The organism is Oligoflexia bacterium, from assembly GCA_035326705.1.
In the GTDB taxonomy this organism is placed as follows: domain Bacteria; phylum Bdellovibrionota_G; class JALEGL01; order JALEGL01; family JALEGL01; genus JALEGL01.
In genome coordinates this window covers 69,279-126,949 of the sequence record DAOLES010000002.1, presented here as the reverse complement: position 1 = coordinate 126,949, position 57,671 = coordinate 69,279, and the positions used below count along the sequence as shown (strand labels likewise).

Below are 57,671 nucleotides of genomic sequence, written 5' to 3'. Positions count from 1 at the left end.
TTTTTTAAAAACATCTACGTATTCAGAAGCCATATCTTGCCAAGATGAACAGTTTGCATCTGTATAAATCTTATACTCTTGTGCTAAAGATTCTCTTTGCTGATCATCTTTTAACAGTTCAATGACTCTGGCTTTCCATAGCTCTACATCTGCCGATTTTAATAATTCACCATTTTTTTTATGTGTGATTGCTGAGGGTATACCATCAACATTGGCTGCTAAACAAATGGTTTTGGATGACGCTGCTTCCAGAGTCACTAAACCAAAACCTTCATAGTCACCATGCACTTTTATATTTGGCATCACAAATAAATCTGCATATTGCAATAGCATTTTAAGTTCTTTGTTAGAAAGGTTACTTAAACGGACTATATTAGAATATTTTTTTTGTAATGTTTCAATTTTCAAATCATCCGTTGGTACACCTAAAAGAAAAATTCTTTGAATAATTTTTTTTAGTCCAGGAATATTCAGCAAAGTTCTGTATAGCTTAGGATTTTCTAGTTTGGGCCCAACAATAACATAAGCCGTTGAACTATCTAAGTGAGGTACAATATTTTCTCCAAACCATGAAAAACCTTTTCGTACAACAGGCCTACCAATAGACAAAATAATTTTTTTGTATTGTTTCAATCCAAATTTTTTCAAGGTTTCATCAATTTCTTTTGTGGTAAACTGTTGAATAGGATCAAGAGAGACTCCATTTTTTACTGGAAAAATAATTTCTTTTTGAACTCCACGTTTCATCAACTCTTCTCCAGTTTGAAAACTAACTGGAACAATTGCACTTAATTTTTTTAAATTTTTTTTAAGCCAGCGTTGATAAAATGTATTTGGATAAACAACATCAAGACCATGTACAGTAACAATGACTGGAATTTTAATTTTTTTTAAAATTGGTGTTAAAAACAAAAGCATAATTAAATCATTGATATAAATCAATCTTGTTTCAGGATGACTTTTTAAAAAATTTAATACTCTTTTAGCTGCAGTTAAAAAAAACCACACTTTATTACCTACGCTTTGGTATATATGTTTATGAACTGTATAATTTTTTTCTAAATGCGTGACCAACTCATAACATTGTTTTTGCATTCCTCCTGTAGAAGGTGGATATTGATGTGCAACCACTAAGATTTCCATGGTTAATGTTTATCATAAAAAAAATTGTTGTCCCAGCTCTTCTTATGCCTAAGAGCATAAACAAAATGATGTGTTTTTGAATCTTAGAATATTTTACTATTAAATTTAGAAAAATAACTACTTGGTTACCCTACCGTAAACATCCTCTAAACGAACAATGTCATCTTCTCCAAGGTAACTTCCATACTGAACTTCTATCAAATGCAAAGCTTCAGTTCCTTTATTTTCAAGGCGATGTGATACTCCTTGTGGTATGAATACAGATTCATTTTCTTTTAAGATCTTTTCTTCACCATTGATTGTTACCAGTGCAATTCCACTAACAACTGTCCAGTGTTCTGAGCGGTGATGATGGTATTGAAGAGAAAGCTTTTGTCCCGGATTCACTACTATATGCTTGACTTGATGTTTTTCACCTTGATCAACACTCTCATATGAACCCCAAGGTCTATTCACAACGGCTGGTTTTTTTAACTCCACTCTATCTAATGATTTTAATTGTTCCGCAATATTTTTTACTCTTTGCGCTTGGCTTTTAGCAGCAACCAATAAGGCATCTTTAGTGTCTACAACAATGCTTTCTTCTAAACCAATAACAGCAATCAACCGGCCATTGCTATGTACATATGTGTTCTTGGTGTTTTCTATAAAAACATTTTCATTTTTAACATTGCCTTCTTCATCTGCATTTGCAATTGATAAGTCAGAAATTGCAGTCCATTCACCAACATCACTCCAGTCAAACGTAGCTTTGACAACAACTGCATCAGATGTTTTTTCCATAACTGCGTAATCAATTGATATTGAAGTACATTGAGAAAAGCTATCTTGCTCAGGATGGATCACCAAATCATTTTGTTGAGCGTTTTGCATTGCTAGTCTTGAATTTTCAATAATTTCTGGCTGATACAAAGTTAGATTGTTTATATAGCTGTTGGGCGTAAACATAAACATGCCGCTGTTCCAAACATACTGATTGGTTTTTAAAAATTGTGTAGCTGTTTCTAGATTAGGTTTCTCTTTAAAGCTTTTTACAACAAAGCCGTGGTCTGTTTCAGAACATTGTTCACCACATTCTATATAACCATAACCCGTATGCGGAGAATGTGGCTCAATCCCCATGGTGACCAGTTTACCTTTTTGAGCGTATTTTGCTGCTTCAAAAACCGTTTGATTAAACAGTTCTTCTTGCATAATTTTATGATCTGATGGCATCACAAACATGCATGCATCACTATTGTTTTCAATTAAACTTAAGGCTGCTAAAGCAATGGCTGGAGCTGTATTTTTAGCTTCAGGCTCTAGGATGATGGCTGTATAATCTAAGCCTATGGCTTGTATTTGACTTTTAAGAAGATGTTCAAATCTTTGATTAGAGATAATAATGGGTGGGGCATAATTTTCTCTATCTGAGGTAAGTTCAAGCGTTTCTTGTAATAAGCTTTTATCTGAAAAAAAATTAACAAACTGTTTTGGTAAATCTTCTCTTGAAACCGGCCATAAGCGAGTTCCAGAACCTCCACAAAGAATAACCGGATATATTTTAGTTGGCATATAATTGATTTCCCTTTTTTAATCGATCCACAGTATAAATTTAATAGTTTATACTTTTTAAACCCTTAACAAAGATCTTAATCAGTAACAACTGGATCTGGAGTTGGCACTACTTTTTCTTCAGCTTTCGGTGTTGGCTTCTTTGGTTGACTTTTTTCTTTTAACAAAACAAAATCATCATAATCTGCAATAGCATGCCCCTTTTTGATTCGTTCTGAATCAGTTAAAATTCCAAAAGCCATGGGACTTCTAACTTTATCCGTCTTAAAATATTTCTGGTAATCTGCCAATACATCTCTCTCTTCAGTGATCCATTCTCCCATACCTTCTTTTCCTGATCTGATTACAATTAACTCCTGCGGATTTTTACCGTCTTTATAAACATGGCCATCTACAGGTTCATTTTCCGCCCAAACATATTTTATAGTCTCAAAACGTAGAGGTATTAAACTTTTTCTAAAAATAACATAGACCGATGCAGCACTGTTATTGGGTTTTGATAAAGGTTTAGCACCTTTTGGATGCTTATGAACTCGCCAACGCCATGACAAAACAGGTCTATACTTTAAACTCCAACCTTTAATCTTAAATATTGCTGCTGCTGTTTTTTTGCTATCTGCATGTAAAAATAAATTATTGTCTTCCTTAACAATAGAATAAATATCTTTAGCTTCACCTTTAATGTCTGACACATGCCAACCATTAAAATCCACTGCGCCCACACCTTGTTTTTCAAAATCTTCTAGAACCAATTTTTCTTGGGCAAAAACACCTGTTCCAAAAAACATAAAAATAAGACTGTGCAAAATATATTTCTTCTTAAACATCATCAATGATTATCCCAACTTTCTATTGTTTTGCAAAGGAACTGATAGATTTACCAAATCTTTATAGACATCAATAACAGCTTGGTTGACTTGATCCCATTGCTTGGTTTTAGCATAAGCCAATGCTTTTTCTTGTAAGTTTTGCCTTTTGTTTAAGTTTACTACAAGTTCCTTAATGCTAGCTGAATAGGCTGGGATATCATCTTGAGAAAAAATATAACCCGCTTGCGACTCTTTAACAATTTCCTGACAGCCCCCTTGATTTGAAACCAAGGCTGGGCAGCCGCTGGCTAAAGCTTCTTGAACAACTTGACCAAAGGTCTCCGTGGTTGAAGGGAAAAATAAAACATCTGCGCTTGCGTAATATTGCCCAATTTTTTCTGGCTTTATGCTGCCAAAAAAGTGCGCTTTGGGCATTTGATTTTTTAACACTTCTTTGGCGGGTCCATCGCCAACAAAACAAAATTTAATCTTTCTAAAAAGTTCAGGCTGACCTTGAGACAAATCATCATATACTTTTCTTATACATTCTAAATTTTTGTACCAGACCAAACGCCCCACATACAACACATAAAACTTGTCGTCTCCACCCCAAGTTTGGCGCAATGTAACATCTCTTTTGTCTGCAGAAAACATCGTTTCATGAATACCGCGACTCCATATTTTTATGGCATGCTTATGTTTATTTTTACCCAAGCCTACAATACCATGACTTAAAAGTTCATCTTGGATAATTTTGGTAGGCGCAAAAACAGCTTGGCATTGATTGTAATGTTTTTTTAACTTCCCCCATAACCAGTGCTGCAAAAATCCAAGCCTGTAATATGGCAAGTACGATGGAAAATGCGTATGAAATGATCCCACTAAGGGGATATTATGCTTTTTGGCATATTTAGTCGCCCCATGCCCGGTTAAATCTGGGGTTGAAACATGGATTATATCTGGCTTAAATTGCTCTAAGGCTTGCCTAACTTTTTTGGAAAAAAAGCCAATTTTGTATTCAGGATAGAAAAATATTGGGATTGATGTCACTTCAAATACGCAAAGGTGTGAAGAATCAAATTCATCTACGCAAGGCGAAAAAACCATATGCTCAATGCCTTGCTTACTCAGGCTTTTGGACAGTTGAATCAAGGAGCGGGCACTACCATCTGATTTTTCTTTAAACATCCCAGCAAAAATAGCAACTCTTGGCTTCATGAACGTCTCATAACGTTTTTTTGCCCCGAATAACAGAAAAAACCTCTAGTTATCCACAAGTTAATACTGCCCGATATGAGCTGTTATTCAATTACGCGTTGCATAGGAATACCGCTGACCATGGAACCACCTATCTCTTCTTTTACAAGAGGTCCCATCTCCTTAAAACCCATTTTTTTGTAAAAGCCCAAAGCCGTTAAGGATGAATCCATCTTAATCGTATTAATTAAGCTCTCCTTGCAAACTTTTGTCATGATTTCCATCATTTCTCGTCCAAATCCCATACCAATAATGTCTGGATGAAAATACAATGCTGCTAGATTCGCATAGCTTTCTTCTTTGTTTAAGATCAAACAGGCCATACCTTTGATAGCATCCATAACTTGATCTTCCACAACCCAAACACAATGCTTATCAATGGCATTGGCCCACTTTTGCTGATCAAACGGTCTTTGTCCCCAGCCTGCAACTTCTTCTTTGCCATGCTCATGAATGCATACATTCATGATGGAATACATATGAACATCATGAATAGCTTGTTCATCTCCACGCTTGGCTTTACGAATTTGATAATTTGTTGCATGCATATTTTTCATCAATCACAGTTGATCCATATCGTCAATGGCATAGGGATAATGCTCTATGCTGCAAGGCAAATGCGGTTGGTAAACCACCAAATCAAATTGCAATGTGTAGTCACAATACTTTGGATAATGCATTAAAAAAAATTGCGCCAAACGAATCAATTTTTTTTTCTTATGCCAGTCAAAATGAACTTTGGGAGAAATATTTGAATGACTGCCAGACTTAACTTCTACAATGAGAACGGTTTTTGCCTTAGACATGATTAAGTCAATCTCACCTAAAGGGCAGCGGTAGTTTTTGTACAGCAGCTTGTACCCTTGTTTTTGCAAAAACTTTTGCGCTTGCTCTTCTCCCAAATCTCCTAAGGTTTTTCTATTGTTAACTTTAAACAAAATTTAAGGTGCCAATTACCGACTAAATTGAAAGCTTTTTCTATGCAGTGGACTCATACCATGTTCAACAATAGCTTGTTTATGCACAGCTGTGGCATAACCTTTGTGTTTGATAAAATCATAGATAGGGTAATCTTGATGGTATTGGCGCATCATTCTATCTCTTGTAACCTTAGCAATAATAGAAGCTGCTCCTATGGATATGCAACGATCGTCGCCTTTGGTTAACGTGTATTGTTTAATATCTGATTTAAAGGGAATATGGCCATCCACCAAACATAAATCTGCTTGTTGTTTTAAATTGCTCACTGCAATCTGCATGGCGTGCAAGCTGGCTTGTAAAATATTCATGGTATCAATACTAGTTGCATCAACAATGCCAACTGCATAATCAATGTAGGGTAACGCAATCAACATATCAAATAAGGCTTCTCGTTTTCTTTCCGCAATCTTCTTAGAGTCTTTGATATCATACAAAAGCGCTTCAGGTTTTTTTTCAAAACAAACTGCCGCAGCAACCACAGGCCCCGCCAAGGCACCTCTACCAGCTTCATCCACTCCCACAACACGACTGAAATTCATACGCAAAAAGTGTTCTTCTAAAGCAAAATGCTTCTCAGGACGATCTTTGTGTTGTTCAAATCTCAAAAGGTACGGCCTTACTTTTGAGATTTTTTATTTTGATTGTTTCTCAAAAGTAAGGCCGTACCTTTTGAGACAATGTGCAATTCATCTAAACTTTCTTGCGGAACCATGGCCGGTGCTTCACACATCAAGTCACTTGCATTTTGTGTTTTTGGAAACGCAATTACATCTCTTATTGCACTGGTTTCAGATAGAATCATAGCCAAACGATCTAAACCAAAGGCAATGCCTCCATGTGGTGGCGTACCATACTTTAAAGCTTCTAAGAAAAACCCAAATTTTAACTTTGCTTCTTCTTCACTGATATTTAATACATCAAATACTTTGGCTTGCATTTTACTATCATGGATACGAATAGAACCCCCGCCCACTTCATAGCCATTGAGCACCAAATCATAAGCTTTGGCTTTAAGTGTATCCAAAGTCTTTTCCGATAACTCTTGCCCTTCATCTAATTTGGGATGGGTAAATGGGTGGTGCATAGAAAAATAACGTCCCGCTTCTTGATCGTATTCAAACATGGGGAAGTCTGTAATCCAAACAAACGCATGCTCTTTTTCTGGTGCAATCTCTAAACGAGCAATACATTCTTTTTTTATGACGCCTAAAACTCTGCGCGATACATCCGCTTTATCCGCAATCAACAAACCTAAGTCACCTTCTTTAAGTCCTAAGGCTTTGCCCATACTCTGCATTTCTTCTGGGCTTAAAAACTTCTCTACCGAAGAGCTTAAACCTTCTGGTTTTAGTCTGACCCAAACCATGCCTTTGGCTCCATGATCTTGTGCCATTTTAACCAACTGATCCACTTGATTTCTAGCAATCGCATTGCCACCGGGAATTCTTAAGCCTCTTATTTCACCTTGGTTTGCAACAACTGATTTAAAAACATTGAACTCCGTGTTTTCAAATACCGCATTTAAATTTTTAAGTGGCATGCGCCAACGTAAATCTGGTTTATCGGAACCATATTCTTCCATGGCTTGGACATAGCTCATGCGTTCAAATTGTGCTTCTGGTAAAGCTTTATTTAAAACGTTAGTCCACACATGCGCCATCATTTTTTCTATCAAGTTAAAAATTAAATCTTCATGGGCAAAACTGATTTCCATATCCAATTGGGTAAATTCTGGCTGTCTATCCGCACGCAAATCCTCATCCCTGAAACAGCGCGCAATCTGATAATAACGATCAAAGCCAGAGACCATCAACAACTGTTTAAACAACTGTGGAGATTGCGGTAAAGCATAAAAACTTCCTGGATGCACACGACTAGGCACCAAATAATCTCTTGCCCCTTCTGGCGTAGCTTTGGTTAAAATAGGCGTTTCAATTTCAAGAAACTCTTCTTCATTTAAAAAGTTTCTCAATGCATGATTTAACTTGTGACGAAGAATCAAATGTTTCTGTAAACCTTCTCTACGCATATCCAAATAACGGTATTTTAAACGCACACTTTCACTGACATCGCTATCTTCATTGATAGGAAATGGTGGTGTTTTAGCTTTGGATAAAATATTAAGTTCATGAGCATAAACTTCAATTTCACCGGTTGTCATATTTTTATTCACCATGCCTTCTAAACGTAAAGAAACTTTACCTTGTACAGCAATCACATCTTCATGCCGTAAAGCATCCGCTACACTGTGGGCTTGCGCATTTTGCTCAGGATTGAACACCAACTGCGTGATTCCATAACGGTCTCTTAAATCAATAAAAATAACTCCCCCATGATCACGTCTTCTATTAACCCAACCGGTTAAACAAACCTCTTGATCTTTATCTTTTGCACTTAATTGCCCACACGTATGGCTTCTATAATTTTGCATCTATGCCTACCTCATTTTTATCTTTTAAAACTTGTTCACTTAAAAAATCTATACACTTATTATATTCAATTTCTTTCTGCTCTTTACTGATAAAATTTTTAAATAAAACCGAATTATTCTCTAGTTCTTGGTCACCAAGAATCAATACATAGTGTGGGTCCAATTTTGCAACTGCTCTCAAACCAGACTTCATACTGGTCTTATCAAACACAACATCGATATTCATGATTTTGGCCCAGTCCAATTGTCGTAAAGACCAGGCCAATTGATTGGCTTTTACTTGGGCTTTGTCACTTAAAGGCAATACAACACATTGCTTTGCTTTTTCTACTTCTGCTATTTTACTGATCATCAGTAAACGTTCCATGCCCATGGCAAAACCTACAGCAGGAATATCTTGCCCTGCAAAAGACTTGATCAAATTATTGTAACGCCCGCCGCCGCCGGCGGCATTTTGACTACCCAGACCTTGGGCTATCACTTCAAAGGCAGTGTGGGTGTAATAATCCAAACCTCTGACTATCTTATTGTTAATCTCATAAGGAATCTGCATTTGACTCAATTGTTCTTGAACTTGATCAAAGTGAGCTTTACAAGTGTCACTCAAATAGTCCAACATCACCGGGGCATTTTGCATGATTTCTTGGGTTTTTTCATCTTTAGAATCAAATACTCGCATAGGGTTATCTTGCATTCTTTGTTGAGAAGTCTGATCCAAACCTGCTTGATGCTTTTGTAAATAGTTGAGTAAAGCTTCTCTGTATTTTGGTCTGCAGGTTTCATCACCAAGGCTATTGAGCATGATTTTAGGCGAAGGAATATTTAGTTTTTGACAGATTTGATAAAGCATGGAAATCACTTCTGCATCTGCGCCTGGCGCGCTACTGCCAAAATACTCCACCCCCATTTGATGAAACTGCCTAAAGCGTCCTTTTTGCGGTCTTTCCCGTCTAAACATAGGGCCCATATAATACAATTTTTGTGGGCTTTTTTGCGCTAAGAGTTTGTGCTGCATCAAAGCTCTGACCGTTCCCGGTGTGCCTTCTGGCCGCAAGCTAATGGAGTCACCGTTTTTATCTTCAAAACGATAAAATTCTTTTTGGACAATATCCGTATGCTCACCGGTAGATTTTATAAATAAATCTGCGTTTTCTAAAACAGGGGTTCTGATTTCACTGTAACCATAGTTATGCGCAATATCACGCAAAATGCGCTCTAATTGCTGCCACTGCTCTACTTCGCCAGGCAATATATCTGGCATGCCTTTTAAACTTTGAATCATCTGTTGTTTCCTTTTAAGGGGGGATCTTCCCCCCTTCTTTGACGAAAACGCGGTTTCCGTCAAATTCATCCCACCCAGTCGGCCACGATATAAAATCTAGCCTCTTTAGTTTCCTTTTAAGGGGGATCTTTAGCAACTGTTAGACCTTGTGTCTTACAGTTGCTTATGCAGGGCCCGCCCCTTCTTGAACGGCTTTGCATAAAACATTCTAGTTCGTTCCTCACAAGAATGTCTAAAAAAACGTCGTTTTTGGCCAATTCATCCCACCCGGGGAAAATTCAGGATAAACCTTCTTTTCCTATGGCAGCCTTAGCTTCTTTTGCCAGTTTATCGTGGCGCCACCCAGGTCAGAGTCAGCACATGGCCTCTCTTCCGGTTTTTCATTTTCAAAATGTTTGAGCATAAAAAAGATTTTCGTATGGCGAGTTTGGGTAGCTTTGCTACCCATTGTTTGAGCCAGTAGAAAACTTTTTTGTGTTCATAACACGTCAACTTAATAACTCCGCTAAAACTTACTATCACTAGCTCTTTGTGAGCTTACAAGAAAAAACCTCTTCTCTCGCTACGCTCTTTTTCTTAAGAGGCCCTCACGTCCCTCTCAGAAACAAAAACATCGTTTTTGTTTCTTCGCTCCTGTGTGCTCGGTCATGTAAAATGCCCTCACATATTACCTTAGCTCAATAACTTAGCTAATATTTACTATTACTAGCTCTTTGTGAGCTTACAAGAAAAAACCTCTTCAAAAGCACTTTTTGCCCGGTCAAAACAGGTTTTAAAGTCCAAGTCATTGCCTGTTTCCTTGGCCAAGGAGGTCATCTGTACGCCATCTAAACCACAGGGTAACATCACATCAAAATGACTTAAATTTGGATTAATATTCAATGAAAAGCCATGCATGCTCACCATCTTACGCACATGAATCCCCACAGAACCCAGTTTTTTTTGCTCATTGACCCATGCCCCAGGAAACCCTTCTTTTCTTTGCGCTTTAACTCCATATTGCTGACACACATGAATCATCACTTTTTCTAAACCACAGACAAACTGCTTTACGCCCATTGAAAAGTCTTTCATATTGACAATAGGGTATAAAACCAATTGACCGGGGCCATGGTAGGTGATTTTTCCACCGCGGTTAATTTGTGCCAATTCAAAACCCTGTTTTTCTAACCAAGAAAAACTATGTTTTAAATTCTCACCTTTTTCTGCTCTGCCAAAGGTAATGCACGGTTGATGTTCAACCATCAGAATCTTTCCTGGTCTAGCTTCATTGATGATTCCATCTCTAATTTGATTTTGCAAAGCAAGAATTTCATTGTAACTTTTATTTTGAATGATTTGGTAGTTGTATGTCTGCATAACTTTAGTGCTTGGATATAACAAAACTTGACTATTTTGGCTATTGCCACAAAAATAGTAAGTATGAAAAAAATATATTTAATACTCATCTTACTAGGACTAACCTTTAACTATAATACTGTCGTCATGGCAGACAACCACACACAAGCAGCCTGCGATTGCGGTTCAGAATCTGCCAAAGCCTGTGAAGGTAAAGCCTGTGACACCAATAAACAAGATGCTTGTGCGCACTGCAAAGCAAAATACAAGAAGCATCATTGGGCCAAGAAAAAAATGGACCACACCCAATTTTACTTGAGCCATGCAAAAGAACTTGGTCTGGATAAAAAACAAGTCAAAACGCTTGAAGATCAGCAAAAAAGCTATGAAAAAAAGCAAGATCAATTGCATAAAGAATGGAAAGAGTTGCATGACGACTTTGCACAAAAAATTCATGACAAGAAGCTAACAGAAGCGCAAATCAAAGAGCATGCCCAAAAAGTAGGGGCGTTAAAAGCACAAAAAGTTGAACATAACTTAATGCACCAACACACCTCATCAAAAGTATTAACAGAGGAACAAAACAAAAAAGTTTGGGAAATGTTAAAAAGTGAGGCACCAGAAAAAAGTCAAAAAAAATCTGGCAAAAAAAAGCACAAGAAACATAAAAAAAAGAAATAAATCCATTTAATATTAACGTTTAAAAGCCCGGCAGATAAAAACCTACCGGGCTTTTTTTATTATAAAACCTATTGATTGCTGCTTAGCATTATGCTACTTACGCAACTATATGTGGAGATGGATACAAAAAATAAGTTTATTTATAATTTTTATTGTTCACACTGGCTTTGCCAGTGAAGCTTTACCTGAATGGGACAGTTTTAATCCCTTTTTTATCCAATCAAGTACAAAAACTTTTTTTGCTACAGTAAATTTTGATGATGGTAGAAATCAACTCGTGTATATTTCACTTGATTCAAATAGCAACATCATATTTTGGGGATTTGCTCAAAAAGATGAAAATAATACATATAGTCAAGTAAAGGGTAGTCCTACCTATTTCATAGACCCATTTGCACTAATGGAAATCAGAGAATCTGTAAGGAATAAAAGAATTACCTATGATTTAACTATAGGCCGAAGCCTTTCTCACGTTAGAGAATTTGAGCTTCATAGTGATTACGAACATTCAGCAGAGTTTTTTTCTCGTCTTGAACATTATTTGCTCTTCTCCTTGTATCAGCAAATTGAGTATTTTATCCAACATTTTTTAAATCAAGAGTACCCACAACTCATTGAAACAATTCAACTTGGCACCAGCTATGAAAAACGACCAATTTATGCTTATAAAATTGCGTGCCCCAATAGCATTGCAAATATCAATCTTGTTTGGGTATCTTTAGCCCATGCTAGAGAAAGATCTACAGTAATGTCTAACCTTTATTCTATGCTAGAATTTTTACACCAGTTAACTGTTAACCCCCAACAATACTGTAATACTGCCGTCTGGTTTATCCCCATTTTAAACCCTGACGGATTTGTTTATGCCAATACACACAATGAAGTGTGGAGAAAAAATAGACGCCCAGTATCCAACCAGACTAAAAATGGAGAAACCATAAATGGTTTTGGTGTTGATATAGACCGTAATTTTTTTGACCCACAATGCTCCCAAGACTTTAGATTTTACAATGATCAAAGCTACCCAGATGACGATGAAACATTTAACAATGGTAATCCTACTTTTTCTGATGACCCTAACTCTGATATTTATAGAGGCACAGAAAACAGTGAAGCTGAGACCCAAGCTTTAATTAATTTAGTTGCAAACAATCACCCTAAAATTACATTCAATAATATTGTTTCTTTACATTCTGCTATAGACAACGGAGGTATTTTTCATCTTGATGACCAAGATCCCAGAACAATTGCTGAATATATTCACCAAGCCATTAATGCTAACGAATACAATGGTTATGAGCCATTGATTTTAAATGAACTTATGCCTGGTATGCCAGAACTATACATGCATAATAGGGGCATCCCAATGCTCGCCATTGTACTAAGAAGAAACTATAGCACGTTATGCTACAACCTAACTGATCCTCCTTTGGAACAGTATATTGAAGATCTAAATGTAACAATACAGGCGCTGTTTGCTAATATTCATTATTGGCAAAGTGTTTTACAAAAAAAAGGTCAATAAACCAATAATCTAGGTTAAATGATTTAACTTTATCTACAAACAAAATGATGTTTTGCGTTATTTTTTTAGTTTCTTTTTACAACGCAAAGCTTAAATTATTGATTATAAAGTGTTTTTTTAAAAAAACAGTGTTTGATTTTTTAGTTGTTTTTTGCTTTAATGTCCGCAAGGGGGCATTTAAGGAGTGAATATGAGTAAAGAAAAAGATAGTGTAAAGAATGTAGACTTAGATAAATTAAAAGCAGAAAACTCGCAGTTTGATGACGCGGAAATTTTTGAAAGTCCGGTTGATCGTCAGCAAAAAAAACGTAACCCTTTCATTAAAGATCCAGCTGCTTATGCTGCTTATAGAAATCGGAGAGTGAAAAACCGTTTACTCTAAAAATTAATTTTATACATTAATCCACAGCTTTAAATGATTGGTAAGTTTAAAGCTGTGAGTTTACATTTTTTCGACTATGGGCAACCCCAAAAGCTTTAAACTGGCCTCTAAAACTATGGTTGTACTCTTAACCAAACACAATCTAAAATATTTTTGCTCCTTTGGAGCATCTAAAACTCTGCATTTGGTGTAAAAACGATTAAATTGTTTAACCAATTCTAAGGCATATTGTGCCAAATAAAATGGCTCTTTTTCATGAAGTGTTTTGTCCAAAATTTGCGGGTAATCATTAAGGCTTTGCAACAAACTTTGTTCTTCAGTTGTTTCAATAGAGTTAATGTCTATTTGATCCGTCCATCTACCATTATACTTTTCCAAAACTGACTTGGCTCTAACCAAACCGTACTGCAAGTATGGGCCCGTTTCACCTTCAAAGTTTAAAATCTCATCCCAGGTAAATTTTACGTCTCGCGCCAGTTTGGCGTTTAGATCAGCAAACAAAACCGCTCCTACCCCCACAGCGTTAGCAACATCTTGCTTATTTTCCAGAGTACTATTTTTTTCTTCAATAACTTTCAAAGCTCTTTCTTTAGCCTGCTGCAAGACATCTTTGAGTAAAACGATATTGCCTTTGCGGGTAGACATTTTTTCATGGCCAAAATCCACATGGCCATAAGCAATGTGATGGCATTTATCAACAAAATCACAGCCTAAAAGCTCTAATATCTTAAATAGCTGCTGAAAATGCAATTTTTGCGGATTGCCAACCACATAAAGCATTTGATCAAAATTGAACTGTTGGTACCTGTACTGTGCCGCCGCCAAATCACGGGTCATGTACAAAGAGCTCTCATCTTTTTTTTGTATAACACTGACCCCTAAATTGTACTCTTTTAAATCAACAATTTTGGCATCTTGGCTGTCTTTTAATAATTTTTTTTGTTTTAAATCTGCAATCAAATCATCAAGCATATCTACATAAAAACTTTCGCCCCAAACATGGTCAAACTCAACCCCCAACTCATGGTAAATTGTGTTGAGTTCTTTTAAAGAAATATCCTTAAACCATTGCCATAATTCTTTAGCTGTTTCATCTGAACGTTCTAGTTTTGTAAACCATTCTCTTGCCTGATCCGCTAAACTTGGATCATTTTTTTCTTCCTCATGAAACTTTACATACAATTTGTACAAAGTATCAATAGGGTGTTTTTCCAAATCTTGTGCATTTCCCCATAATCTAAAAGCCAACATCACTTTACCAAATTGGGTTCCCCAATCTCCCAAATGGTTAATACGAATCACACTCCAACCCTGATGTTTAAAAACTCTGGATAAACATGCACCAATATTGGTTGTTCTTAAATGTCCAATGGACAAGGGCTTTGCAATGTTTGGACTAGAAAACTCTAAAACCACTGAAGGTGAATTGCTTAAAGTTTTTTTAGCAAAGCCTGTTCCTTTTTTTAAGATTGTTTTTAATAAATCTTGTGCCAATAAAATCTGATTTTGCTTAAAATTTAGATATGGACCAATCGCTGTGACACTTTGTATTTGCTCGTCTAAAGTTACTTGCTCTAGTTTTTGACAAAATTCTTGCGCAACAAGGTTTGGTGCTTTTTTAAGTGTTTTTGCCCAAATAAAACAAGGTAAAGATAAGTGCCCGTGTTCAGGGTTTTGCGGCTTTTCTAAAAGCTCTTCAAGAACACTACTGTCCAACTGCAAATGTTCAACCAGACTTTTTTTAACAATTTCTTTAAATGGGGTCATTTGAATATTAGCTTAAACACTTTAAACAATCATCATGTCAAGTAAGTATTTTTTAACTTTTAGTTTTTTTTATTCGTGATAATCTTAAGGGTATATGCCATTTAATTTAGACACAATAAACCCAAACCAGAAAAAGTATAGTTTAAAAAATGTGAGCTTGTTTTTTTTGTGTCTTGTTTTTATTTTTTCAAGCAGTGCATGTCACAAAACCTTGAAAAAAAATAACATGCTTTGGGACAGTCATTCTGATGGCACTAAACGTAGACGCCTGGTAGCAGATGCCTATCAATTAAAAAGATCAAGATCTTACCAATTTGAAGACGCAAGTTTTTCACATGACTGCAGTGGTTATATTGCCAGTATCTTGCATCGCAATGGCTTACTCACTAAAAAATACGCTAGAATACAAAATGTTAAAGGCAATGGGGTTTCTATTCTTTATCAGTTTATTGAAAAAAACGGTTTTATTTTGGACAAAGATCAATTCCCCAAAATGGGCGACCTCATCTTTTTCTCTGACACTTATGACCGCAACGGTGACGGAAAACTCAATGACCCATTAAGTCATGTTGGCATTGTTGAAAGCATAAGCAATGACGGTCAAGTTACATTCTTACATCACATCAATGGCAGAGTCCGTAAATCTTATTTAAACAGTGGTTTTGAAAACCAACATAAAGATAGTAACAAAAGCATTCTCAATAGCTACTTGCGCAGAAGACGATCCAGTGACCCTAATAATACCCAATACTTAGCAGCGCAACTGGTCCATTCTTATGGTTCTTTAATTTTAAAATAAATCGTCCTTGCCTTGACTCATGCGCAGTTATCTCGTAGACATCATGGCAATGAAACAAGATTTTTCCTCCACGCCTACGAGCAACATCATGTCGCTCATGCAAGAAAAAAATTACGAACACATTAACTATTTTTATGACAAAGACTCTGGGGCTAAAGCCATTATTGCAATACATAGTACTACTTTAGGACCTGCTTTGGGCGGTTTACGTTTTTACCCTTACAAAGATGAATCCAGCGCATTAAACGATGTTCTGCGCTTATCCAAAGCCATGTCATACAAAGCTGCAATTGCGGGTTTATCTTTAGGTGGCGGAAAATCAGTGCTTATTGGCAACCCAGAAACTGACAAAAATGAAGCGGTACTTAAATCTTTTGGTCGCTTTGTTGAACGTCTCAATGGTAAATATATTACATCGGTTGACTCTGGCACTTCTGATGAAGACATGATTGCTGTAAAATCAGAAACCAATCACGTTACCGGGGCACCTCCTGCTTTTGGTGGTTCAGGTGACCCTTCGCCCATGACCGCTTACGGTGTGTATAGAGGTATTTTGGCCAGTGTAGCCTTTCAATTTGGTTCCTCAGATCTTACGGGTAAACGCATTGCCATTCAGGGCCTAGGACATGTAGGTTACCCTTTAGCAAAATTACTGCATGAAGCAGGGGCAAAACTCATTGTTACGGACATCAATGAAAAACGTATTGAACGCTGTAAACAAGAGTTCAATGCGCAAGCAACTACTTTAGATGATATTCTTACTGTAGAATGTGATGTTTTAGCGCCTTGCGCTTTAGGTGGCATTATTACCGAAGAAATTGTACCGCAACTCAATACCCCAATTGTTGCTGGCGCGGCCAACAATCAATTAGAAAGTCCTGCCATTTCTGAACTTTTATTTGAGAAAAATATTGTATATGCGCCTGATTTTGTGATTAATGCCGGTGGTTTAATTAATGTTGATCAAGAACGCCATGGCTATGATGAAACGGCAGCCAAAGCCAAAACCCATCAAATTCATGACACAGTATTGACTATTTTAAACCGCTCAAAACAAGAAAACCAAGATACAGCAAAAATTGCCATCACCATGGCCAAAGAACGAATTTATGGCTAGCGTTTTGAATTTTAGTTCTTTTTCGAAAAGCTAAAAGATTCAAATCATTTATGATCAAAGATAACTTTACCATCTGTTATTTTAGTGGAAACGCTATCAATTATTCTACGCTTAAATCGCTTGTTGAGTTGTATGAAAAAGAATTTCACCTGTCTCATTTTGCTTCTTATAATAACAACACAAGACTATAGATCAATGTTCATAGTACATCAAATAACTCAGATAGCTTAGAAACAACCCTTAATTTTATTACAAACCATTTAAATAAAAAAGCCCTGAGGATTGAGGAGATTTCTTTAACTTTACACCTTGAATATGTTGATCAATGCAATTGGGAATACAGCCCAAAGCAACTTAAAATAATTAATGAGCAAAATATATCTCTTGGATTAAGTTGCTTTACACCTTAGCTTATTGTTTTTGTTCTTTGAGTTGCTCAATATAATCTCTGCGTTTTTCTAATATATCCAAGGCCAATTGCGCTTGTTTTTGAGCTTCGGGGTGGGTTTCTTTATTAAGGGCACGTTGCAAAACAGCCATACTGCCCATAGAACCCATACGGCCTAAGGCATACAAGGCTTCGGCTCTGACCTCATGTGATGGATGATTAATTGCCTGATACTCTAATTCAGATTTTGCCCGCATATCGCCCATCAATCCCAATTGTCTGGCAGCATTTTTTTGCAACAAAATAAAAGGGCTTTGTTTTAAAGTACTCAACCAAAACTGCAAGTGCTGGTTATCATGATAGGTATTAGCTCTAAGCTGGCTAAAACCAATGCATAAAGTTAAGACCAAAAAAGTCATGCCTTTTGATAAGCTAGAACGTTTAATATGCTTGTTGAATGTATTTTTCATCAAAAACTGCCTTATCAATAAATGGTTGCGCTACACGTATACAATTCCCTTTGTACAGTTTCTTTTTGAGTTTGGCCAGTGTGTTTCTGTTTTGTGGAAAATTGCCCGGTTTGACTCCCAAGCGTAAATAACTGATGGGCCGTCTTGCAGGCAAGACTTCACCTTTTTTCTTACCTAATACTGTCGTATAATCAACGTCAAAAAACTCTAACTCAATATAACGTAGCTTTGGATAACGCATAAAAATATCGGCTGCTCCTTGGCCATATTTGCCTCGTCCAAACAGTAACCAGCGGTAGGCATTACATACTTCTTGCTCACTATCTCTACCTTTAAGACTTCTCCAGTAGGCAATCTTAGCAGCATAGGCTTGTCCATTACGCAAACGTTTAACGGTTACTTTTTCTTCTTTGCTGCGCATATGCGGCTGTACTACATATATTTGCAACAATTGATCAATGTTTTGTACCTGTTCATAGCTTTGAGAAAAAGCCAAGCATGAAGCCACAAAAATCAGTATTACTCCCTTGCGCATTGAAATTTAATTATACCTCAATCACAACAAATGAAAAAGCTCACAAAGCAACAAAGCCATTTTTACTGAAAATCATTACCTGGTTTTTTATTTTTTAAACTGCTACTCTTTTATTGTGAACATACCAAGCATCAAAGGTGTAATTGAAAGAAGAATATTAATTAATTATAAATTGGACCCAATCGTCGCAAAAAAACTTCTTCCTACACCGTTTGAACCAATTGTATTGAATAACTTTGCTTCTGTTGGGATATGCCTTATTAGACTAAATGGTATTAAACCCACCTTTCTCCCAGATTGTTTTGCAGGAATAAGATCTGAAAACGCTGCCCATCGTTTTGCTGTTCGATACCCAACAAAAAACGGCTATCGTGACGGAGTATATATTCCCAGAAGAGACACATCTTCAAAACTTAATGCTATGGCCGGGGGTTGCTTATTTCCAGGCATTCATCATTTATCCAATTTTAAAGTTATTGAAAGTCAAAATCATTATTATGTATCTTTTAAAAATAAAAAGGATGGTACTTTTTTAGAAATAGATTGTACTACAACTCAATCTTTCCCCAAACAATCTATGTTTAATAGTTTTGAGCAAGCTTCGGAGTTTTTTAGAAATGGCTCCTGTGGTTTTTCTCCAACAGACAAAAAAGAAACCTTTCAAGGGTTAACCCTAAAAACATATGTTTGGGAAATGTACACACTAAGTGTTAATCAAGTGGTTTCTAGCTATTTTAACAACACTCAACAGTTTCCAAAAAACAGCATAGAGTTTGATAATGCTTTACTAATGAAAAACATTCCTCATCACTGGATTACTGAACCGTCTTTAAATGTTTAGAAACTCTGATCAAATCCTAAATAAAACTTTATGCCTCCATGCTGATTATCCAATGTTCTAGCAGCATCAAAACGAATCACAGATGGGTTAACGCCAAAGTAATCAATGTGAAACCTCAAGCCATAGTTGGCTCCATACGTAAAATCTTGCACTTTCCATAAATCTTTAAAGCCTGTTCTTTGTGCTCCTGAATTAACAATCTGTTCTGCTTGCTCCTGAACCGTGGCGGTCACATGCCCTGCATCTAAACCAAATGCCCCTTGAATATCCCTGATTCTAAATAAGCCAAGATTGATATCAATGTCTTGCAATAAAAAATGCCTGTATTCAGCGCTGGTTAACAACTGGTACCTGCCCTGAAACGCTTCATCATTAAATGATATCCCTTTAATGGCAGTCACCCCACCAAGCCTAGGTTGAATTTGGCTAGGAATGCCTTTAGAGTTAATACTAAGATTATAGCGAAACGCTAATAAATGATTAATCGTATACAAAGGAAAGACCCATGAAGCTGCATGGCTAGCATTAATATAGTCATGATCTGCCCATAAGGCTGAACTGCCCCATTTGACAGAAAATGCTCCACCACCGCCTGATAATGGATTGGTAAAAGACAATTGATTGCCAAAGAAATAACTTAAGCCAATACTACTGACATCACTGGCAGGTGTTAAATCCACCAAAGTTCCACTATCGGTCAAAACATTGTCTTGGGTAACTCTAGAAAAATTAGCTGTGATAGAGGCTCCGTGACTCAACCTTAGACCATCTACTGCCCGGCCAAAAAGCCGTGTGTAACCTAACCCAACACCATAACTTTCTCCTAAATAATAGCCACTGACCCGATAACGATTGTATCCCCCTAACTTTTTACGCAACACCCCTCCTAAAAAAATAAGTGGGACATTTTCATTGACATCATAATCCAAAAGCATTTGCTCTAGAACAAATTTATAGGGTGCAGGTTTTGTATTATCATGGCGTTGCCATTCAGATAATCTTGATCTTGGATCTATGTATGTTTTTTTGAGCTTGGCATTGGATGTAAAATCAACTTTATAAGCTTCTTTTTCATCAAACCATTTAAATTTAAAAGCCTGCCCTTGTTTATCAACTGCTAATATCTCAACCGGCTCTTTAAACGTTTTTTTAGACTCTTTGCTAAAAATAATATGATGTTGATATTGATTCTTGGCCACCTTTTTACTTTTGACTTTACTGATTTTATAATTGGCTGATGGCGGTCTAAATTGCCATTGCTGATAAGCTTCTTCAATATCACCTTCATATACCTCTTTAGCCATTAACTTTAAACTTTTGGATTGACTTAAATAGTCTTGAAAAATCTTGGCTGTTTTTTCTTGCCCCAACCAATCATTCATTTTTTCCACCAAGCTTCTACCCCAAGTTCTATCATCATAAAAATGAACGGGGTCATCACGATTGTAGTCCCATGGATATGGGTTGTTATAAAAAGTATCTACAAAAGCAAACTGAGGTGAATAAATAATTAAATCTACCACCGGTAAAAAACTAAACATTTTTAAAAGAGGCATCTTACGTGCATCCATATGTTTAAACTGTAAACTTTTTAAAAATTCATGTGTCCAATACCAAGCCAAAGCATCCGTAACCCAACGACTTTCTGAAGTAGATTCATTAGCTTGGACTTTTTGCGCAAACATCTGATAAAACCAAGCTTGTACAACAGGTATATAATGATACTTGTGTAAATAGCCATTGAGTTGAAACAAACGATCAGAAACAAATGCCATAGATTCTGTTTTTTTGACCAAAAATCTACGCATAGGCGTCTCAACCATATAAATATTTTTTGGCAAATTAAGCCCAGGTTTTTCTTGCACAAAACTTTGCCACTGAAGAGCCAAAGATTGCATTGATTCTAAGTAAGATGCGTTAAGATGTTTATAGTGATAAAGCTTCAGCCATGGGGTATGTTTAAATGGTTTTTCTCTGATTCTTGGTCCTAAGCGTAAACTTAAATCACCTGTTTGATCTAAAGTAACCGTTTTTTTATCACTTTTATTTTTAAAGTACTGCCCATTAATAATTGTTGCGTGCTTGCTTTCTACAGTAACTGTCAATGCAGATTGCTGCGGGAGATAATCCGTTTGATCCGTTTTGGTAGCACAGGTATCATAAAGATACGGATACCAAGCATTTTGCAATGCTACATGCTTACGATAATAACCAAAGGCGCCAAATTTTTGTGGTAAATTTAAAGTTGCTTTTATAACAAGATTAAGGCTGTTGCCTTGATTCAAATATTCAATTTCATCTGGGTTAAGATCTATTTTAAATAAAGTTTGTTTGATGCGCTTATTTCCCTCTTCTTCCCAAATAATTTTTTTTATTTTCCCATTGAGTTCAACAAAATGAATTTGACTACTGCTGACTTTAAAACCTTTTGGATAAATTCTATGATAATTAAGATCATGCAAGTAAGGTAATTTTTCTTGATAACGTTTAGGATAAAAAGCAAAGCTTAAACTATTTTTTCTCCAAGCATCTGGTGCTGTTATTTTGATTTGTGTATCCAATTCAAAATGATTGGTTTTTTTTTGCACCAGCTTTAAACTATAGTTTGTTTGCAGACATGTATTGGCATAAATCTCTGCATACAACAAAATACTCCATAAAAAAACCCATTTATAGACAAAAAATCCTTGAAAAGATTTTTTTCTTTTGAAAAAATAGTACATGCACTACTCTAGAAGTTCAACAGTCATAAAATGTCTGTATTTTTTTATTCAACTGTAGGTTTTAAGGTAAATATAATGGATTTTAAAAAAAATTTTCTCTTTTGCATAACGTTTATTGTAACTGTCATTGTTAGTTCTTGTACACAAAAAAAACCACACGATGTATCTTCTGCTCAAATATCTGGACAAAATGAAGTAAGCGCTTTTTTTGAAGCAGAAAAGCCCCAGACTGACCCTATACAAGAGCAAGATAAAGACTCTGATAGTAAAAAAAATAAAAAACAGACCAAACAAAAGCAACCAGAATTTGATATTCCCGTTGTCATGAATGATAAGGTAGAAAAATGGATGGATTATTTTCAAGGTAGAGGCAGAAAATCTTATGCAAGATGGCTGTCCCGTTCTGGTAAATACATCCCTATGATGAAAAAAATACTGGCTGAAAATGGCTTACCTTTGGATTTGGTTTATCTATCAATGATAGAAAGTGGCTATCATCCTAGTGCTTATTCTCATGCCCATGCCAGTGGCCTATGGCAATTCATTAGTGGTACAGGTAGACGTTATGGTTTAAAGTCCAATTGGTGGATTGATGAGCGTAGAGACGCAGAAAAATCGTCTCTGGCTGCCGCACAATATTTAAAAGACCTTTATAATATGTTTGATCATTGGTACTTGGCTGCTGCCGGCTACAATGCTGGAGAATTTAAAATCCTACGCGCCATCAAACGCTATGACACCAATGATTTTTGGGAAATGTCACGTTTTAGATATTTAAAACCAGAAACCAAGAATTATGTGCCAAAAATGATTGCTGCTGCCATTATTGCTAAAGAACCTGAAAAATACGGTTTTACAGATATTGAATATCAAGAGCCTCTACAATACTCAAAAGTTATTATTCAAAAACCCACAGAACTCTCTGTTATTGCTAAGTACTTAAATATACCGACAAGCACTTTACATGACTTAAATCCTGAACTACTTAGAGGCGTTACGCCACCAAAATACCCTAACTATGAACTAAAAATCCCCATGGGCATGGAGCTGGCTTTTGAAGAAGCTTTACCAAAAATAAATAAACACACTGTAGACTTGGTCACCAAGCATCGTGTTCGTAGTGGTGAAGCTTTATCTACCATTGCCAGAAAGTACCGAGTACCTTACAGAAGTATCATGCGCATCAATAATATGAACTCTACCCGAATAAGAGCTGGCCAGCTTTTGGTCATCCCACAAAAACGCGGAAGTGTTTACTCAGGATCACAAACATCAGCAAAAAAATCATCTTCAGTAACCTCAAACGCACAAAGACAAGTTCCAGCATCAGGTCAGTACAAAGTTAAATCAGGTGACTCCTTATGGTCAATTTCACGCAAATTTAGTGTTTCTGTAAGTCAACTTAGACAATGGAACGATATTCAAAACTCAAGAACCGTTCAAATTGGACAAAACATTTATGTCCAATCTCCAGGTGTTGTTTCAGGGCAAAAACAAACTGCACAAAATGATAGTAACGGAGGTCAATGGATTTATTATCAAGTTAAACAAGGTGACTCCTTATGGTCTATAGCGCGAGAACATGGAACAAACGTCAACGATGTTTTAGAATGGAACGACCTCAACCAAAACAACATTACCCTTTACCCGGGTAATACCATTAAGATTAAACCGATTAAGTCTTAAAACAAAAAACCTTAAGACGCATTATTTATTTAATAAGATTAATAAAATCAATAATTGCGTCTTGTGTATCCATGAATTGTTGAGAGTCTTTTAATAAATAGACTGCTGCTAACATCAGCAGCATAAACAACACCCCACTAACAATCCAACGATAATTTTTTACTTTTTCTATATGGCTGTAGTAAATCTGTAAAACTTCTAATGCATTTGAAATCCATGACACCAGCATCAAAAAAATACTGGCCAACAATACCAACCATGTATACGCCATTAATCTTTCATTAGTGTTATTTAACCAAATATGATCTGACGAGGTATAAAACATATTGAGAATGAGTAAACAGGCAGGAAATAATAAAAATCCTAAGCCAATAGCATGCCCTCGTTTAAACTTACCTTGCCAATAGTAGGGTAAAAAAGGCAAAAACCAAATGTAAAACAATGTCCTATGTGAAACATCTTGATAAAAAAACATTGGCCTAGACATATCAACTGGGAAAATAATAGACACCCACCATAAAAATACAAACAACATGGCGGTCAAACAATAAACAACAAACATCTGCTGTTGTCCTACCAAAGCGTTGAGATCCTCTATCCAACCTAAATCAATAACACTGGCACCATCTAATAAACACAAACTTAATACCGTTAAAACAATAAAACTTAATACAGCCAGTACGTATTTTTTAACCGTTAAATAACCAGCACCAAAGATGAACAAACCTAAAAAAGCAGCTTTTAACGGTGCATTGATAATTTTTTCATTTTCTTCAACAATATAATCAATATCTTCTGACTCTGGCGCTATCATGGCTGGGTTAACATTTAACTGTTAAAGTGTTAGACACTGACTTCCAAATTATTTTTTTCTTCATTGACCACTTGTGTTTCCGCATAGATATCACCAACTCGAATACCCTTATGATCATTTAAAACAAAATAAAGTTCTAAAGCACAAAAAACAATCCCTAAAAACAGAAAAACAACTCCAATGACTGGTATACCGTGCAATACAATAAAAACAGAAAATGGCAAGTTCCTAATAATAGAATCTTTAAATCCACATGGACGCATTTCTCTTTCTTCATCAATCACTTTGACTTGTAATTTTAAAAACTTTTTCCCAACGCTTTGCCCATTAAAAAAGCCATCTCCAATCATGATGTAAATAGCCCCTGCTAAAGACCCAAAAAATGGCGACATACTGCTAACAAAGCCTACAATAAGAAAATCAATAAATTTTGCAATGACTCTATGAACTGAATCTGCTTTTGGCATGAAGAAACCTCCTCAGATAGATGATAATGCCAAAGATATATACACCCCTAACATACAGTGACTATGAAAAAATTACAACTTTCCTTGCATGATCCACTTAAGTATATTGACCTCTTTAACATTTTAGAAGAAAAAATACAGTCACTTAGGCTTTAATATATTCTTGATCAATTATAAATTTTTTAGTGCTTTGTATATAAAAGTAACTCAAGTCTTATACTTATTCCTAAGTTAAAAAAACCACTCAAATCCAGGATAAATTACGCATTCTTTTTATTCTCAGTTAAGATTGTCCTATAATCATGTTCATAAAAAACCAAAATCCAAATTTATTTAAATTCTTACTGCTCAGTTTAACTCTTTTTAGTACCGCTTGCGGACATAGACCAATTCAACATATTGAACCCAATGCTCAGAACAGCCAAGTCGGTTATGCTTCATGGTATGGTCCAGGCTTTCATGGTAAAAAAACTGCTTCAGGTGAGACATACAACATGCATAAGTTAACGGCTGCCCATAAATCTTTGCCTTTTGGTAGCGAGGTTAAGGTTAAACGCTTAGATACAGGCGCATCCGTTAACGTTATTATCAATGATCGAGGTCCTTTTATTGAAGGCAGAATTATTGATGTGTCGTACAAGGCTGCAAAAAAACTAGGCCTTGATCAAGACGGGGTTAGTAAGGTCAGAATGACTGTCATAAAAGGTAAAACCGAGCCTTTTGTTGATAACACCTACCCCAACCAATATTGGGTTCAACTGGGTTATTTTACTGTCCATGACAATGCTAAAAGCTTCTTAAATAAACTAAAAAAACAAAATATTTCCAATAGCTTAAGCATTGTTTCTGCCCCAAAAAAACGTTACAGAGTATGTTCTGGACCATTTTCAGATCGGGCTCTGGCAGAGCAGGAGCTGGCAAAAATAAAATCCTATGGACACGATGGCTTGGTCTTGCATAATCCAAAAAAATAGCATATAGCTGCATGCATTATGGCAGCAGCATACAGAAGAACGAAAAAAGTTAGAAAAAGAAAAATCAGAACTCAAGGCAAAGAAGGCAAAAGACTAAGACGCATTGAAGGGTCTACACCCTCGCTTAAAAAACTTTTGGATGCCTAAGTTTAATTGCTAAACTCGATTTAACCACTTTATTTCACTTTTGAAAAAAGCAACGTTTATTGTTTTTGAGGGTATTGAGGGTGTTGGAAAAAGCACCCAGGTTAAATTATTATGTGATTTTCTTCAATCACAAGGAAAAAACGTTGTATCTACCCGCGAGCCTGGAGGCACTCCACAGGCTGATGAAATAAGAAAATGTATTGTTCGTTCTGGTAAAGGCTCTATGTTGCCCTTAACTGAACTTTTTTTAATTGAAGCAGCACGCAAAGAACATGTTGAAAAAGTCATCAAACCTCAATTGAAGCTTGCTGATTACATCATCTGTGATCGTTATATTTATTCATCTTTAGCATATCAAGGTTATGCATGCGGCTTAGACTTAGATACTGTTAATATGCTCAATCAATTGGCAACTGACAATACTCTACCTGATCAAGTGATACTGCTTGATGCTGAACCTGCTTTAGGCATTCAACGTTCTCTTGATCGCTTAGCCCAGCAACAAAAAGGTCATCGTGAAGATCGTTTTGAGAATGAAGCGCTAGATTTTCATCAAAGAGTTAGACAGGGTTTTTTGTCTCTTGCAAAAACCAACGAACTTTTTACAACATTAAATGCCAATCAAAGCATTTCGCAACTGCATGCTGAAATTCTTAAAATGCTTGGGCTCAAGCAATGAAATCAGAATTTTTCTTAAAACGTATTGTAGAGCTCTTTTCACAAAATCGATTGGTGCAAGCCATCAGCGTATCCTGTGATTCTTCCCAACAAAGATTATTAATGGCAAAAAACCTATCTCAAAATCTATTTTGCCAAAACTTGGCTGGTGTTAATGCTTGCCTTCAATGCCCATCTTGCCAAAAAATTGAACATGGCAATTACCCAGATGTTTATATCTACCAACCAGAAAAAAATGAAATCCCTTTAGATGACATTAAAAACATGTTGCGTTGGTTAAATATATCTCCACATGAACAAAATAAAAAAGTTTTACATATCCACAATGCCCACCGTCTTAACGCTTCTTCTTCTAATGCTTTATTAAAAAGCATGGAGGAACCCCCAACTTTTGCTCATATTATTTTATGGACAGAAAACCAAAATCGACTGTTACGCACCATACTGTCTCGTAGCCTTAAATGCCATATTCAAGATGAAGCGCTAAACGCTAAGAACCCTGTTGAACCCCCTGCTTGGTCTAATGAGCTTAATGAACTTCTACAACAAAAAAATCATACTGCCTTGGAGAAAATTTTTAATTTTTCAAAATCTATTGCTAAACAAAAAGAGGAACATCACTTTTTCTTTGATCAATTTTATAAAGTTTTTCTTAAACTTTATATGCATGAGGCACAAAAAAATTACTTCTTACATTTAAATCGTATGGAAAACTTTCATACCTTACTTAAACATGCAGAATCGCAGGTACTTAACCGCTATGGCAATGCACAACTTTGGATTGAACGCTTATTAATTGATTGGAAAAAATTATGGAACTTGGCCCAATAACAACCCCTCCTTCATTTTCAGTTATTGATTCACATGCTCATCTAGATCAAGATGCCTTTAAAGATGATGTTAGAGGTGCTGTTGATCGTGCTAAAAATGCTGGTGTTTGCGCCATGCTTCAAATTATCATGGGTCCCAACAAGAATGATATAGTCACCAGTCTTGATTTGACAAAACAACATAAGGATTTCATGTTTCCAACATTAGGAATTCACCCGCATGATGCTAAACTTTTTAACTTTGACGCGCTACAAACTTTAAAAAGCTTTTTTAAAAATTATAAATTCTATGCTGTTGGTGAAATAGGTTTAGATTATTACTATGAAAACTCTCCTAAAAAGATTCAAACCCATTGTTTTGATCAATTGCTTAACCTTGCAAAAGAACAAAGCAAACCCATCTGTGTTCATACTCGAGATGCTTTTGATGATACCTTTGTCTTGTGTAAAAATCATGATATTTTTAATCAACACGGCGGAGTTATTCATTGTTTTTCTTCTAATAAAGCCGAAGCAAAAAAATTTTTAGACCTTGGGGCTTACATTTCTTTTTCTGGGATTGTTACTTTTAATAAAGCTCAGGATGTACAAGATGCAGCAAAATATGTTCCTATGGATAGAATATTAATTGAAACCGATAGTCCTTTTCTTGCACCCGTGCCTTTTAGAGGAAAACGCAATGAACCGGCATACACTGTAAAAGTATTAGACCATATTGCAGCGTTAAAAGGTTTGAGCAGAGAAAATTTAGCTCGACATACCTTTAATAACACAGTGAACTTGTTTAAGCTTCCGCTACAGCTTCAATAAGTACTCTAAGCCACCTATAATTGCCATCACTTGCGCCAAAATACAATTCTCAGCATTAACCTTAGGACTATCCGGGTATACTTCTGTGGTCGTTGAATATTGAGGTTGACTCATGGCAGAGCATAAATGCAATTTTCTGGCTTCATATTGTATTACCCCCTCTTGATCAACTTCAACATCTAAAATATTTCCCTGCTGATCAGCTTTAGCGATATGGGTAACCGTTCTAACCTGATCAATGATAGCTTTATGGAATTTTGGGCAATAATTTTCCCGGTCAGCAACCAAATAAAACCCATCGGGTACTATGTCTCGTTGTATTATTTTTCCATCTCTTGCCGCCAAAGCTGGTGTAAACTCGGTTGCATCGGTATCTGTGGTTTCATGTAAATCAAAATGTACTAGAATATTTTGACCATACTCTTTCACAACTTGCATAACAGAACGACACTCTTGAGCAGGACTTTCTTCATAAAATGAGCGGTTAGGATCTATTGCCTCTGGATTCCAACGATTAATCGTTTCATAACTCCATGGGCTGATGCAGGGAAATATTAAAAAATTATATTGGTCTAAATACTGGTGAATATAGTCTTGTATAAAACGAATAACTCCATGCACACCACTTGTTTCATAACCATGAACACCCCCTGTGATTAAAACATGCGGCTTATCCTTTGCCAATTTCTTGTTTTTCAAAAGAAATTGCGAGTATTGATTAAAACCATACTCTAAACAACCAAACTCCTGTAAAGTAAGGCCATCTTTTGCGATGCTCTGAAGAGGAATAACAACATCTTCATGGTAAGATCGTTTGATTGATTGCAGTTCAAACCACTGTTTTTTCTCAACATCACCCCAAGCTTTTCCAGGCTGTCCTATTGGATAATATGCTATCGTCATCGGTTACAACTTTATGTTAAAATAAATAACTTTGTCGATAAAAATTAAGTGCTAATTGACTTACTTAATTTTCAAAAACTTGGTCCAAGGTTTGAACTTGCCCCAAGTCAACCTCTAATTCATTAAGCTCACGATTAGCGCTGTTAAAGCCGTTTTCAGCTATGGATTTTTCTACTTGTTTCAAACGAATGTTAAAGTCGTTTTTTTCATCAATGGTTAATTGACTGTTAGCTACTTTTTGTAATATTTTTTTATATTTCTGCTTCACATAGCCTCGAGAAACTCTTGCTTCTTTCAATTTTTCTTCTATTACAATTAACTTTTCATTGGTTTTCTCAATGTCGCCAAACTTGATGTAATTTTCAATACTCAAACTTTCTGGAATTAAATTATTAACATCTTCTTGTGAGAAGCCACGCCTAGATGCAAAGTTTTTTAAATCTAACCATTTTCTGCGTGCTATTTCTCTTGGATCAAGATTTTTATCAGTTGATTTCTTTTTAATGGAATTTGGATTGGGCGTTGGACTGTTTGTTATGGCTTTTTTATCTACTTCTTGGCCATTTTCTGTTTTTACCTCTTTTTGAGTAAATTCAGAAGATAATTCATTTTTATTTTTTTGTTGAGCAGGTTGCTGATCATTATTTTGTGTTTCTGTAGGAATCACAGTATTCATTGTATCTTCGCTTACACTTGGTGTTCCAACAGTTGGCTCAAGCGTTGTTTCTCCTGGAGGAACATCAACCTCTTTAAGGTTGTTATCATTTTCTTGTTCTTGTTGAGTTTGCTCTTCCTCATTCACTAACTCAGTTTGATCTTGTTTTTGTTGCTGAACCATAACTGGTACAATGACATTAAACTCTTCTTCTTTGTATATCTCCTCGCATGACTGAAGATAAATTAATACGAGTATTAAATATAGAAACCTTTTAGCCATGGGTCCTGTCCTTATTTTTTTCACCCTCTCTAAAACGAATCTCGGAGAATCGACACAAGCCCCCCCAAACTGCCAAACCTAAACCTTTTTGAAACCCAACACTAGGGGAAGATTTTTTAATATCTTCTTTTCTTAAACGCCAATTTTCTTCACCATTGATAATACCAACCACGACATCTTCTAAACATTGTATTTCAATATAATACCAACGATCTTTTTCAACAGCAAAGGTGTTACTGGTAATTGGATATCCCGCCACTTCAGTTTTACTATTATGCCAACCACCAATAACCCATGACAATTGGTGCTCTCCCACTGGAAAAAGAACAATAAACGCATCTTGTCCAGCCATTTTTAAAGCTCTCAATTGGTACTCATATGAAGCACCCAGCGATAAATCTTTTCTTACCGCGCTTGATCCCCATGGTTTAGCAAGAACATCTTCACCTGAGACATAAACAATACCTTCTTTTGACCAATCGCTCATATCACCATCAGGCAGCAATAAACTCCAGGACTTACCTTTATCATCAATAAAAACAGGTTCTGTTTTGCCCGTGTCGTCATCTTCAATCCACTGTACTTCAAACTCTTCTTTTTCTAGCTCAGAGTACAATTTTGGATCTATAATTTTCTTTTTCTTTCCAATAAACGGACCAAAAATAATGCTTAAAAAAGACAATGTTGTTAAACCATAAATAAAAAATAAAACATAACGATACGCCCTACCAAAAGATATGCCCATCAAATACCCAGGAACAGCATAGGCAACTTTAATTTGACCCAATATATCATCATCCGTTTGATAATCTGGTGGAATAAGGTTGGCATGCACCACATGTACATGCGGGTTAACATATGTTTTTTGATTGTCCAGCAAGTTACTAAGCAAAATTTCTCTAGAGGCTGTTTTAACATCATGTTCTAGTGAAGCTGAAACTTGGTGGGTTTTTTGTGGGTGGAAAAATGCTTTTCGGTATCCTAAAGGCTTGTACGAGAATACCAAATAGACAATTTGATCATTACGGGTGATAAACTTTTTCCACAGCTCATCATTAACTTCACCGGTTCCAGCTGCGTTAAATCCAAGTTCTTGCGCAAGTCTAAAGGTATTTTCTCTCAGCCTAAACTCAAAGGATTCTAACCAAAAGTACCGAATAGCGGTACACGTTATGGAAATAAAAATTAATGCTATAAATAGCAAAAATTTTAGTTCAAAAATTCTAGTTCTAGGCTGTGTAACTTCCATAAAAATCAGTCGTAAAAATCAAGACATATCTCCATTTGTCAGGCTTTTACATAATTTTAAGTAATAAATTATAGTCTACCAGATATTACTTAGAAGTAGAAACTATTATAGTTTACCGCTACTTGTTTCTTAATATCTAATAGAAAAGTATAACTTTTATGATGCTATAGAACCACTATCTCTTCATCATTAGAAAAACACAGACCATTTTTACTGTTCTCATTCTAATCTATCCCACATAAAATATTTTGGGTTCTTAACTAACTCTTAGTCTTCAATAGAATTTACAATGGTTTTTTCTATGATATCTATCATTTTTGGGTCTGGGTTAATAAATCTAACTCCCACACCATACAATTGCTTTCCAGCGCTATTGGGATCACTGAGACTCATTAAACGGGTAACTTTACCTTTTAAAACATAATGCCCTAAATCATCTGGAAAGCTCATTTCTAATTCTATCTCTGCATTAGGATCTAAAAGCTTATCAGTTTTAATAAAAATACCCCCACCACTGATGTTGTGTGTATATTCATGTACTAAATCTTTTAAGGTCTTAAAAACAACTTTTACTTTAGCATCAACGCGTTTATGAAGCCTTTTTTCTGAATATCCGCTCACTTTTCCCCTTAAGACATACTTTCTAACAGTGCTAACTTTTTTATCACAGCTAAAATACTCTGACGATCCAAATCACTTAACTGAACAAATTTCAAACCCATACCTGGATGATAGTTCTTTTTTGCATTTTCTTTGACAGGATTAATCCACATCACTTCAGCTCTTGCCTCAATCTCTACACCACTGTCTGGTAGAGTAAATTTTAAATGAACCACTGTTCCTAATTCCATGGGTTGATCGGTTTCTAAAAAAATCCCATGCTCACTGATATTGGTTGCATTTTCAAATAGGAAATTACCTTCCTTTAAAAAATCAACCTTAAACTCTACTGGAACCCTCTTTGATTCCCTTTGATCGCTAAAATTTTGCATATACCATCGCTACCATAGCTATTATTGCTTGTAAAAATATTCTACCAAACTTAAACTTTCATTTTCGAGTAATAAAAACATAGCTTGCTTAATGAATAATCCTTTCTTCCTGCTCAAAAACAACAACACCTTTTTCTTTTAATTTCTTTAAAAGATGTTGATTTTTTGTAGCTATCCAACGTTGGTACAAAGACAATAAATCTTGTTTATTGGTCATATTCATTTCTTCACTCAACTCAGACATAATAAAAACTAAATCTTTAAAATGTCTTGCCAACAATAAAAATATATCCGTTTCATTTTTTTGATTCAGTTGATGTTGTAAGTCAGAAGCCTGTTCATAGGCCAAGGAACCCATCTGAATATAGTACTCAATATCAAACAATTGACGATTAAAATAATCAGAAAAAAATCCAGCAACGTACAATGATCTATCTCCAACTGCAACCAAATCTTTAAAGCGCTTAAATCGAGAACCTTCACTCACTGCTTTTCCCCAAGAAAACGCTAAAGGGACTTCTCCTTGAGAATCAAACATAAAAATATTTTCACTCCGAACTGCCTTCAAACATAAACCAACGATATAAATCTGTAAAAACTCATTTAACGCTAATTTATTCTGTTCCAAAATACTAAAAATACGTTTACTAAAAAAACTCTCTAATTGTTGATTGGATGATTGCTTCAATAAAACCTCCTAGATTTTTTGAATATTTGGAAAGAGTGAATACTCCTGACCATGGCGCTACCTATATTATAGCAAAAACAATATAAAAAAATCTAGTAGATATATTTAAAAGCTACCCTCAAAATAGCCTTATGGATTATTCCTCTTCTTTGATCTCATACTTTTTGATTTTTGATACCAATGTTCTCCTGGGAACATTAAGCATTTGTGCAGCTTTGGTTTGGTTCCAACTGTTTTTTTTCAATGCATTAATAATCAGTTGTTTTTCATAACTATCTACAATCTCTTTCATATCACCAACCTCAGTATCAATTGGGATAAGTTGGTAATCTGGTTTATTTCCAGAAGACTGACTCTCTGGCTTCAAACCTGCCATGCTAATTTTATTTGATAAATCTTCAGGCTTAATGGTGTCTCCTTCAGAAATAATCACTGATCGTTCAACTGTATTTTTTAATTCTCTAATATTACCCGGCCAGTTGTACTGGTGCATAAGACTTAATGCTTGTGAAGAAATATGTTTACGTTCAAAGCCATTCTCATGACAAACTTTTTCTATGAAAGCATCCACTAAATAAGGGATTTCTTCCCTTCTTTCTCGCAAAGGTGGTATTTCTATGGTTGCGGCATTCAACCGATAAAATAAATCTTCTCTAAACCTTCCTTCTTCTACGAGATCATCTAATTTTAAATTGGTTGCAGCAACAACTCTTACGTCACTTGCAATTTCTTTATTTGATCCAACGCGCATAAATGTTCTATTTTGTAAAACACGCAATAATTTTGCTTGGGTTTTAAGTGGCATCTCTCCAACTTCATCTAAAAAAATAGTGCCCCCATCAGCTGTTTCAAATAAACCTATTTTAGTCTGATCTGCACCCGTAAAAGCTCCTTTTTCATGACCAAACAATTCACTCTCTAGTAAAGTTTCTGTTAAAGCTGCGCAGTTTACACAAACCATGGGTTCATTTTTACGTTGGCTATGATAGTGTATGGCTTCCGCTATCACTTCCTTACCTACACCCGTTTCTCCTAATAGAAGTACAGTTATCTTTGATTGTGCCACTCGTTGCGCAAGACTGAACAATTCTTGCATTTTTTTACTTTTGATGATGGCCTCTTGATTGCCCATATTAACTTTACGAACATCTTGTTTGGCATGGGCAACATGGCCTTTTTTTGCTGTTTTTGCCGTTTTTAAAGCTTCCCTAGACTTTTCAACCAATAGATCAATTGATCCGCCATCTTCTGGAAAACTGGCTACCCCAACAAAAACAGCTTTTCTATCTGCAGATGGAACTTCTTTAAAAATTCTTTCTCCTAAAGCGACTGCATCAGCTTGATCGGTCTCTGGTAGCATTAGCTCCAATTGATTACGACCATAATGTCCAACTACATCCATGGTTCTAATCATTTTTCTTACTTTTTCTATGACCCTAGCAAAATCTTGCAACTTAAAAGGAGTCTGCCCATCCTGGATTTGAATCATCGCAAGAGAAAGAGGTCTTTTATACCTATGCGCTCTATCCATCTCTTCATGCAATCGTTGATCAAAATAAGTGTGTGGTAAGACACCAAATTTCTCTAAACCCACCGGGTTTCGTAAAGAAAATCTAAACACATGTTCGCCAATTTGAATTTGATCACCTTCTTCAAGAACCATAGATCTTAACAAGGGTTCACCATTAATCAAACTACCATTGGTACTTCCTAAATCTTCAACAACAATTTGCCCTGATTTATTATCAAACTTTAAATGGGCGCGTGATATTTGCCTATCATCAATGGTAATTTTACAACTTTGGCTTCTTCCTAAATCTGTTGCGCCTTGATTAAGGGGGTATACACTGCCCGCCAATGGACCTTCAATAACCAGTAAAAACCCTCTGTCCAACAATAATTCTTCATCTTGTAAATCTCTTGTATCAAGCTGCGGCAAGGTTTTTTCATTTTCAATTTGAGACATGCCTCCATTATAACCAACTGCCTATTTTTTGCACATCAAAAAGCTTCTTGGGTATAAAAACATGGCTTTTTTCAATATCTTTGACTAAGTTGCATGAACAATATGAATGAAATAGAAAAATATGCCTTTAAAGCTGCAAGCAAAGCTCAAGATATTCAAAAGCGCTACTTTGATCATCAAGACTTAAATATACGTCATAAAGGTGATATTGATTTGGTAACCCAGGCTGACCTTGATTCACAACAGGCCATCATTGAGACTCTCAGACAAGTGTTTCCCAAACATCAGTTTTTAGCTGAAGAAGATGGTATGGATAAAAATCAATACCAAAACCAACCCACTTGGATCATAGACCCTTTAGATGGCACAACCAATTTTTCCAAAAAGTTTCCTTACTTCGCAATATCGATGGCTTTTTATGATGAAAATGCCATTCAGTTTGCGTTGATCGTTAACCCCATCATGGACCACTGGTACACTGCCCATAAAGGCCAAGGTGCTTACAAAAATAAACAGCGTATACATGTCAGCAAGACTAAAAACTTGGATCAAGCTTTTTTAGTTACCGGCTTCCCCTATGACCGTCGAACTTCTAAAAACAATAATTTAGAAACATTTAAGCATTTAGAATTGAACAGCTTATGTGTTCGAAGAACAGGTGCCGCTGCTTTAGACCTTGCCTATGTAGCTGAAGGTGTGTTCGATGGTTTTTGGGAACTCAAACTTAAACCCTGGGATATTGCTGCTGGCATGCTTTTGGTTAAAGAAGCCGGTGGTATTGCCACTGATTACAGCGGGCAAGCCATCAACGATTTATGGAAGCAAGAAATCATTGCCAGCAATCCAGATTTGTATCCTTTTCTAGCCCAAGCAATCAATCGTTAGTTTAATTTTTTTTGTTTCAGTAATATAGTCTGATTCTCCCAACCGAGCAACAACAACTGCATAAAAATCATGCATCTGAGCCAAGGCTTTTATCGGGTTAATCGGCCCATGAGTACCACTAACTTGCCAGAGACCGTTAATAACCTTGTTTATATAAAAACATTGAGTTAACTCTGTTGCAGAAATACTCATTGTATAAAGCTATTTCATACTGATAAATGGAACGCTGTTGCCCATCATGTATTGAGGTAGCTTACCATCCCATTTTTGTACTGCTTCATACTCTACCAAACTTTTATTTTGGGTTAAAGCCCTTGCTCTAATAGACATAGACTCCGCTTCAGCCTTTGCTGAAATTAATTTTTGTTTGGCTTCTTCTTCAATTTGCTTGGTTTTATTCTCAGCTTGTGAAGCATTTTGAATAGCAATCACTTTGCGTTCAACAGCTTGTTCAAATGCATTTTCATAAGATATATCTGTCATTTCAAAACGATTAACATCAATAAATTTGTCCTTTAAACCTTCTCTTATTGCTTCTTGGGCTTCAATTGTTGCTTTTTGTCGATTACCAATCAAATCTACTGCATCCCATTTACCAATAACAGCTTTCAATGAACCTTCAATCACTTGTGGAATAACCCGTTCACGCCAATTCAAACCTAAGTTTTGATAAACATCATGAACATGCGCTTTATCTAAGGCAAAGTTGATCACATAGCGAATAGTGGCTTGTTGAACATCTTTTGTATAAGTCTGAGTTTCTCCACTTAACTTCAATACACGCACTTCCAAATCTTGAATTTTGGTGGTAATGGGATTGTAAAAATACAAACCTTCATCCAATGGTTCTCCCACCACTTTCCCAAAACGGGTTTTAACGCCACGGTAACCGGTATCAATAATTTTTATTCCAAAGCCTGTAATTGCTCCAATCAAAACTACCGCCGCAACAACAACCAAGACTACATTTCTTTTCATTTCATTCATTAGTTTTAAACCTCCATTTTGTATTATCTTATGGCATAGCCTTTTTCTTTCAAGCCGGCCAATATTTCTTGTAAATGCTCAGGACCCTTGGTCTCTAATTTCAGCTTTACACTTGTCTCATAAAAAGGAACATCAATTGCACTTCTTTCATGATGTATTTGTAAAATACTTGCCCCTAGGTGAGCAATAATACTGGTTAATTCATTTAACCCACCAGGACGATCAGATATCATCAGTTCTATACTGGCTTGCCGTCCACGTTTTACCAAGCTTTTCTGTATAACCTTTGAAAGCAGAGTTAAATCAACATTTCCTCCACTGGCAATAGCTACAGTTTTATGACCATTGGTTTTAACCTTATTGGCCATAATGGCTCCAAAGGCCGCCGCTCCCGCTCCTTCCAATAGAACTTTGCTGGTGTGTAGCAAATAAACCATGGCTTCAGCCATTTCTTCTTCTGTGACCGTAACAATATCATCCAGATATTTTTGCATTAAAGGAATGGTATATTGACCAATGGTTTTAATGGCTATTCCATCGCCAATGGTACTTTTATGACTGCGTACTATATCTTGTTCAGGTACACCTTTAACCAATTGTGCTACCAAGTCACAATTGGCTGCTTGCACACCAATCACTTTAATATTGGGATTGTTTTCTTTGATTGCCACCGCCAAACCAGAGGCTAAACCACCGCCACCTACTGGCACCACCACCAATTCAAGCTCAGGCAACTGAGTCAACAACTCTAAGCCCACCGTGCCCTGCCCAGCCATCACTCTTAGATCATCGAAGGCATGCACAAAATGAGCCCCTTCATCTTCAGCCATTTGTTTGCCCACAACCATGGCATCAGAAAAAGTTTCACCCTCTAAATGAACTTTAGCCCCCCAACTTTCTGTAGCTAGGATTTTGGTTAATGGCGTGTAGGTTGGCATGCATATTTTGACATCAAAGCCAGACTTTGTACCGTGATAACTCACTGCCTGAGAATGATTGCCTGCAGATGTAGCAACAATTTTATTTTGATCATGGTCCAGTTGAAGAATAGTATTTAATGCGCCTCTCTCCTTAAATGAGCTGGTTCGATGAAAACTTTCCATCTTTAAAAATATTTTTTCATGCTCAATATTGGGGTGTTGGGTACGCATAATAGGCGTTCTTAAAATCTTACCTGCTATTCTTTCTTGGGCTGCTTGAATATCATGAAGTTTGAGCATGCCAATCTATAACAGCGTGTCTGATTTTTATAAAGAGAAAAAATCTTTCTTAAAAGAGCCTTTCCTAGAATACTTTACAATTTATAACTATATTTTAACAACTCCATCATTCCTAGATTTTTAGCAAAATGTTCAATCAAACATTCTAAAATAGCTTCATCACTCTTTTTTGCTCCACATTCCTGCTCTCTTTCTTTGATAAAATTTCTTTGCTCAGCGAGTAAAGCCTGTCTATCTTCAGGTACATAGGTTTCTGCTAAAACGACACGCAATTCTTTTGTTTTTTTTGGCTCTGGCAAAACTTTTATGGCTTTTTGATATATTTCATTGATAATTTTATCTTGCCCAGCCAAAACCCCATTTTCACAGATCATCTTTTCTGTTTTACTGAGCTTGCCTTGACAAGAAAAACTTGGCTGTACTTTTAATTCTGTTTTGTGCTTTTTATCTGAACATGAATGTGTGTTTAACACTATGGTATATGTTTCTGCACACTCTTTTTGTTTTATATAATGGGTCACCAAATGAAAGACTTGATCTTCAATTAAAAAAGATTTCATCAATTTTAATTTTTTTTCAAAATCTACATCTTGCACATACGCTGGTTTGAGTTGTTTTATAGGGTATTGATAATAAAAACCATCTGAGCAGGCAACTTGAATTTCAGTGTCATTTATCTTTTGACTCAGCAATCTGCTGGCGTTTTCACCATAATGAAAGGTTTCTGGCAAGATATCACTTTTCTCCCAATCATCTAATTCAAGATAACTGTAAGCATCCAATATAAACCATTTTTTATTTTCTTCTTCCATGATTTCCATGGCTCTGTCTTGCTCAAAAAAGTTGTGTGCATCTGTAGGTGAAAAGTACTCAACTTTTTCTCCTGAAACGCTTGAAACATAATTGGCTGATGGGTTAAACCTTGGATCACTATCATAGTACATTCTATATTTTGAAAGGTCTTTTGAAATATCTGTCGATATTATATTATTATCCCAACAGCCTGCCACAGCGAAACCCGCCTTTAATACAATACCCAAACCAATTAAAAAAACATATTTGATTTTATACTGCATAAAAATAGTCTACACCACTAAACATGAACCGCACATGAATTTACAGTGTTTATAGCTGAAATTTGAGCTATTTTTTATTCATATTCCATAAAACTATGTTACTTTAACATCATGCAAGGTGTTTCACTGGGAATCGATATTCAAACCAGCCATATTGATATCTATGCTGTTCATCAAAAACAATTTTGCTCTATTGATATCCCAGGACAAAAACAAAACAATCGTATTGATATCGATTTTTCATCATCTACCAACAATTATGTTTTTAATAAAAAAACTCCAATTGATTTTAATGCTAACTTTATTCCTTATGAATTAATCTGGGGAGTTGAAAAACAAAGCGTAGATCCATTTTTTTTGCACACCTTCCCTGAACACTTCATTTTTGATAATAATAAATGTATTGGTTTAGAGACTTTTAATGAACCTCTTTTATTTCATACTATTTTTCAAAACTATTTCAAGCTCCTATCTCAAACGATATACAAACAATTGGCAAAGCCTGTTACCACAATAAACTTACACGCCCCTGAACACCAAAGCAGCTTTCTTAAAAATATATTAAAAACACTCCTAGAAAATAGTTTTAACTGTAAAGTAACTCCTCGCAGTTCCAAAAACATCATTCTGCAACAATCAGCATCAACGGATATCCCACAAAAAAAACAAGTTCATCTTTTTACAAACTATACAAAGCCTTATTTGTATTATCATAATGTTAAAACCAATGAACTGTATTATCATTTGTTTACACAAAACATCTATCGTTTAGATTTAGCTTTTTTAGAAAAATTAAAACATCAATTTATAAAGTCAATAGCACCATATAATGTTTCTTTTAATGCTTATCAACGTAATCAACTATTCTATGCTGCAAGCCATATAAGGCATGGTCTAAATCAACACCACACACTAAAAGCTTTTATTCCAGCCCTTTGTTACTCAAATGAATATGGTCTTCATGATTTTAACTTTAACATCCAACGTGATGAATATGGGCAATTTGTTCAGCAAAACAGTTCTGTTTTTTTAAAAGAAATGGACGCTTTTTTTTTAAAAAACAAAATATTACCTCATGACATAAACAGTTTATATCTTCACGGCGAAGGGTTAAATGTACCTGGGCTTGCTACTGTTTTAGCCCACTATTTTCAAAAACCTAAAGAAACAATTGTTGCTGACCCTACATTTGTCACTCAACATTGTATCAATTTTTAGCTACCTATAAACTTAGACTTGGCAAGCCTTGGTATTCAATTTATAATGGGGTAGTTTTTATGAAAAAATGGGTTCTCATAAGTATTATATTTACAACTTTCAAGTTGTTTGCCGGCGTTAATCCTCAAACAGGCAATTTTTTCTTTACTGTTCAAGATTATCAAAAACAATGCCATCAAATGACACTTTCAATACAGAGAAGCTACAATAGCTTGTATCGTCAGTCCGGTTTGTTTGGTAAATCTTGGCTGTCTAACCTTGAAAGAAAAATTATACCTGTTTCTAATATAAGTTTAGAGCTCATTGAAGCTGACGGTTATGTTAGTCAATTTTATTTAGAATCACTCATCAGCGATAAAGAAAAAAGTGTTGATGCCATCATTAAGAGAAAAAAAAATCTAGACATAGAACATACCGGCAATCCCAAGGGCAATGGAGATCAACATTACTCAGAGTTAAAAGAAAAAATGCTCAATGAACATGATTATTTCTTAACTCAACTTCAACGTTACCAACCCAACACCATCACCACCAATAATTCTGTTTTTGTATCTCAAGATCGTAAAAGTTCTACTCTGAGTCAACATAAAAACGGTTTCAAACGAACATTCATCAATGGCGATACTGAAGAATACAATACCAATGGAGAATTAATTTTAGAAAAAAACAGACATAACACTTTTATTCGCTATATATACAACAATGGCCTGTTAAAAACCATTCGCGATTCTTGCGGACAGTATGTCAATATCAATTATGATAAGAAAAACAGAATAAAATCAATACAAAGCTCACACAATAAAACTGTACACTATAGCTATGATGACCAAAATATTAAAAACACCTTGTCTCGCTTTACTGGCATGGATGGTCAATCTCTTAATTTTAAGTATGACAAATTTTTTCGTTTAACTGGTATTGAATTCCCCTCTGAAACCATCAAAATTGTTTACGATCAAAACTCAGGTAAAGTTGCAGAACATCATGGTCCTGGCAAAAATAAAAACTCATACACATACACAAGTTATCGTGGAAAAAACATTACACGTATAACTGATGAGCAAAAACAATCTCATAGCTATACTTTTATACCAGCAAAAAACCAAAGCATTTATACTGCTCCTGATGGTACAGAACAAATAAAAACAACCCTTGCCTGCTGTGGAAAACTAAGCTCAATTAAAGATAAAAAGGGTCAAGGCGAAACTTATATCTATGATAAAAACAAACAAAACCTTATTGAACTCCAGTCAACTAAAGATGAAAATGTTTTTTATACCTATAACGATATTGATTTAATTAGTAGTATTCAAAAAGGTAAAACCACTCTCAATATCAATTACAACTCAGAACATTTACCTAAACTTATTAAAAAAAATAACCAAACCCTAGTAGAAGCTGATTACGACATGCATGGTGATCTCCTAAGAGTTCATGATAGAACAAGCGATATACTTATCCAGCGCAAGAATAATGGTGATATTCAACAAATTCAACTCAAACAAAATAATCAAACCTATGTTGTGAAAATTCAATACCAGCACAATGATGAAATTCAAGACAAGTTATTTGAACCCAACTCTGCCCAAACTGCCTCTATTATAGAACAAGAATTCAACCGCTTATTAAATTTATTACAATTAAAACCTTATCTTCCTAACACATCATGAAAATTATCATTGATGGTTACAATTTAATGTTTTGTGGGGGATTTCAAGATAGAGATGACTTAATTGAAACACTATTTAATTATAAAAATAGTACTCAACATCAACATAGCTTTTTAGTTGTATTTGATGGGACTCATCAAGGAACCTTCAGTGGTGACCGAGATTTTTATAAAGGTCTAGAGATTGTTTACACGCCAATTACAGAAATTGCCGATGATTGGATTGCTGATTATTTAAATACGCATAAGCACAAGTCTGCATCTTTTTTGGTTGTTAGTTCAGATAGAAAAGTACAACAGGCGTCCCAAAGCATAAGTTGTGATTGGATTAGTTCAGAGGACTTTAGCAAACGCATACAACAAAAAACTGAAACAAGTTTTGCAGACTTACTCAAACAAGGTGAATGGAATGAAGGCCGAGAAAACCTTAATGAACTCTACAAACAAAAATCAAAAAAAGGCAACCCAAGAAAGCTCTCAAAAAAAGAAAGACAAAAACGTAAAAAATTTAAAAAATTATAGTACCCTTATGCATATTTTATGCACAACATTATTAAATGTTTATTTATTGCACTTTTTTACAAATTTTTTTAAAAAATTTTAATGGTTTTAATCATTTAACCAAAAACGCCTTTGTTTTAAAAAAACAAAGGCATTGTTGTTTAGTCTATTAATGTACTGTTGGTGCATTAAACTTAAAATTGTCACCTATGTAATCCAAAATCACTTGATTACCAGGCAAAATTTCTTCATCTAAAATTTTTTCTGCCAAGGGGTTTTCAATTTTTTGTTGTATAACTCTTTTAAGTGGCCTTGCCCCATAAAGGGGGTCAAATCCTTCTTTTGCCAGCTGTTGTTTAGCAGTATCAGAAATTTTTATTTTTATATTTTTTTCTGCCAAGCGAGTCTGTAGACGTTTGATTTGAATATCCACAATATGCTCTATTTGTTCAGGGTTTAAGGCATTAAAAATAATAAAATCATCTACTCTATTTAAGAATTCTGGTTTAAAAAACTCTCTTAAAACTTGCATGACTGTATCATTGATCTTTGTATTGTCTTCACCTGCTGCTAAAATCTCTTTGCCCGCCAAGTTAGACGTCATAATCAAAACTGTATTCTTGAAATCCACTGTTCTGCCTTGGCCATCCGTTAATCTACCTTCATCTAAAATCTGTAAAAACACATTAAAGACATCCGGGTGGGCTTTTTCTATTTCATCAAATAAAATAACCGCGTAAGGTCTACGTCTCACAGCTTCACTCAACCTTCCTCCTTCTTCATAACCCACATAGCCCGGAGGTGCTCCAATTAATCGAGCAACCGAATGTTTTTCCATGTACTCAGACATATCTATTCTTAATAAAGCATGTTCGTCATGAAATAAAAAGTCAGCCAGTGCTTTTGCCGTCTCAGTTTTACCAACACCTGTTGGTCCTAAAAACATAAAAGAACCCATAGGCTTATTGGGGTCAGCTATGCCTGCCCTTGAGCGTTTGATGGCTTTGGTTAAAACTTCCAACGCATGATCTTGACCCACAACTTTTTCATTCAAAATAGCCTGCATATTTTTTAAACGCTCTTTCTCACTATCCAACATGCTGGATAAAGGAATGCCCGTCCATAGGGATACCACTTTTGCAATATCTTCTTCTTCAACCTCTTCTTTAAGCATAGGATTGTTTTGTTGTATCTCTTTTAAATGCGCGTTTTTAACTTCAAGCTCTTTTTCTAATTCTGGAATTTCTCCATATTTTAACTTTGCAGCCAATGACAAATCACCCTGCTCTTCTGCTGTTTGTACTTGGGCACGTTTGCCATCTAAGCTTGCTTTGATGTTTTGAATCTCAGTAATAACACTTTTTTCCTTGCTCCACACTGCTTGCAATTGACTGATTTCATCACTTAATTCTTTTATAGATGCTTTGACATTGTCTAACCTATCTTTTGAGTGGGCATCTTTTTCCTTTTTTAAAGCTTCTTGCTCAATTTCTAACTGAATTTTTTTTCTTTGTTTAACATCAATTTCTGTGGGCACAGAATCAATCTCAATCCGCAAACGACTGGCAGCTTCATCCATTAAATCAATAGCTTTATCTGGCAAAAATCTATCGGTAATGTATCTATTGGAAAGTTTTGCTGCCGCAATAATTGCGTTATCTGCAATCCTGACTCCATGATGAACCTCGTATTTTTCTTTAAGCCCACGTAAAATGGATATTGCATCTTCCACACTGGGTTCTCCGGCATAAACCGGTTGAAAACGTCGTTCCAAAGCGGCATCTTTTTCAATATACTTTTTATATTCTTTTAAAGTTGTTGCGCCAATGCATCTTAATTCGCCTCTGGCTAAAGATGGCTTAAGCAAGTTGGAGGCATCAACCGCACCTTCACTGGCACCTGCACCAACAATGGTATGCAATTCATCAATAAATAGTATGACTTCACCATTAGAGCTTTTAATTTCTTTTAAAACAGCTTTGAGTCTATCTTCAAATTCACCTCTGTATTTTGCTCCAGCGATCATTGCTCCTAAATCTAAAGATAAAAGTTTTTTATTTTTTAAAGTCTCTGGCACATCATTACTGGCTATTCTCTGGGCAAGGCCCTCAGCAATTGCCGTTTTACCCACACCGGGTTCACCTATAAGAACTGGATTGTTTTTACTTCGCCGAGACAAAACCTGGATAATTCTTCTAATCTCAGTATCTCTACCAATCACCGGATCTAATTTTTTTTCTTTGGCGATTGCTGTTAAATCTTGCGTATATTGTTGCAGGCTTTGGTATTGGCTTTCTGCATTTTCAGTCATGGCTTTATGATCTCCTTTATTGGTGATAATCGTTTGTAAAAAATCTTCATGTTTAATATTCAATGTCGTTAAATACTGCTTAAAATTATCATTTTTCAGTGCTGCTTGTAAAAAATGCTCAGTTGAACAAAAAGATTCTTTATTATTATCTCTAATTTTCTCAGCATCACTTAAGCATTGAAACAATGGACCAGATAAAGCCGGTTGCGTTTGAGAGCCTTCCACCCTAACAAAACCATCTATGGTTTGCTTGATTTGCTGCTGATGCCGGGACAAATCTGCCCCCAACTGCTCTAAAACTTTTACATACATTCCTTGTGGGTTTTCCAACAAAAAATGTAATACATGCTCTATTTCAACACTTTGCTGCTTTAAGCTTTGGGTGTATTGAGCTGCCTTAGCAATTACATCTCTTAATGCCACTGTAAATTTTTGTATGTCCATAACATTAATAAAAGCGCATTTTGAGGGCCGTCAACATTAATTTTTATATTGCAATGCGTAACAAACTATGCTAAAAGGGAAAACTTATTTCTATGGGGGAAATAGTTGAAAAAACAATTGTAATGATTTAGAAGCCTGCTCCATCTGTAAAGAAGTAGTCTTTACAGATCAATTTAAAACACGTTCGGGGGAAAAAAACGATGTTTAATAAACGCTTGCGCCTATGTTTGCTCTTTTTGTTATTTTTATCAATTTCTAATACTGCTTATAGCCAGTATCAACATGGTCCTGCATTAAAAGCAGAGGTAATGTTCTCTGATTGCATTCCAATTAGCATGGCGAATCCGACTTGGTATCACCATAACCAATCATTAACCAACAAAAATACCTCCTTAGTATGCAATAAGGTAACCTTTTTAGATAATGCCAACAATGTGTTTTTCTTTGATCACGTCAACGTTAAACCTGGAAGTTCAATCAATGGTATGAGGTTTATTGCAAATATGAATCAAGACCCAGGCATGAAAGATTGGTTTAGAACCCAAAGTTTTGAAGACTTTTGCGAAGGTGTAAGAGATCTCTGTAGCGGCTGGGTACAATCTGGTGTAGGGATTGAATCTGTTGTTCAAAATTATGTTCCATTCACTTTGGCTGCTGCTTTAGATAACTCAGAACAGCGTATTATTTATATGCATGAAGGCTATGGCCAATATAATATAGATGCATTTCATTCAGTTATTGAAGATACCACATTGACAAGTTCTGAAAAAATCAGTCAGCTTAAACATATGCAGGTTTATGGTCATCATTATGTTTTAGGTCATCAACTCAATGAAGCCATTAAACAAAATGTTCCTTATAAAATTCAAGGTGGTCTTTATCACTATTCTTTTAGTACAATTGACCTTATTTTTTCTAACCTTAATGATATCACTGTCTACGCAACAAAGTTGAATAACACCTATGAAATGTCAACAGCAACAGCTGCTATTACTTTAACTGAAGTTGGTGTAAGTCTCTATTTTGCCGCCAAAGCCATGCAATTAGCAAATACTAACTTAAATAACAAAGTTGTTAAAATTTTAGGATTTGAAGTTAATAAAACTAACGCCTTGCTTTCTAATCAATGGCCAAGTTGGTGGTTGAATATAAACCTACCAAGCGCAGCCTACAGAGATACTAACGACTCTATTTTTGATATCATTCAAAAAGCTAAATCTGGAGACATCAACAGTCAAAATACCCTTCGTATAGAAGCACAAAACTGTTCTGAAGGCACAAGTCAATATAACACTAAAATTTGTGATATTATAATTATGTTAACTTCCCAAAACGGAGTTATTCAAAGCAACACTTTTCATAACAAAGATACACTTATAGTTAGTGAAAACTTATTCTCAGAACAAGGTCTTATTAATGCAATGCTAGCTGAAACCTCTGCTAGATACATTGCTTATCAAAATTCTGAAAACGGTAGTTTATTGGTATACCTTTTTTCTCCAAATAGAAATGAACAGCATGTTCATACCCATAGACAATTACACCCCTTTTTAGAAGGTTATAATTTTGTTGGAGCTGGATACATTGAAGTTTTTGATCAAAGCGCTACATTTGATTCAACCACAATGTATAGAGAATACGGATATGATAGACCAAGCGACCCATCTGTTCAAAGAAAAATTCTAGAACGTATTAGTCATTTATTCCAACAATTCTATGGTTCATAAACAACTATTACAATACCCTATGGCTAAAAAATCACACCATCAAAAAATTGGTGTTCTTTTTTATTTTTTATCTTTCACTTCCACATACCGCATGCGCAATTCATACAACACTTGTTGCATGAGCTTGTCTTCATTCTCATCTAAATTGCCTTGGGTTTTTTGGTACAACATTTCTAAGATATCCACTTGCTGCTTGGCCAAAGGCATATTTTTTTGCGTTTCATTGCTGACTGGATCTGGAATCAAGCCCATTTGAACAAGAGCAGACGTACTGATAGACAAAACAAAAGAAGTAAAATTAATTGTGGGATTATTTTGTGTTTCTTGTGCGCTTGGTTCAGTTTTGTTTTCTGTTTGATTCACTGACTTTTCTTCTTTTGCTTTTACTTTCTCTTGCCCACGTCTATCATTGATAGTGTAAGACTTTTCTTGCTCTTCATTATTGCTCATTTCTTACTCTCCTTTTTATTCGCATTCATTACATTGTTTACTGCATCAGATATAATATCAAGCTGTTTTATGTCAAACAACAATTGAGCATTGTGCGCTGAACTGTATACCTGAGTAAAGCTTAAGTTGTTTTGTTTATAGGGTTCTTTGTACACTAGCAGTGTTTGTTCTTGACCATTGCTATCAATAACACTGATTGCATAGTCAACTGTTAAGTTTTTATTTTTATCTTGTTTTAAAAACTTTTTTGCCTTAAGTGCAAATAAGGCATGACTTGGAACAAACTCATTCAATTCACTGCTACCCACACTTTTTTCTTCAATCCACTGATTATCTTTCTGAACAAAATTTTTAGTTTTATTGTTTTGAATAATTTTAAAATTTTGAACCTCACTGGCATTGACTGAAAAAACTTTTTTCACAGCTAAATCTCTTAAAGTGTAATAAAAGTGTCCGGGTTTAATGGGGCTTTTCTTAAACACAAAGGGCAATCCATCTCTATATATAAATGCATGGTAAGACGTATTTGACCCGCCTTTAGGCACGGATTCATTGATATATAACTTTTTAACTTTTGTTTTATCTGTGATTTCAAAAAAGAAGTCTGCCTTTTTAAGCAAGGTTTCTTTAATTAAATTTGAAAATTCACGATTTTCTAAAACTTCATCTATTTCAAAATTTTTTAAATGATTCAACATACCCTCAACAAACAATGTGTCCGCTAAAATTTTGATGGGTGAAGAGATATGCCACTGATCATTTTTTTTAATCAACTCATAGGTGCCAGAAATATTTTTTAAACTAATTTTTTGCGGGTCATCAAAACCTACCATATTTTTATGGATATAATCAGATGTTTGTTTAGTTTGAGAGTCTTTGAGTCTTTGGTCACTTAAAAATATATCTTGATTGCCATTTGCCACATAAAGCGAGCTACCCATTGTATTGAGATCCCCTGTGAGCAAAGTTTCTTTAAGCTCGTGTAAATCACCCTCATAAATTTTTATCTCTGACTTTTCTTTAACAATGCCATAACTAGAAAATTTTTCATTACCTTTAGCAATGTACTTATCTTTTTTTGCTTGTGTTAAATCATCCAACAAAACATCCACCTGATTTTGATTTGCTAAGTATGTATTATCATCCCATTTAAGTAACCATTGTGGCTGCACATCAAATTCACTGGCAAAACCTGCTAAATCGTCTGAGTACTTTCCACCTGGTTCTTGGGATCTTTTCAGCAACTGCCATTGACCCTGACTATTTGATACAGCTATTTTTGTAATATTCTGTTTTTTTATATTTAGCAGTAACTCTTGCTGTTCTTTGATAGCTTCTTTTTTTTCTGATTGTTTAACATTCCACCAATTTAAAACAATCAGCCCAATCAAAACCAAAAAAGCAATTACAATTTTTTTCAACACGGATTAATCCTCCATACATATATGAACCAGGCAAATAATATGGGTCATCTATCCCAATCTCTTTCTATACAGCCATAAATTTAACCCAAATAAAAGTACTAGCATTGGCTCCCGCTTCGCTCCCTCTTTCAAGGGGGCTCACGCCCCCTTAAAAAACAAAAATCGTCGTTTGTGTTTTTTTATCCCCGTGTGCTCAATCAGTTCCTGATTTCGCATATTAACCTAATCTCTTTCTATACAGCCATAAATTTAATCCAAATAAAAGTACTAGCATTGGCAATATGATAATAGATAAATAAAAAATGACTATGGATTGTGTGGCGGATAGCTCTATGGCTGAGCTTTTAATCAGTTTGGGTCTAATTGTTATTTGCTCTACTTCTCCTCTTAAAAAGTTTAAAGCATTGATAAACAAATCATAATTGTATCGGTTTTGACCTACCATAGCATTTGAAATAAAATCACTATCTCCCCATACCACCAGTTGGGCTTGCTTGATTTCAGGGTCATTGTCCCCTTCTACTTTTATTTCCAAATCTTTTTCAGACACAAGACCAATACTAACTTTACCCACTTGATCTGTTGCCTCAATGACTGGTTTTTTATCAATAAATAGTGCTTGCAAATCTGACTGGGCCCAGCTGTTTTCTCCAGGTGAGGTAAAGGCTAACTCAACAACGGTTCCTTCAAAACCAGGTGCTTTATTCACTGATCTCACTTGGTCAAATTCAGTGTTCAAGTTACCATTCATCCCTTGCTTAAGTGGCTCAACAATTGGATGCTGTCCATAATTAGCAACCACAAGCTCAGTGGTAATTTGCATGCCTTGTAAAGACAAGCGCTTTTCTAAAATAACATTATCTCCTAAAACTACTCCCCAAGAGTGTAAAAAGTCTTTTAAACCATTGTCTACCAAACGAACTTTATTTTTTTGACCCACAACTGTACTGATATTGGGGTCAAGCAGCAACTGTACTTTACCTCCAGACAATAAATATTCATTGAGACTAATGACTTCATTGGCTGTAAACGCTACTTGTGGACCAGCAATAATAACTATCGAACAAGCTTCATCTATTTTGGGCAAAAGATTACTCAGTGTACGAGCATTAAAACCCTCATTGCTTAAGCCAGGTTTAATAAAACTTAAACTTCTTGGATCTTGTGGGTCTCCTTCAAACTTTAACTCACCATGACCTTCAGTAAAACACACCATTGTTTCCCCATTACGCGTTACTTTTAAAATGGCTTGGGTGATATCCTGTTCTGTACTACCTTGCATGATATGCTGCTGCTCACCATATTCAATTAAAATGTCTCCGTCTTGCGCAGAAATTTTTTGAGCATCTAACTTTGCAACATCTGGATCTTTGAACTCTACCTTTACTTGATCACTTGCATCTTGGTAGTACTGCAACAAATTTTTTAACCCAGGTTTTAGCTGGTTATTTTCAAACATAAAGACTTGTATTTTAATCGGTTTATCTAATTGTTTTAAGGTACTTAGCGTTTGATCAGACAAGGTGTTAATTTCATTTTGGGTAAAATCTTTTTTCCAAAACATGGTTTTAGTCGAAATAACATTAACAACAGCCAAACAACAAACAACCAAGAGGATAAAAATAGCATTCCCCAATCTTCCTTGATTTTTTTTGTCGCTAAATGCATTTTTTATCCCCCCAGGACTTTTCATTAAATATTTAATATTCATGACCAAGTAATAAACCAAAAACAACACAGAAAAAATCATCAGGCTTCTAAAAAACCAATTGCTGCTGTCCTTGGTAATTCCATAACCCAAAATTGCGCCAAGCAATAAAACAAAGCCTGTAACACCACTCATCAATGATAATGTATTCATTTTTTATCTCCAACCTTGTACATCTAAAGAACGATGGGTTAAAAATACAAACAAACCAGATAAACTTAAAAAATAAACGACATCCCGGCTATCCACTACACCTCTTAACATTGCCTTCATATGTTCCGGGATAGAAATATATTGAACCATACTGTATAAAATACTGCCTTCTTTTAAACCAATAGAACTGATAACAAATAGCAATAGCAAAACCACAAAGGTCATGACCGCAGCAACAATTTGATTTTCAGTTAATGAACTTGCAAACATACCTATTGCTAAAGCTGTTGCTGTGTAAAGAATAAGACTTACATATCCTGTTATCACTGGACCTAACTCAGGAGGATTGTCCAAGCTAGCAAATAAAAAAATCTGATAAATTACAGTGGGTAAAATCATACACAGCACAAACAAAAATGCTGATAGGTATTTACCCCAAACAATATGTGTTGTGCTTAGTGGAGCAGTTTTTAACAGTTCATCTGTTTTTTTACTCTTTTCCTCAGCAAAGCTTCTCATCATCAGCAAAGGAATTAAAAATAACAAAATAAAAGCCATGTTAAATAAACTGGGGGCAATAACAATTTCATTAAGGTTTAAACTTTCTAAGTACTGTGGGTTTTGTGTCATCTGTGCTAAGTTTTTATAATTCTCATACATCATGCTGAACCTACTCAGCCCCACATAAAAGAAAAATCCGGTCAATGACAAAAACACCACCATCACCACATAAGCAATAGGTGAATAAAAATAATGCTTTAATTCTTTTTCTATAATGGTCCATATTTTTTTCATGCTTTACCTCTTTAATATATTGCTATTCCTAACCCCATAGAAGCTTAACTTGCTTGTGTGAGCATGACATCGACAAATACTTCTTCTAAACTTTTTGTTTGGGTTAATTCTTTAATGGATCCTTCAAGGGCGATTTGACCTTGATGGACAAAAACTGCTCGATCACAAATCATATTAACTTCTGGCAGAATATGCGTGGATAATATAATGGTGTGTTCTTCCGATAAAGTTTGTATTAAAGCGCGTATTTCGCGAATTTGAGTTGGGTCAAGACCCACCGTTGGTTCATCCAAAATTAATACATCAGGCTTATGCACAATTGCCTGCGCTAAGCCCACCCTTTGTTTATAGCCTTTAGATAAATTACCAATCATACGCTTGGCAACATGTTTTAAACCACACTTGTCAATAGCCCATTCTATTTGTTGTTTTTGCAAGTTACTTGGGATTTCTCTAATTTTAGCAACAAATTTTAAAAATGCTTCTACCGTAAAATCAAAATAGACTGGTGGCGACTCCGGTAAATATCCAATACGACGCTTAACTTCTAATGGCTCTTTTAAAATATCATAGCCTGCAATCAAGGCAGTTCCAGAACTGGGTTGCAATGAACCAGTCATAATTCGCATGGTTGTTGTCTTGCCGGCGCCATTGGCTCCTAAAAAGCCTAAAATTTCACCTTTTTTAACCCTAAAAGAAATATCTTTTACTGCTGTTATATCACCATATACTTTATGAATATGTTGCGCTTCAATCATGTGCACCTCATTTTTTTATGCCAAAGATTTTATGACTCAAATTTTTATCAAAACTCTTCAATAACTCAAGTTATTCTGGGTAAGTTTATGCAACTTACACAACAAAAGACACTTTATTTAGATTTTTAAAAGACAAACAAGATTTAAACCGTTAAAATAGAGCTACTAAAAGCTATGTCTAATGGAATTATCTACAATAAACGCAATAAGCAGAAAAAAGGACCCCCTAGCTTTCCTGTTACATCACTTGAAGATTTAAAAATCATTAAACTTTTTCGTGATATCCCCAATTTTACATTAAAACAATTGCAAGGCAAAGTAAGAAGAGCCAGCGCCCTAGCCAATGAAGACATCTTAGAATTTGAAAGTGACACTGAAAGCTTTGCTCATTTCTTTTTTATCGCCAAAGGTCAGGTTAAAATTATTGGTTTTGACGAAAATGCCCGTAAAATTCCCATTAACTTTCTCCGCAAGGGCGAGTTTTTTGTGGATAAGCCCATGACTTGGAACAACTTAACCGCCAGTAAAGTTGCAGCTATCACCGATGCCGAAATTTTAATTATTCGTAAAGAAGACTTGAAGAGCTTTGCCCGCAGCAGCCAAGTTTTTGAAAATCGTATCAAACAAATCAGTGATCGCATTGACTACAGAAATAGAATTTACTGTGAAGACAGTTATTCACGCTCAGTCTTAGATTTTTTAGTTGATACCGCTTTAACCCAAGCGTCCAGAATTAAAATCACGCAAATGAACAAATGCATTGAGTGTGATACATGTTATGAAGCTTGTGAGGACCGGCATGGTTTTCAAAGAATAGAACGTGGTTATGCCAAGTTTGGTGTTATGGACATTGCGCAAAGTTGTTTAACTTGTTTTTATCCAACGTGCATTCCTTCTTGTCCAGTTGAAAGCGTTATTTTTAACCCAGATAGCGGAGAAGTGGAAATTAAGGATGATTGCATTGGCTGTCAATCTTGTGCCAAAGCCTGTCAATATGGTGCAATTACCATTCATAAAGTTGATCAAAAAGATGAACGTTTTTCTCGTTTTTTAAATCACCCTGGACAAAAACGTCCACCTAAATTTATTGCTGACAAATGCAATCATTGTAATGGTTACAGTGATCTTGCATGTATATCGCATTGTCCAACCGGTGCAATTATAGAATTAAGTGCCAATGAACTTTTAGAAAACCCAACCCTGTTTAGCGTCAATCAAAGTACACAAGTGAACAGTCAAGAACTGGACGAACGCTCAGGCTTGGTTAAGTTTTTACAAAAAATTTATTTTCTAACAGCTTTTGTTGTCATCACTTGGTTATGCTTTGAGTTTCTTGCCTTGCAAGAACAGTTTTATGCTCAGTTTTCACTTTTACTAAAAGCCCAAAGGCTGGGTTTTATAGACCCCAATATTCCCCTCAATTTTAATAAAGGCTCACAGTTGTGCTTATTTATTGGCAACGTTGGTTTTTCTTTAATTGTAATGGCCATGATTTATCCTCTGCGCAAGGCTTTTCCTCGTTTGCTTGGACGTTTTGGCTCAAAACCTCTCTGGTTGGATTTCCATAACTTCGCCGGTTTTATGGGTACCATTCTAGTTTTATTTCATACCGGTTTTGAATTTGAGATGGGTTGGGGAACCTTGGGCATGGTTTCCTTATTGTTTGTAATGATTACTGGTATGTTTGGTCGTTTTCTTTACCAAGTCATTCCCAGGACAGTGGCAACAACCGAACTTAAATTTAGACAAATTCAGGAACAAGACCGTGAATTGGCTTATAAATTAGATGCTATTTTTGAAAAAGGGACCCGCAGTAGACGAACCATCGATAAAATCATGGAAGAAACCAAGTTTGAAGAGTTAGAAGACCCAAGTATTTTTCAATTGTTCAAGTCTGGTATTCGTTCTTATTGGTTGCTGATGCGAATCAAACATTTTACGCCCAAAGAAATGGAAAGTTACAAACGCCAGTACAGCACATTTAGAAGCATGGTGCACCGCAAAGTTTTACTGACACGCAATGTTCGCTTTTTAGAATTTGCCTCACGCTTGTTTGTTAAATGGCAATACGTGCATAAACCGCTGGCCTATGTCATGGGTATTTTTGCCATTATTCACGTCATATACAACTTATTCTTTTTTACTGGTTGGACTTGATAAATAACCCTAACTTTACATCCCACCTCTATAATTTTAAAAAAACTATTTTGTTAAACATACCAAAGCTGAACTGAAACTGAACAAAAAATCCTTTAATAACAATTACCTAGCTATCATCTGATAAACTTGTTATAATTAGAGAATCGTGCGTAAATTATTTATTTATAGCTTTGCTTTAAGCATCGCCATGCTCAATACTGTGTTTCCCCAGTTTTTTTCACCGGGGGATTTAAGCAGTGCGCACTTTAAATATCTTGATGGCTTCTCTAAATGCACCAAATGTCATACGGGTAATCGTAAAAAAGCCTGTTTAAAATGCCATACTGACATAGCAGAAAAAATAGAGTCTAAGAGTGGTTACCATTACCGCAATGATGACAAGCGCTGTTACCAATGTCATGGTGAGCACCGTGGTAAAAAACATGACTTAAGAGATTTAAAACGAATTGGTTTTAAACATGAGGATACTGGCTGGCCTTTAGAAGGCAAACATAAACGTTTAAAATGTGAAGAGTGTCACACAGATAAGCGTGTCAATGCCATTACTGGCAAAAAAACCAATTTAACTACTTATCTTAAAAACTCTAGTCAGTGTAGCTCTTGTCACCCTAACCCGCATAAAAAACCAGAGTATCAAAAGCCTTGTGATGAATGTCACAATGCTCAAGACTGGAATTATTTTGATTTTGCAAAAGATAAAAAACCTAAAAACGTAAAAAAAGATAAAGTTCAAGCAAAGTAATTTTATGGGCTAAATCGTGTTTTTACTTTCTATCCCACAAATATCCCCCTAAAATAGAACTCAGATTTTGCTAATTAAGAACAAAAATTTTAATGCTCTTTATCTTTTTTGCTGGATACTGTTATTTTATCCCAAACTTGGTTTTACCCAATTTAACACTTGGATCAGCCCAGGCGCATTATCTAAAGCCCACCAAGAAATATCTGGCGTAAAGAACTGCACTCTTTGTCACACAACCGCTCAAGGCCTGCCCAATAAAAAATGCTTAGATTGCCACAAGGATATTGCCAATAAAATTAAAAACAACTCTGGTTACCACGCTGTTCAAACTGCTCAGTGTTATCAATGTCACAATGAACATAAAGGCCTTGATTATGAACTTTTGGGTTTAGAACGTCTTCAATTTAGTCACTCACAAACTGGATGGTCTCTCACTGGAAAACACAAAGACGTTAAATGCAAACAATGTCACACTCAAAAACGCAAACATGCGATTAGCGGTAAAGCCACAAAAAAAACCAGCTATCTAGCCGCCTCATCCAACTGTTCAAGCTGTCACAAAGATGTTCATAGAAGCAAAAACCCAAGATTTAAACGCTGCCAAGATTGTCACCACTCTTATAATTTTACTAGCCTAATTAAACATCTACGCTTTAATCATAACCGGGAAACAAACTTTCCGCTCACTGGCGCACATCAAAAGGTTCAATGCTATAGCTGTCACACTAAAAAACTTTGGAGCCCCCTAAGATATAAAAGCTGCACAAACTGTCATAGTGACCCTCACAAGGGAAGCTTTGGTTCTGACTGTCAAAAATGTCATAGTACAGATTCCTGGAAAGCTGGAAGCAGCTTAAACAGCACTGAAGCTTCTTTTAAAGATTTTGACCATCAAAAAACCCGTTTCCCTTTAACGGGCCAACATAGAAGTGTGACTTGTAACAACTGTCATGGCAACACTATTGGTAAAATAAAAAATTTTAATCAATGCAGTGATTGTCACAATAATCCGCATGGTCAAGAGTTTCAAATCAATTGGAAAGTTAAACAATGCAATGACTGTCATTTAACTGAAGGATGGCAAATTTTATCTTTTCTGCACAACAAAGATTCTCGCTATCAACTTACAGGAAAACACACTGTTGTTGCATGTGAAAAATGTCACCAAAATAGAAAGTACCGTTGGCTAAGCACATCACCCAAATGCAATGCATGTCATCAAGATATTCATAAAAACCAATTTGGTGTACAGGCTTGTTCAAATTGCCATAGTACGGCTGGCTTTTCAGAAATGCAATTTGATCACAACACGCAATCACAGTTTAAACTAGAAGGCGTACACAAATATGTCAATTGCGAAAGCTGTCATGAACAGGGAAAATTTAGACCCTTATCCACAAATTGCAAATCTTGCCATAATGACTTTCACCAAGGTGCTCTTGGACAACAATGTGAAAATTGTCATACACCAACCCGTTTCAATGACATTAATTTTGATCATAATAAAAATTCTGACTTTAAATTAGATGGCAAACATAAATATCTCAATTGTAATCAATGCCACCAAAATTTTAAATACAAGCTTGGTCTTAAACGTTGTTCTGAATGTCACAATGATGTTCATAACAACTCATTTGGACAAAACTGTGAACGTTGTCACAACAGCACAACCTTTGCCATGAAAAACAACTTCCATGATTTTGGTGAATATGAACTTAAAGGGGCTCACAATCAACTCAACTGCTTAGTCTGTCACGGCCCCAAACAGGCCATCAGGTCTGCAAAACCACAATGCCAAAGCTGTCACCAAGATCCGCATATGAATAGCCTGTCAACACGTTGTCAGGATTGTCATGGGCAAAACACTTGGTTACCCACACAGTTTAGACATGCTCAAACCGGCTTTGAATTGTCTGGTGCCCACCGTTTTCTTTCTTGTGAACAATGCCATGTAAATCGTGTTTTTGGTGGCTTACCCAATGAATGTTCTTTTTGTCATTTAAAAGACTTTGCTTCGCCAGTTATTATTCCGCAACATGCTGGTGGCAACACCAACTGCAAGGACTGCCATAGAACCTATGGATGGAGACCTTCCAAACTATGAGTTGTAAAATAATAAAACAGAATATACTTTTTTTTGTTCTTTTTTATTTCCTGGTGACACTTTCATTGACTCATGCTCAATCTGAAACGCAGTTCAATGGAAATCTTAATTTAGGATACTGGTCAGTTACGCAAAACACATTAGACCAAGACAATGCAATACAAACTGACGGAGT

General features: G+C 35.7%; 55 protein-coding genes (2 of these 55 cut by a window edge). 22 read left to right on the top strand and 33 right to left on the bottom strand.

Features of this window, described 5'->3' with window-relative positions; genetic code table 11:
• The 9 genes from PKC21_03725 to hisS form a co-directional block, all read right to left on the bottom strand.
• A protein-coding gene (locus tag PKC21_03725; GenBank protein ID HMR24446.1) for a glycosyltransferase family 4 protein crosses the window boundary here: on the bottom strand, nucleotides 1-1,143 show its 5' portion. 15 nt of this gene lie to the left of the window's left edge; 1,143 of the gene's 1,158 nt are visible here — the first part of the coding sequence; the start codon lies at nucleotides 1,141-1,143; its stop codon lies off the left edge, out of view.
• Nucleotides 1,144-1,260: 117 nt separating this feature from the next.
• Nucleotides 1,261-2,697: a mannose-1-phosphate guanylyltransferase/mannose-6-phosphate isomerase gene (locus PKC21_03720; protein ID HMR24445.1), complete on the bottom strand. Its 1,437-nt coding sequence runs from the start codon at nucleotides 2,695-2,697 to the stop codon at nucleotides 1,261-1,263.
• A gap of 77 nt (nucleotides 2,698-2,774) precedes the next feature.
• Nucleotides 2,775-3,527, bottom strand: a complete 753-nt coding sequence (locus tag PKC21_03715) for a DUF3047 domain-containing protein (GenBank protein HMR24444.1) — start codon at nucleotides 3,525-3,527, stop codon at nucleotides 2,775-2,777.
• Nucleotides 3,528-3,533: 6 nt separating this feature from the next.
• Nucleotides 3,534-4,724, bottom strand: a complete 1,191-nt coding sequence (locus PKC21_03710) for a glycosyltransferase family 1 protein (protein HMR24443.1) — start codon at nucleotides 4,722-4,724, stop codon at nucleotides 3,534-3,536.
• A gap of 83 nt (nucleotides 4,725-4,807) precedes the next feature.
• Nucleotides 4,808-5,320, bottom strand: coding sequence for a GNAT family N-acetyltransferase (locus PKC21_03705; GenBank protein ID HMR24442.1), 513 nt, complete (start codon nucleotides 5,318-5,320; stop codon nucleotides 4,808-4,810).
• Between the two features lie 3 nt (nucleotides 5,321-5,323).
• Nucleotides 5,324-5,701: a YraN family protein gene (locus PKC21_03700; GenBank protein HMR24441.1), complete on the bottom strand. Its 378-nt coding sequence runs from the start codon at nucleotides 5,699-5,701 to the stop codon at nucleotides 5,324-5,326.
• A 15-nt stretch (nucleotides 5,702-5,716) separates the two neighbouring features.
• Nucleotides 5,717-6,349 carry a ribonuclease HII gene (locus PKC21_03695; protein HMR24440.1) on the bottom strand — a complete coding sequence of 211 codons (633 nt, stop codon included), beginning with the start codon at nucleotides 6,347-6,349 and terminating at the stop codon, nucleotides 5,717-5,719.
• An 11-nt stretch (nucleotides 6,350-6,360) separates the two neighbouring features.
• A complete protein-coding gene (gene aspS, locus PKC21_03690) occupies nucleotides 6,361-8,175 on the bottom strand; it encodes an aspartate--tRNA ligase (protein ID HMR24439.1) in 1,815 nt (604 codons plus the stop codon).
• Entirely contained in the window at nucleotides 8,162-9,457 is a 1,296-nt protein-coding gene (hisS, locus tag PKC21_03685; GenBank protein HMR24438.1) for a histidine--tRNA ligase, read from the bottom strand. Before hisS ends, aspS begins: the two co-directional genes overlap by 14 nt.
• A gap of 228 nt (nucleotides 9,458-9,685) precedes the next feature.
• Here hisS and PKC21_03680 point away from each other — a divergent pair, with 228 nt between their 5' ends.
• The gene (locus PKC21_03680) at nucleotides 9,686-9,856 is read left to right on the top strand and encodes a hypothetical protein (protein ID HMR24437.1); all 171 of its coding nucleotides are present in this window, start codon (nucleotides 9,686-9,688) and stop codon (nucleotides 9,854-9,856) included.
• 306 nt (nucleotides 9,857-10,162) lie between these two features.
• Here the strand turns inward: PKC21_03680 and lipB are convergent, their stop codons facing one another.
• A complete protein-coding gene (gene lipB, locus PKC21_03675) occupies nucleotides 10,163-10,816 on the bottom strand; it encodes a lipoyl(octanoyl) transferase LipB (GenBank protein ID HMR24436.1) in 654 nt (217 codons plus the stop codon).
• A 63-nt stretch (nucleotides 10,817-10,879) separates the two neighbouring features.
• Between lipB and PKC21_03670 the strand changes: the two genes are divergently transcribed.
• The 3 genes from PKC21_03670 (at nucleotide 10,880) to PKC21_03660 (ending at nucleotide 13,383) form a co-directional block, all read left to right on the top strand.
• A complete protein-coding gene (locus PKC21_03670) occupies nucleotides 10,880-11,476 on the top strand; it encodes a hypothetical protein (protein HMR24435.1) in 597 nt (198 codons plus the stop codon).
• Between the two features lie 109 nt (nucleotides 11,477-11,585).
• Nucleotides 11,586-13,001, top strand: a complete 1,416-nt coding sequence (locus tag PKC21_03665) for a M14 family zinc carboxypeptidase (GenBank protein ID HMR24434.1) — start codon at nucleotides 11,586-11,588, stop codon at nucleotides 12,999-13,001.
• 190 nt (nucleotides 13,002-13,191) lie between these two features.
• Nucleotides 13,192-13,383, top strand: coding sequence for a hypothetical protein (locus tag PKC21_03660; GenBank protein ID HMR24433.1), 192 nt, complete (start codon nucleotides 13,192-13,194; stop codon nucleotides 13,381-13,383).
• 60 nt (nucleotides 13,384-13,443) lie between these two features.
• Here the strand turns inward: PKC21_03660 and argS are convergent, their stop codons facing one another.
• On the bottom strand, nucleotides 13,444-15,150 hold the full coding sequence (gene argS / locus PKC21_03655; protein ID HMR24432.1) for an arginine--tRNA ligase: 1,707 nt from the start codon (nucleotides 15,148-15,150) through the stop codon (nucleotides 13,444-13,446).
• A gap of 94 nt (nucleotides 15,151-15,244) precedes the next feature.
• Here argS and PKC21_03650 point away from each other — a divergent pair, with 94 nt between their 5' ends.
• Together PKC21_03650 and PKC21_03645 are read left to right on the top strand one after the other, a co-directional pair.
• On the top strand, nucleotides 15,245-15,949 hold the full coding sequence (locus tag PKC21_03650; GenBank protein HMR24431.1) for a CHAP domain-containing protein: 705 nt from the start codon (nucleotides 15,245-15,247) through the stop codon (nucleotides 15,947-15,949).
• 43 nt (nucleotides 15,950-15,992) lie between these two features.
• Entirely contained in the window at nucleotides 15,993-17,066 is a 1,074-nt protein-coding gene (locus PKC21_03645) for a Glu/Leu/Phe/Val dehydrogenase (GenBank protein ID HMR24430.1), read from the top strand.
• 411 nt (nucleotides 17,067-17,477) lie between these two features.
• Here the strand turns inward: PKC21_03645 and PKC21_03640 are convergent, their stop codons facing one another.
• Nucleotides 17,478-17,924, bottom strand: coding sequence for a HEAT repeat domain-containing protein (locus PKC21_03640; GenBank protein HMR24429.1), 447 nt, complete (start codon nucleotides 17,922-17,924; stop codon nucleotides 17,478-17,480).
• Nucleotides 17,896-18,459 (bottom strand): hypothetical protein, encoded by a 564-nt coding sequence (locus PKC21_03635; protein ID HMR24428.1) that lies wholly within the window; start codon nucleotides 18,457-18,459, stop codon nucleotides 17,896-17,898. Before PKC21_03635 ends, PKC21_03640 begins: the two co-directional genes overlap by 29 nt.
• Nucleotides 18,460-18,574: 115 nt before the next feature.
• Here PKC21_03635 and PKC21_03630 point away from each other — a divergent pair, with 115 nt between their 5' ends.
• Nucleotides 18,575-19,300 carry a DUF2071 domain-containing protein gene (locus tag PKC21_03630; GenBank protein ID HMR24427.1) on the top strand — a complete coding sequence of 242 codons (726 nt, stop codon included), beginning with the start codon at nucleotides 18,575-18,577 and terminating at the stop codon, nucleotides 19,298-19,300.
• Here the strand turns inward: PKC21_03630 and PKC21_03625 are convergent.
• A complete protein-coding gene (locus PKC21_03625) occupies nucleotides 19,297-22,023 on the bottom strand; it encodes a hypothetical protein (GenBank protein HMR24426.1) in 2,727 nt (908 codons plus the stop codon). The genes PKC21_03630 and PKC21_03625 overlap by 4 nt on opposite strands.
• A 75-nt stretch (nucleotides 22,024-22,098) precedes the next feature.
• Between PKC21_03625 and PKC21_03620 the strand changes: the two genes are divergently transcribed.
• A complete protein-coding gene (locus tag PKC21_03620) occupies nucleotides 22,099-23,709 on the top strand; it encodes a LysM peptidoglycan-binding domain-containing protein (protein ID HMR24425.1) in 1,611 nt (536 codons plus the stop codon).
• Nucleotides 23,710-23,734: 25 nt separating this feature from the next.
• Here the strand turns inward: PKC21_03620 and PKC21_03615 are convergent, their stop codons facing one another.
• Together PKC21_03615 and PKC21_03610 are read right to left on the bottom strand one after the other, a co-directional pair.
• Nucleotides 23,735-24,523: a hypothetical protein gene (locus PKC21_03615; protein ID HMR24424.1), complete on the bottom strand. Its 789-nt coding sequence runs from the start codon at nucleotides 24,521-24,523 to the stop codon at nucleotides 23,735-23,737.
• Nucleotides 24,524-24,552: 29 nt separating this feature from the next.
• On the bottom strand, nucleotides 24,553-24,990 hold the full coding sequence (locus PKC21_03610; GenBank protein ID HMR24423.1) for an RDD family protein: 438 nt from the start codon (nucleotides 24,988-24,990) through the stop codon (nucleotides 24,553-24,555).
• A 302-nt stretch (nucleotides 24,991-25,292) separates the two neighbouring features.
• Between PKC21_03610 and PKC21_03605 the strand changes: the two genes are divergently transcribed.
• From PKC21_03605 to PKC21_03585, 5 genes are read left to right on the top strand one after another with little or no spacing between them, the layout of a single operon-like run.
• The gene (locus tag PKC21_03605) at nucleotides 25,293-25,964 is read left to right on the top strand and encodes a septal ring lytic transglycosylase RlpA family protein (protein HMR24422.1); all 672 of its coding nucleotides are present in this window, start codon (nucleotides 25,293-25,295) and stop codon (nucleotides 25,962-25,964) included.
• An 18-nt stretch (nucleotides 25,965-25,982) separates the two neighbouring features.
• Complete coding sequence (locus PKC21_03600; GenBank protein HMR24421.1) at nucleotides 25,983-26,111, top strand: hypothetical protein; 129 nt, start codon at nucleotides 25,983-25,985, stop codon at nucleotides 26,109-26,111.
• Nucleotides 26,112-26,151: 40 nt separating this feature from the next.
• Nucleotides 26,152-26,790, top strand: a complete 639-nt coding sequence (tmk, locus tag PKC21_03595) for a dTMP kinase (GenBank protein ID HMR24420.1) — start codon at nucleotides 26,152-26,154, stop codon at nucleotides 26,788-26,790.
• On the top strand, nucleotides 26,787-27,620 hold the full coding sequence (locus tag PKC21_03590; protein HMR24419.1) for a hypothetical protein: 834 nt from the start codon (nucleotides 26,787-26,789) through the stop codon (nucleotides 27,618-27,620). Before tmk ends, PKC21_03590 begins: the two co-directional genes overlap by 4 nt.
• A complete protein-coding gene (locus tag PKC21_03585; GenBank protein HMR24418.1) occupies nucleotides 27,602-28,429 on the top strand; it encodes a TatD family hydrolase in 828 nt (275 codons plus the stop codon). The genes PKC21_03590 and PKC21_03585 overlap by 19 nt, the downstream gene beginning before the upstream one ends.
• Here PKC21_03585 and PKC21_03580 read toward each other — a convergent pair.
• The 7 genes from PKC21_03580 to PKC21_03550 all read right to left on the bottom strand — a co-directional run bounded on the left by PKC21_03580 (nucleotide 28,415) and on the right by PKC21_03550 (nucleotide 35,164).
• Nucleotides 28,415-29,332: a M14 family zinc carboxypeptidase gene (locus PKC21_03580; protein ID HMR24417.1), complete on the bottom strand. Its 918-nt coding sequence runs from the start codon at nucleotides 29,330-29,332 to the stop codon at nucleotides 28,415-28,417. The genes PKC21_03585 and PKC21_03580 overlap by 15 nt on opposite strands.
• A 64-nt stretch (nucleotides 29,333-29,396) precedes the next feature.
• Nucleotides 29,397-30,269 carry a hypothetical protein gene (locus PKC21_03575; GenBank protein ID HMR24416.1) on the bottom strand — a complete coding sequence of 291 codons (873 nt, stop codon included), beginning with the start codon at nucleotides 30,267-30,269 and terminating at the stop codon, nucleotides 29,397-29,399.
• Nucleotides 30,262-31,518 (bottom strand): hypothetical protein, encoded by a 1,257-nt coding sequence (locus PKC21_03570; GenBank protein ID HMR24415.1) that lies wholly within the window; start codon nucleotides 31,516-31,518, stop codon nucleotides 30,262-30,264. The genes PKC21_03575 and PKC21_03570 overlap by 8 nt, the downstream gene beginning before the upstream one ends.
• A 267-nt stretch (nucleotides 31,519-31,785) precedes the next feature.
• Nucleotides 31,786-32,139 (bottom strand): PilZ domain-containing protein, encoded by a 354-nt coding sequence (locus PKC21_03565; protein HMR24414.1) that lies wholly within the window; start codon nucleotides 32,137-32,139, stop codon nucleotides 31,786-31,788.
• A gap of 8 nt (nucleotides 32,140-32,147) precedes the next feature.
• A complete protein-coding gene (locus PKC21_03560) occupies nucleotides 32,148-32,510 on the bottom strand; it encodes a TIGR02266 family protein (protein HMR24413.1) in 363 nt (120 codons plus the stop codon).
• A gap of 88 nt (nucleotides 32,511-32,598) precedes the next feature.
• On the bottom strand, nucleotides 32,599-33,198 hold the full coding sequence (locus PKC21_03555) for a hypothetical protein (GenBank protein HMR24412.1): 600 nt from the start codon (nucleotides 33,196-33,198) through the stop codon (nucleotides 32,599-32,601).
• Nucleotides 33,199-33,334: 136 nt separating this feature from the next.
• The gene (locus PKC21_03550) at nucleotides 33,335-35,164 is read right to left on the bottom strand and encodes a sigma 54-interacting transcriptional regulator (GenBank protein ID HMR24411.1); all 1,830 of its coding nucleotides are present in this window, start codon (nucleotides 35,162-35,164) and stop codon (nucleotides 33,335-33,337) included.
• Between the two features lie 93 nt (nucleotides 35,165-35,257).
• Between PKC21_03550 and PKC21_03545 the strand changes: the two genes are divergently transcribed.
• Nucleotides 35,258-36,049, top strand: a complete 792-nt coding sequence (locus PKC21_03545) for an inositol monophosphatase family protein (GenBank protein HMR24410.1) — start codon at nucleotides 35,258-35,260, stop codon at nucleotides 36,047-36,049.
• Here the strand turns inward: PKC21_03545 and PKC21_03540 are convergent.
• The 4 genes from PKC21_03540 to PKC21_03525 all read right to left on the bottom strand — a co-directional run bounded on the left by PKC21_03540 (nucleotide 36,026) and on the right by PKC21_03525 (nucleotide 39,332).
• The gene (locus tag PKC21_03540) at nucleotides 36,026-36,241 is read right to left on the bottom strand and encodes a hypothetical protein (GenBank protein HMR24409.1); all 216 of its coding nucleotides are present in this window, start codon (nucleotides 36,239-36,241) and stop codon (nucleotides 36,026-36,028) included. The genes PKC21_03545 and PKC21_03540 overlap by 24 nt on opposite strands.
• 9 nt (nucleotides 36,242-36,250) lie before the next feature.
• Entirely contained in the window at nucleotides 36,251-37,036 is a 786-nt protein-coding gene (locus tag PKC21_03535; GenBank protein HMR24408.1) for a prohibitin family protein, read from the bottom strand.
• Nucleotides 37,037-37,059: 23 nt separating this feature from the next.
• Nucleotides 37,060-38,256 carry a threonine ammonia-lyase gene (ilvA, locus tag PKC21_03530; protein ID HMR24407.1) on the bottom strand — a complete coding sequence of 399 codons (1,197 nt, stop codon included), beginning with the start codon at nucleotides 38,254-38,256 and terminating at the stop codon, nucleotides 37,060-37,062.
• A 74-nt stretch (nucleotides 38,257-38,330) separates the two neighbouring features.
• Complete coding sequence (locus tag PKC21_03525) at nucleotides 38,331-39,332, bottom strand: DUF1311 domain-containing protein (GenBank protein HMR24406.1); 1,002 nt, start codon at nucleotides 39,330-39,332, stop codon at nucleotides 38,331-38,333.
• Between the two features lie 111 nt (nucleotides 39,333-39,443).
• On the opposite strand from PKC21_03525, the gene PKC21_03520 reads away from it, so the two are divergent.
• Genes PKC21_03520 through PKC21_03510 form a run of 3 tightly spaced genes read left to right on the top strand, consistent with a single transcriptional unit; the run spans nucleotide 39,444 to nucleotide 42,741 of the window.
• Entirely contained in the window at nucleotides 39,444-40,550 is a 1,107-nt protein-coding gene (locus tag PKC21_03520; protein ID HMR24405.1) for a hypothetical protein, read from the top strand.
• Nucleotides 40,551-40,609: 59 nt separating this feature from the next.
• Nucleotides 40,610-42,220: a DUF6531 domain-containing protein gene (locus tag PKC21_03515; protein ID HMR24404.1), complete on the top strand. Its 1,611-nt coding sequence runs from the start codon at nucleotides 40,610-40,612 to the stop codon at nucleotides 42,218-42,220.
• The gene (locus PKC21_03510; GenBank protein HMR24403.1) at nucleotides 42,217-42,741 is read left to right on the top strand and encodes an NYN domain-containing protein; all 525 of its coding nucleotides are present in this window, start codon (nucleotides 42,217-42,219) and stop codon (nucleotides 42,739-42,741) included. The genes PKC21_03515 and PKC21_03510 overlap by 4 nt, the downstream gene beginning before the upstream one ends.
• A 148-nt stretch (nucleotides 42,742-42,889) precedes the next feature.
• Here PKC21_03510 and clpB read toward each other — a convergent pair whose 3' ends face one another.
• On the bottom strand, nucleotides 42,890-45,475 hold the full coding sequence (gene clpB, locus PKC21_03505; protein ID HMR24402.1) for an ATP-dependent chaperone ClpB: 2,586 nt from the start codon (nucleotides 45,473-45,475) through the stop codon (nucleotides 42,890-42,892).
• Between the two features lie 200 nt (nucleotides 45,476-45,675).
• Here clpB and PKC21_03500 point away from each other — a divergent pair, with 200 nt between their 5' ends.
• Complete coding sequence (locus PKC21_03500) at nucleotides 45,676-47,202, top strand: hypothetical protein (GenBank protein HMR24401.1); 1,527 nt, start codon at nucleotides 45,676-45,678, stop codon at nucleotides 47,200-47,202.
• Nucleotides 47,203-47,262: 60 nt separating this feature from the next.
• Here the strand turns inward: PKC21_03500 and PKC21_03495 are convergent, their stop codons facing one another.
• From PKC21_03495 to PKC21_03475, 5 genes are all read right to left on the bottom strand, one after another.
• Nucleotides 47,263-47,652 (bottom strand): DUF1844 domain-containing protein, encoded by a 390-nt coding sequence (locus PKC21_03495; protein HMR24400.1) that lies wholly within the window; start codon nucleotides 47,650-47,652, stop codon nucleotides 47,263-47,265.
• On the bottom strand, nucleotides 47,649-49,076 hold the full coding sequence (locus tag PKC21_03490) for a DUF4340 domain-containing protein (protein ID HMR24399.1): 1,428 nt from the start codon (nucleotides 49,074-49,076) through the stop codon (nucleotides 47,649-47,651). The genes PKC21_03495 and PKC21_03490 overlap by 4 nt, the downstream gene beginning before the upstream one ends.
• 217 nt (nucleotides 49,077-49,293) lie before the next feature.
• On the bottom strand, nucleotides 49,294-50,937 hold the full coding sequence (locus tag PKC21_03485; GenBank protein HMR24398.1) for a GldG family protein: 1,644 nt from the start codon (nucleotides 50,935-50,937) through the stop codon (nucleotides 49,294-49,296).
• 3 nt (nucleotides 50,938-50,940) lie between these two features.
• Nucleotides 50,941-51,732, bottom strand: a complete 792-nt coding sequence (locus PKC21_03480; protein ID HMR24397.1) for an ABC transporter permease subunit — start codon at nucleotides 51,730-51,732, stop codon at nucleotides 50,941-50,943.
• 44 nt (nucleotides 51,733-51,776) lie between these two features.
• Nucleotides 51,777-52,490: an ABC transporter ATP-binding protein gene (locus PKC21_03475; protein ID HMR24396.1), complete on the bottom strand. Its 714-nt coding sequence runs from the start codon at nucleotides 52,488-52,490 to the stop codon at nucleotides 51,777-51,779.
• A 174-nt stretch (nucleotides 52,491-52,664) separates the two neighbouring features.
• Between PKC21_03475 and PKC21_03470 the strand changes: the two genes are divergently transcribed.
• The 4 genes from PKC21_03470 to PKC21_03455 form a co-directional block, all read left to right on the top strand.
• Nucleotides 52,665-54,647, top strand: coding sequence for a 4Fe-4S dicluster domain-containing protein (locus tag PKC21_03470; protein ID HMR24395.1), 1,983 nt, complete (start codon nucleotides 52,665-52,667; stop codon nucleotides 54,645-54,647).
• 148 nt (nucleotides 54,648-54,795) lie between these two features.
• On the top strand, nucleotides 54,796-55,392 hold the full coding sequence (locus PKC21_03465; protein ID HMR24394.1) for a hypothetical protein: 597 nt from the start codon (nucleotides 54,796-54,798) through the stop codon (nucleotides 55,390-55,392).
• 67 nt (nucleotides 55,393-55,459) lie between these two features.
• Entirely contained in the window at nucleotides 55,460-57,496 is a 2,037-nt protein-coding gene (locus PKC21_03460; protein ID HMR24393.1) for a cytochrome c3 family protein, read from the top strand.
• On the top strand, nucleotides 57,493-57,671 hold the beginning of the coding sequence (locus PKC21_03455; GenBank protein ID HMR24392.1) for a hypothetical protein. The gene runs 1,255 nt beyond the window's last position; only the first 179 of its 1,434 coding nucleotides appear in the window; its start codon is at nucleotides 57,493-57,495; its stop codon lies beyond the right edge, outside the window. The genes PKC21_03460 and PKC21_03455 overlap by 4 nt, the downstream gene beginning before the upstream one ends.

Bases quoted from the DNA above. Each gene is read 5' to 3' on its own strand.
- PKC21_03720 (HMR24445.1), bottom strand. From the start codon at position 2,697: ATGCCAACTAAAATATATCCGGTTATTCTTTGTGGAGGTTCTGGAACT.
- PKC21_03715 (HMR24444.1), bottom strand. From the start codon at position 3,527: ATGATGTTTAAGAAGAAATATATTTTGCACAGTCTTATTTTTATGTTT.
- PKC21_03710 (HMR24443.1), bottom strand. From the start codon at position 4,724: ATGAAGCCAAGAGTTGCTATTTTTGCTGGGATGTTTAAAGAAAAATCA.
- PKC21_03705 (HMR24442.1), bottom strand. From the start codon at position 5,320: ATGAAAAATATGCATGCAACAAATTATCAAATTCGTAAAGCCAAGCGT.
- aspS (HMR24439.1), bottom strand. From the start codon at position 8,175: ATGCAAAATTATAGAAGCCATACGTGTGGGCAATTAAGTGCAAAAGAT.
- hisS (HMR24438.1), bottom strand. From the start codon at position 9,457: ATGATTCAAAGTTTAAAAGGCATGCCAGATATATTGCCTGGCGAAGTA.
- PKC21_03680 (HMR24437.1), top strand. From the start codon at position 9,686: ATGTCTAAAAAAACGTCGTTTTTGGCCAATTCATCCCACCCGGGGAAA.
- lipB (HMR24436.1), bottom strand. From the start codon at position 10,816: ATGCAGACATACAACTACCAAATCATTCAAAATAAAAGTTACAATGAA.
- PKC21_03670 (HMR24435.1), top strand. From the start codon at position 10,880: ATGAAAAAAATATATTTAATACTCATCTTACTAGGACTAACCTTTAAC.
- PKC21_03665 (HMR24434.1), top strand. From the start codon at position 11,586: ATGTGGAGATGGATACAAAAAATAAGTTTATTTATAATTTTTATTGTT.
- PKC21_03660 (HMR24433.1), top strand. From the start codon at position 13,192: ATGAGTAAAGAAAAAGATAGTGTAAAGAATGTAGACTTAGATAAATTA.
- argS (HMR24432.1), bottom strand. From the start codon at position 15,150: ATGACCCCATTTAAAGAAATTGTTAAAAAAAGTCTGGTTGAACATTTG.
- PKC21_03650 (HMR24431.1), top strand. From the start codon at position 15,245: ATGCCATTTAATTTAGACACAATAAACCCAAACCAGAAAAAGTATAGT.
- PKC21_03645 (HMR24430.1), top strand. From the start codon at position 15,993: ATGGCAATGAAACAAGATTTTTCCTCCACGCCTACGAGCAACATCATG.
- PKC21_03640 (HMR24429.1), bottom strand. From the start codon at position 17,924: ATGAAAAATACATTCAACAAGCATATTAAACGTTCTAGCTTATCAAAA.
- PKC21_03635 (HMR24428.1), bottom strand. From the start codon at position 18,459: ATGCGCAAGGGAGTAATACTGATTTTTGTGGCTTCATGCTTGGCTTTT.
- PKC21_03625 (HMR24426.1), bottom strand. From the start codon at position 22,023: ATGTACTATTTTTTCAAAAGAAAAAAATCTTTTCAAGGATTTTTTGTC.
- PKC21_03620 (HMR24425.1), top strand. From the start codon at position 22,099: ATGGATTTTAAAAAAAATTTTCTCTTTTGCATAACGTTTATTGTAACT.
- PKC21_03615 (HMR24424.1), bottom strand. From the start codon at position 24,523: ATGATAGCGCCAGAGTCAGAAGATATTGATTATATTGTTGAAGAAAAT.
- PKC21_03610 (HMR24423.1), bottom strand. From the start codon at position 24,990: ATGCCAAAAGCAGATTCAGTTCATAGAGTCATTGCAAAATTTATTGAT.
- PKC21_03605 (HMR24422.1), top strand. From the start codon at position 25,293: ATGTTCATAAAAAACCAAAATCCAAATTTATTTAAATTCTTACTGCTC.
- PKC21_03600 (HMR24421.1), top strand. From the start codon at position 25,983: ATGGCAGCAGCATACAGAAGAACGAAAAAAGTTAGAAAAAGAAAAATC.
- PKC21_03590 (HMR24419.1), top strand. From the start codon at position 26,787: ATGAAATCAGAATTTTTCTTAAAACGTATTGTAGAGCTCTTTTCACAA.
- PKC21_03585 (HMR24418.1), top strand. From the start codon at position 27,602: ATGGAACTTGGCCCAATAACAACCCCTCCTTCATTTTCAGTTATTGAT.
- PKC21_03580 (HMR24417.1), bottom strand. From the start codon at position 29,332: ATGACGATAGCATATTATCCAATAGGACAGCCTGGAAAAGCTTGGGGT.
- PKC21_03575 (HMR24416.1), bottom strand. From the start codon at position 30,269: ATGGCTAAAAGGTTTCTATATTTAATACTCGTATTAATTTATCTTCAG.
- PKC21_03570 (HMR24415.1), bottom strand. From the start codon at position 31,518: ATGGAAGTTACACAGCCTAGAACTAGAATTTTTGAACTAAAATTTTTG.
- PKC21_03560 (HMR24413.1), bottom strand. From the start codon at position 32,510: ATGCAAAATTTTAGCGATCAAAGGGAATCAAAGAGGGTTCCAGTAGAG.
- PKC21_03550 (HMR24411.1), bottom strand. From the start codon at position 35,164: ATGTCTCAAATTGAAAATGAAAAAACCTTGCCGCAGCTTGATACAAGA.
- PKC21_03545 (HMR24410.1), top strand. From the start codon at position 35,258: ATGAACAATATGAATGAAATAGAAAAATATGCCTTTAAAGCTGCAAGC.
- PKC21_03540 (HMR24409.1), bottom strand. From the start codon at position 36,241: ATGAGTATTTCTGCAACAGAGTTAACTCAATGTTTTTATATAAACAAG.
- PKC21_03535 (HMR24408.1), bottom strand. From the start codon at position 37,036: ATGAATGAAATGAAAAGAAATGTAGTCTTGGTTGTTGTTGCGGCGGTA.
- ilvA (HMR24407.1), bottom strand. From the start codon at position 38,256: ATGCTCAAACTTCATGATATTCAAGCAGCCCAAGAAAGAATAGCAGGT.
- PKC21_03525 (HMR24406.1), bottom strand. From the start codon at position 39,332: ATGCAGTATAAAATCAAATATGTTTTTTTAATTGGTTTGGGTATTGTA.
- PKC21_03520 (HMR24405.1), top strand. From the start codon at position 39,444: ATGCAAGGTGTTTCACTGGGAATCGATATTCAAACCAGCCATATTGAT.
- PKC21_03515 (HMR24404.1), top strand. From the start codon at position 40,610: ATGAAAAAATGGGTTCTCATAAGTATTATATTTACAACTTTCAAGTTG.
- PKC21_03510 (HMR24403.1), top strand. From the start codon at position 42,217: ATGAAAATTATCATTGATGGTTACAATTTAATGTTTTGTGGGGGATTT.
- clpB (HMR24402.1), bottom strand. From the start codon at position 45,475: ATGGACATACAAAAATTTACAGTGGCATTAAGAGATGTAATTGCTAAG.
- PKC21_03500 (HMR24401.1), top strand. From the start codon at position 45,676: ATGTTTAATAAACGCTTGCGCCTATGTTTGCTCTTTTTGTTATTTTTA.
- PKC21_03495 (HMR24400.1), bottom strand. From the start codon at position 47,652: ATGAGCAATAATGAAGAGCAAGAAAAGTCTTACACTATCAATGATAGA.
- PKC21_03485 (HMR24398.1), bottom strand. From the start codon at position 50,937: ATGAATACATTATCATTGATGAGTGGTGTTACAGGCTTTGTTTTATTG.
- PKC21_03480 (HMR24397.1), bottom strand. From the start codon at position 51,732: ATGAAAAAAATATGGACCATTATAGAAAAAGAATTAAAGCATTATTTT.
- PKC21_03475 (HMR24396.1), bottom strand. From the start codon at position 52,490: ATGATTGAAGCGCAACATATTCATAAAGTATATGGTGATATAACAGCA.
- PKC21_03470 (HMR24395.1), top strand. From the start codon at position 52,665: ATGTCTAATGGAATTATCTACAATAAACGCAATAAGCAGAAAAAAGGA.